This is a genomic window from Enterobacter sp. ENT03, from assembly GCF_019218745.1.
In the GTDB taxonomy this organism is placed as follows: domain Bacteria; phylum Pseudomonadota; class Gammaproteobacteria; order Enterobacterales; family Enterobacteriaceae; genus Enterobacter_D.
Genome location: NZ_JAHUXA010000012.1, coordinates 57672 through 115342 on the forward strand (window position 1 = coordinate 57672; position 57671 = coordinate 115342).

Below are 57671 nucleotides of genomic sequence, written 5' to 3' on the forward strand. Positions count from 1 at the left end.
TCCGCCGGGGTTTTAAGTTTTTGTGGATCTTCCGTCGGGAAGGCGCTGGCGCGCATGCCCGTACGGGTTCCGCCCGGATTGATACAGTTTACCCGCAAATGACGGCTCTGATACTCCTCTGCCAGCACCTGCATCATGCCTTCGGTGGCGAACTTTGAAGCGGCATAGGCGCCCCAGTTGGCACGCCCCTGACGCCCGACGCTGGAGGAGGTGAATACCAGCGAACCGGCATCGGATTTCAGTAATAAAGGAAGCAAGGCCTGGGTGAGGAAAAACGTGGCATTAACGTTGACCTGCATTACTCGCTGCCAGACCTCGGGCTTTTGCTGATCCATTGGACAAATATCGCCCAGCAGACCGGCGTTATGCAGCACGCCGTCCAGACGTGAATAGTGCGCGGCAAGCGTCCCGGCAAGCTGTTCGCAATCGGCTGGCGTACAGGTTTCCATATCCAGGGTAAACCAGCGCGGCATCTGGCCGTTTTCATCGGCAATCGCCTGGGCAACCCGGCGCAGTTTCTCGTCATTTCGCCCCAGCAGGATCACCTGCGCGCCGTGGCGGGCATAGGTTCGCGCCGCTTCCTCGCCGATACCCGCGCTGGCTCCGGTCACCAGAATAATGCGGTTTTGCAGTAAATCACGTTGTGGCTGGTAATACACAGGCTCTCCTCAGGCGTCGCCATCGCAGCGCGCCAGGCTGATGTCATCTTGTTTGGCTGGTTTTATGCCTTAAACAGGCCCTTATTTCAATCAGCCAAAGACTGGCAATCGCGCAGGTTAACACTTTGCAACCTTTTCATGGTGTCGAAAAAAATCAGGAAGATGCCTCGTAACATTGTGCAGTCGCAGAAGACGAGCCGGAATGGCTCATGTACACTGAATGCGACTAGATAACGGTTTAACCAGGGTGGTACGCGTGGAATTATTGTCTGAATATGGGTTGTTTTTGGCAAAAATCGCCACCGTTGTGATTGCGATTGTTGTCGTGGCGGTACTAATTGTAAATCTTGCCCAGCGCAAGCGTCAGCGGGGTGAATTACGTGTCACCAACCTGAGCGAGCAATATAAGGAAATGCAGGAAGACGTTTCGGTTGCGCTGCTGGACGGCCATCAGCAAAAGCTGTGGCACAAAGCGCAGAAGAAAAAAGCAAAGCAGGAAGCGAAAGCGGCAAAAGCCAACGCGAAGCAGGGCACTACGGTGACGGCGACGAAGCCACGGGTTTTTGTGCTGGATTTCAAAGGCAGTATGGATGCCCATGAAGTTAACTCCCTGCGTGAAGAGATCACCGCGGTGATCACCATCGCAAGGCCGGAAGACCAGGTGGTATTGCGTCTGGAAAGCCCCGGCGGCGTGGTGCATGGCTACGGGCTGGCGTCTTCACAGCTCCAGCGCCTGCGCGACAGAAATATTCCTTTAACCGTGGCGGTCGACAAAGTCGCGGCCAGCGGCGGCTACATGATGGCCTGTGTCGCCGATAAGATTGTGGCTGCGCCTTTTGCTATCGTCGGCTCTATTGGTGTGGTCGCGCAAATTCCTAACTTTAATCGCTTCCTGAAAAGTAAAGACATCGACATTGAGCTGCACACCGCCGGGCAGTACAAGCGCACGCTGACGCTGCTGGGTGAAAATACCGAGGAAGGGCGACAGAAGTTCCGCGAGAGCCTCAACGAGACGCACGATCTGTTTAAGGGCTACGTGAAGCAAATGCGTCCATCGCTGGACATCGAACAGGTCGCCACCGGTGAACACTGGTACGGTGTACAGGCGCAGGAAAAAGGTCTGGTGGATGACGTGGGCACCAGCGACGATCTGCTGCTTGAGTTGATTAAAAACCACGAGGTGATTGGTGTCCGCTACGCGCAGCGTAAAAAGCTGATGGATCGCTTTACTGGCAGTGCGGCAGAAGCGGCTGATCGGCTGCTACTACGCTGGTGGCAGCGCGGCGAAAAACCGCTGCTGTAAAATAAAAAAGCGAGGTCAATCACCTCGCTTTTTTAATGCCGTTAATCCGCAAGCCTATACTTTTCGGATAACACATGGGCTAAGTGTTTAAACATGTTGAACACCGCCGTGCTTTTGGGCGTCGGTAGGCCTTGCTCATCAAGGAAATACTCGCCGCTGAATACCAGCACGCCGTTGCGTTCAGTCACATCTGTCGCTTCGATGCCCTGAATAAAATCGTCATGCTCGCGGATGATGCGGTTGGCTTCGGCTAATAATGAATGGCGATCGATGGGTTGAATGTTCTCGTGCATAGTCTGCTCCTCTGACAAGGGGTTTATTCTACGTCCGGCGGTGGGCCGGGGGCAAATTTTCCCTGTTATTAAGAGGGTTTTCACGGCGGGCACCGGGTGGCGTGATTTGCTTTTGCATGCTAATAAAGTTGCGTAACGAATTTTATCAGGTAGAGTGTGCGCTTTCGTCAATCTGGCAACAGAATTGCTTGACATTCGACCTTAAGTCCGTCGTGCTATAGCACTGATGCGCGAAAAACCCTGTGAACTCAGTCACCTGGGCACCACACTTCACGCGCCCGGTTTTAATGAGGGGTTGATAACCACGGACATCGCCGCCACATAAATTGACGTCGGCGGTAGAGAGTGAATCAACGTGCGACGTATTCCTGGAAGAATCAAATTAGGTAAAGGTGAACATGGGTAAAGCACTCGTCATCGTTGAGTCCCCGGCAAAAGCCAAAACGATCAATAAGTATCTGGGTAATGACTACGTGGTGAAATCCAGCGTCGGTCATATCCGCGATCTGCCGACCAGTGGCTCAGCACCCAAAAAGAGCGCCGACTCCGCCACCACCAAAACGGCCAAGAAGCCTAAAAAGGATGAACGTGGCGCGCTGGTCAATCGTATGGGCGTTGACCCATGGAACGAATGGGATGCACGTTATGAAGTGCTCCCTGGCAAAGAAAAAGTCGTTGCCGAACTGAAAGCCATCGCTGAAAAAGCGGACCATATCTATCTCGCAACCGACCTTGACCGCGAAGGGGAAGCCATTGCCTGGCACCTGCGGGAAGTGATCGGGGGCGATGACTCACGCTATAGCCGCGTGGTGTTTAACGAAATCACCAAGAACGCCATTCAGCAGGCGTTCGAAAAGCCGGGTGAACTGAATATCGACCGTGTAAATGCTCAACAGGCGCGCCGCTTTGTGGATCGCGTGGTGGGTTACATGGTGTCGCCACTGCTGTGGAAAAAGGTTGCCCGTGGCCTGTCTGCCGGACGCGTTCAGTCCGTCGCCGTGCGCCTTGTGGTCGAGCGTGAGCGCGAGATCAAAGCGTTCGTCCCGGAAGAGTTCTGGGAAATTGATGCCAACGTGACCACGCCGTCCGGCGATGCGCTGCCGTTGCAGGTGACGCATCAGAACGATAAGCCGTTCCGTCCGGTGAACCGTGAGCAGACCATGTCTGCGGTAAGCCTGCTGGAGAAAGCGCGCTATACCGTCACGGATCGTGAAGATAAGCCGACCAGCAGCAAGCCTGGCGCGCCCTTTATTACTTCTACGCTTCAGCAGGCGGCCAGTACGCGTCTCGGCTTTGGCGTGAAGAAAACCATGATGATGGCGCAGCGTCTGTACGAAGCGGGCCACATTACCTATATGCGTACCGACTCCACCAATCTTAGTCAGGATGCTGTCAGCATGGTTCGCGGCTATATCACGGATAATTTTGGCAAAAAATACCTGCCGGAAAATGCTAATCAGTACGCCAGCAAAGAAAACTCGCAGGAAGCGCACGAAGCGATCCGTCCTTCCGACGTCGCGGTACTGGCGGAATCCCTGAAGGATATGGAAGCCGATGCGCAGAAACTGTATCAGCTGATCTGGCGTCAGTTTGTCGCCTGTCAGATGACACCGGCGCAATACGACTCCACTACGCTGACCGTGGAAGCGGGCGATTTCCGCCTCAAGGCGCGTGGCCGTACGCTGCGTTTTGATGGCTGGACGAAGGTAATGCCGCAGCTGCGCAAGGGCGACGAAGACCGTACGCTGCCAGCTGTGAACAAAGGCGACGTGGTATCGCTGGTGGAACTGGTTCCGGCACAGCACTTTACCAAGCCGCCTGCGCGTTTTAGCGAAGCGTCCCTGGTTAAAGAGCTGGAAAAACGCGGTATTGGCCGCCCGTCTACCTATGCGTCGATCATCTCGACCATTCAGGATCGCGGCTATGTGCGCGTTGAAAACCGTCGTTTCTACGCCGAGAAAATGGGCGAGATCGTCACCGACCGCCTGGAAGAGAACTTCCGCGAGCTGATGAACTACGATTTCACCGCGCAGATGGAAAGCAGCCTTGACCAGGTGGCCAACCACGAAGCCGAGTGGAAAGGCGTGCTGGATAACTTCTTTACCGACTTCACCGGTCAGCTTGAAAAAGCCGAAAAAGACCCGGAAGAAGGCGGCATGCGTCCAAATCAGATGGTGCTGACCAGTATTGACTGTCCGACCTGTGGCCGCAAAATGGGTATCCGTACCGCCAGCACCGGCGTGTTCCTCGGCTGTTCCGGCTATGCCTTACCGCCGAAAGAGCGTTGCAAAACCACCATTAACCTGGTGCCGGAAAACGAAGTCCTTAACGTGCTGGAAGGCGACGACGCCGAAACGAACGCTCTGCGTGCCAAACGTCGCTGCGTGAAATGCGGTACCGCCATGGACAGCTACCTGATCGATCCTAAGCGTAAGCTGCATGTCTGTGGTAACAACCCGACCTGCGATGGTTACGAAATCGAAGAGGGTGAGTTCCGCATTAAAGGCTATGACGGCCCAATCGTTGAATGCGAGAAATGTGGTTCTGAAATGCACCTGAAAATGGGGCGTTTTGGCAAGTACATGGCCTGCACCAACGACGAGTGCAAAAACACGCGTAAGATCCTGCGTAATGGCGAAGTTGCGCCGCCGAAAGAAGATCCGGTGCCGCTGCCAGAATTGCAGTGTGAAAAATCCGACGCGTATTTCGTGCTGCGTGACGGTGCGGCGGGTGTCTTCCTCGCAGCCAACACCTTCCCGAAATCACGCGAAACCCGCGCGCCGCTGGTGGAAGAACTGCATCGCTTCCGCGATCGTCTGCCGGAAAAACTGCGTTATCTGGCCGATGCGCCGGTCGCCGATCCGGAAGGCAACAAAGCGGTTGTGCGTTTTAGTCGTAAAACCAAACAGCAGTATGTTTCTGCTGAGAAAGACGGCAAAGCGACCGGCTGGTCAGCCTTCTTCATTGACGGAAAATGGGTAGAAGGTAAGAAATAATTTACCGCGCGTTACTCCCTGCAAGGGCCGGAAATCCGGCCCTTTTTTGTTGCTTATAATTTCGCGATCGTGGCTATACAGATCGGGCATTAGTGATATAGTGGTTATAGTTAAGTCATTTCTTATTATTAAATCGTCTTAAACGATTGCTCGTCAGCGCTCAACCGGATGGACCGTCATGAAACTACAGCAGCTTCGTTATATCGTTGAGGTGGTGAATCACAACCTTAATGTCTCCTCTACCGCTGAGGGGCTTTACACGTCTCAACCCGGCATCAGCAAGCAGGTTCGCATGCTGGAAGATGAACTGGGGATCCAGATTTTTGCCCGCAGCGGAAAACATCTCACCCAGGTCACCCCCGCCGGGCAGGAGATCATTCGCATTGCCCGGGAAGTGCTCTCTAAAGTCGACGCTATTAAATCCGTGGCCGGGGAGCACACCTGGCCGGATAAAGGCTCGCTTTATGTGGCGACGACGCATACTCAGGCACGCTACGCGCTGCCTGGCGTCATCAAAGGCTTTATCGAGCGCTACCCGCGCGTGTCGCTGCATATGCATCAGGGATCGCCCACGCAGATTGCAGAAGCCGTATCCAAGGGCAACGCCGATTTCGCGATTGCCACGGAAGCGTTGCACCTGTATGACGATCTGGTGATGCTGCCGTGTTACCACTGGAACCGGTCAATTGTGGTCACCCCCGATCATCCGCTGGCAGGCAAGGAGTCGGTCAGCATTGAAGAGCTGGCGCAGTACCCGCTGGTGACGTATACCTTTGGCTTTACCGGTCGCTCAGAGCTGGATACGGCTTTCAACCGGGCCGGGCTGACGCCGCGTATTGTCTTCACCGCCACCGATGCTGATGTGATCAAAACATACGTGCGTCTGGGGCTGGGAGTAGGGGTGATCGCCAGTATGGCCGTTGACCCGGTATCCGATCCGGATCTGGTTAAACTGGATGCGCAGGGCGTGTTCAGCCACAGCACCACAAAAATTGGCTTCCGCCGCAGCACCTTTTTGCGCAGTTATATGTATGATTTCATTCAACGCTTCGCGCCGCATTTAACCCGCGATGTGGTGGATACCGCCGTTGCGTTACGTTCCAATGAAGATATAGAAGCGATGTTCCAGGACATTAAATTGCCGGAAAAATAATGACTGCCGGTATCTTCCCGCCCGGGAAGATACCTTTTTTATGTTTTAAAGCTAAATTAGAATTATCACCAACTGCCTTAAGACACCTTCCCCCGAGTGATTGCCGTCACAACTTAACGCAAATACTGTCGTTTTTTCGCGACAAAAGTAGAAAGTAATTCCCCACCACGCAAACTATATCCTTCAATTATTTATTTCCCGTCAAAAGAATGAATATTTAACTGGAAATCATTGGTAAATTCGCTGGCTTTTTTCCTAAAGTTATTTTAGGATTTGTCTCATCTAGTGATTACTTATACCTATTGTTAGGTGTCAAAATGATAAGTGATGTCGATTGTGTGAGGTTAGCAATGCCATCAGGTAGCGAAGAATCGCAAAGGGATCACGCGCTAAAACGCAAAGCCTGGCTGGCGGTGTTTCTTGGCTCAGCCCTGTTCTGGGTGGTAGTGGCGATACTTGTGTGGAAATTTTGGGGCTAAGAATGGTGATTCCGGGGCAGTTAAGCACAGTGAAACCTGTAAGTCAGTTACGTGACAAGCCTCTGCATGCCAAAAATGACACTGAGGTCCAAATTCCTGACGAATGGGAACTTACCCCGCAGCAGCGTGCCTTTATTGAAACGTTCGCAGAAGACGAACCGAAAAAACAATAATTTAACTCTCAGCGTTGGCAGTGAATAACAACAACGCGTTATGTACTTCTTAATAAATACACCACAGCAATAAAGAAACCGGCAACAACCCGGTATGGCGCTTGAATAATATGTATGGTGTATAAATGATAAATAATCTCAAATACTGGTCATGGATGGGCGCATTCTCAGTTTCAGTGATGTTCTGGGGACAACTGGTCTGGATGATGGCGCACTAACTTCCTGAAAACCTCGCTTAAGCGGGGTTTTTTGTTCTCCGCCCTTCAATGGTTTTACCTCTTTTATCAATTTGAGTTGTTATCAAAACGTTACAGCACGTTTGTGTTATCTTTAATACAGACCCTGATGATAATCAGGGAATTGCAATCCCTGTATTAAGGAGGAGCTTATGTCGTCTACCCTACGCGAAGCCAGTAAGGATACGTTACAGGCAGAGAATAAAACCTACCACTACTACAGCCTGCCACTGGCCGCAAAGGAACTTGGAGATATTTCCCGTCTTCCCAAGTCGCTCAAAGTCTTACTGGAAAACCTGCTGCGCTGGCAGGATGGTGATTCCGTCACGGAAGAGGACATTCATGCCCTCGCGGGCTGGCTGAAATCTGCCCATGCCGATCGTGAAATCGCTTACCGTCCCGCCCGCGTACTGATGCAGGATTTTACCGGTGTACCTGCCGTCGTTGATCTGGCCGCCATGCGCGAAGCCGTAAAACGCCTCGGCGGCGATACCACCAAAGTTAATCCGCTGTCGCCGGTCGATCTGGTGATTGACCACTCCGTGACCGTCGACCATTTCGGCGATGACGATGCGTTTGAAGAAAACGTCCGTCTGGAGATGGAGCGCAACCACGAGCGCTACGTTTTCCTGCGCTGGGGCCAGCAGGCGTTCAGTCGCTTCAGCGTTGTACCGCCGGGTACCGGCATCTGCCATCAGGTGAACCTGGAATATCTGGGGAAAGCCGTGTGGAGCGAGCTGCAGGACAAAGAGTGGATCGCCTATCCGGACACACTGGTCGGTACTGACTCACACACTACCATGATTAACGGCCTCGGTGTGCTGGGCTGGGGCGTGGGCGGGATCGAAGCGGAAGCCGCCATGCTGGGGCAGCCGGTATCGATGCTGATCCCCGATGTAGTGGGCTTTAAGCTTACCGGCAAACTGAGCGAAGGTATCACCGCCACCGACCTGGTGCTGACGGTTACCCAGATGCTGCGTAAGCACGGTGTAGTCGGTAAGTTTGTGGAATTCTATGGCGACGGTCTTGACTCGCTGCCGCTGGCCGACCGGGCAACCATCGCCAACATGGCACCGGAATACGGCGCAACCTGCGGATTTTTCCCGATTGATGACGTGACGCTGGAATACATGCGCCTGAGCGGTCGCAGTGACGATCAGGTGGCACTGGTGGAAGCCTATGCCAAAGCGCAGGGGATGTGGCGTCAGCCAGGCGATGAGCCGGTCTTCACCAGCACCCTTGAACTGGATATGAGCAGCGTCGAAGCCAGTCTTGCCGGCCCAAAACGTCCCCAGGATCGTGTCGCCCTCGGGGATGTGCCAAAAGCGTTTGCCGCCAGCAGCGAACTTGAACTCAATACCGCGCAGAAAGATCGCCAGCCGGTGGATTATGTTCTGAACGGTCATCAATATCAGCTTCCTGACGGCGCAGTCGTCATCGCCGCCATTACCTCCTGTACCAACACCTCGAACCCGAGCGTGCTGATGGCGGCCGGGCTGCTGGCGAAGAAAGCTGTTACCCTGGGGCTGAAGCGTCAGCCGTGGGTGAAAGCGTCGCTGGCCCCTGGTTCGAAAGTCGTTTCAGATTATCTCGCGCAGGCACGTCTGACGCCGTATCTCGACGAACTGGGCTTCAACCTGGTGGGCTACGGCTGCACCACCTGTATCGGTAACTCTGGCCCGCTGCCCGATCCTATTGAGCAGGCGATCAAAAAAGGCGATCTGACCGTCGGGGCCGTGCTCTCCGGTAACCGTAACTTTGAAGGGCGTATTCATCCGCTGGTGAAAACGAACTGGCTGGCGTCGCCGCCGCTGGTCGTGGCCTATGCGCTGGCGGGGAATATGAACATCAACCTCGCCACCGATCCGCTGGGCCACGATCGCAAAGGCGATCCGGTCTATCTGAAAGATATTTGGCCGAGCGGGCAGGAGATTGCCCGCGCGGTGGAGCAGGTATCTACCGATATGTTCCGTAAAGAATATGCGGAAGTGTTTGAAGGCACTGATGAGTGGAAGTCTATTAAAGTCGAAGCCTCGGATACCTACGGCTGGCAGTTTGACTCCACCTATATCCGCTCCTCGCCGTTCTTTGAGGAGATGGAAGCGCAGCCGAAGCCGGTACTGGATATTCAGGGCGCGCGCATTCTGGCGATGCTCGGCGACTCGGTCACCACTGACCATATCTCACCGGCTGGCAGCATTAAGGCCGACAGCCCGGCGGGACGCTACCTGCAGAATCATGGCGTGGAGCGTCGGGATTTTAACTCCTACGGTTCACGACGTGGTAACCATGAAGTGATGATGCGCGGCACCTTCGCCAACATTCGCATCCGCAACGAAATGGTGCCGGGCGTCGAAGGGGGCATGACGCGCCATCTGCCGGGTAGCGAGGTGATCTCCATTTATGATGCCGCGATGCGCTATCAGCAGGAGGGCACGCCGCTGGCGGTCGTAGCCGGTAAAGAATATGGCTCTGGCTCCAGCCGCGACTGGGCAGCAAAAGGCCCGCGTTTGCTGGGGATCCGCGTTGTGATCGCCGAATCCTTCGAGCGTATTCACCGCTCCAACCTGATCGGGATGGGCATTCTGCCACTGGAATTCCCGCAGGGCGTCACGCGTAAAACGTTAGGACTGAGCGGGGAAGAGCGGCTGGATGTGGAGGATCTGACGGGGCTGAAACCTGGGGCGACGGTGCCGGTCAGGCTGACGCGCGCGGACGGTTCGCAGGAGGTGATTTCATGTCGCTGCCGTATCGATACGGCAACCGAGCTGACTTACTACCAGCACGGCGGGATCCTGCACTACGTGATCCGTAATATGCTGCACTGATAACCCTTCAAAAAAAGCCCGGCGGCACATACCGCCGGGCTTTTTTATTAATCCAGCAAATGACCCATTTTCGCGGCCTTGGTATCAAGGTAATGCGCGTTTTTCGGGTTGCGCCCGACGATCAGCGGTACACGTTCAACAATATTTATTCCCGCTTCGGTAAGAATTTCTACTTTGCGTGGATTGTTGGTCAGCAAACGCACTTCGTCCACGCCCAGCAGTTTAAACATATCCGCGCACAGGGTGAAATCACGCTCATCGGCGGCAAAGCCAAGCTGATGGTTCGCTTCAACGGTGTCGTAACCCTGATCTTGTAGCGCATAGGCGCGGATTTTATTCAGCAGCCCGATATTGCGGCCTTCCTGACGATGATAAAGCAGGATCCCACGACCTTCTTCAGCAATGTGCGACAGCGCCGCTTCCAGCTGAAAACCGCAATCGCAGCGCAGGCTGAATAATGCATCGCCCGTCAGACATTCTGAATGGACGCGCGCCAGCACCGGGGTCTGACCCGAAATATCGCCAAAGACCAGCGCGACATGGTCCTGCCCGGTTGCCAGTTCTTCAAAACCTACCATCAGGAAATCGCCCCATGGGGTTGGCAGTTTGGCTTCTGCCACACGTTTAAGCTGCATGTGATTCTCCGGATTTATTCTGGCACCTGTCGTGCCTTGTCGCCCGCAGGCTTTCATTTTGCGGTTATTTTGCCACAAGGCGACCAACTTCTCTAATTACGTCAACGAGCTGTAAAGATTAATCGCACAAATCCGTCACTCCTGCCGGAAATGTTATTTTTCAGTTACTATTGATCCGCCTATGACCTTAAGGAGACGACATGCTGGCGATTGTAAAACGCACTATGGCGGGGATGGGGATACTGCTGATTATGCCGTTGATTGTCTGGGGATCCGGCTGGCAGTGGACGCCCGAAAACAACAGTGCGTGGCTTAAGGCGCTGTACTGGGTGACCGAAACGGTCACGCAGCCCTGGGGGATCATCACGCATGTTCTGCTTTGCGGCTGGTTTTTGTGGTGTCTGCGATTCCGCCTGAAAGCCGCATTAATGCTTTTTGTGATCCTGGGTGCCGCCATTTTAATCGGGCAGGGCGTCAAATCCTGGGTAAAAGATCGGGTGCAGGAACCGCGCCCGTTTGTTATCTGGCTTGAAAAAACTCACGATATTCCGGTTGATGAGTTCTACACTTTAAAACGTAAAGAACGCGCGCATCTGGTTAAAGAGCAGCTTAGCAGCGAAGAGAACATTCCTGTGTTCCTGCGCAAACACTGGCAGAACGAGACCGGGTTTGCCTTCCCTTCGGGTCACACCATGTTTGCCGCAAGCTGGGCGCTGCTCGGTGTCGGGCTGCTGTGGCCACGCCGACGCACTGTCACGATTGCCGTGCTGCTGGTCTGGGCAACGGCGGTGATGGGGAGCCGCATGCTGTTGGGAATGCACTGGCCGCGCGATCTGGTCGTCGCCACGCTGATTTCCGGGCTGCTGGTGACCTTCGCCACGCTGCTCGCGCAGCGGATCTGCGGGCCATTAACGCCGCCGGTGGAAGAAAAGAAAGAGATCGCCGACCGCGAACAGGAATAGCCTGGCGACGAGCCTGATGGATTAACGCATTAATAGGGTTGAAAACGCGAATTTTGCCCGCAAATCCATCAGGTCACTCGCTTTTCCATTTCGTCCAGGTCGCGAAAATGGTAGGTTATTAGGCTGGATGCAGTCAGTTGAACAGAATTTATTCGCTCCACTCCACATAACGGGACGTAATGTGAAATATTTACTCATTTTTTTACTGGTGTTAGCGATTTTCGTCATTTCGGTCACACTGGGTGCGCAGAACGATCAGCTGGTCACATTCAATTATTTGCTGGCGCAGGGTGAATTCCGTATTTCCACGCTGCTGGCATGTTTGTTTGCCGCAGGTTTTGTGATTGGCTGGCTGGTATGCGGACTGTTCTGGCTGCGTGTGCGTGTTTCACTGGCGCGCGCGGAACGAAAAATTAAACGACTCGAACATCAGCTTGCCCCCGCAAACGACGTTCCCGTAACGACTGGCACGCCGTCCGTCAAGGAATAACATTATATGCTTGAGTTGTTGTTTCTGCTGTTGCCCGTAGCGGCCGCGTATGGCTGGTATATGGGTCGCAGAAGCGCGCAACAAACAAAGCAGGATGAAGCAAACCGGCTCTCGCGCGATTACGTGGCGGGAGTTAACTTTCTGCTTAGTAATCAACAGGACAAAGCGGTTGACCTGTTCCTCGACATGTTAAAAGAGGACACGGGGACCGTTGAAGCCCATCTCACCCTCGGAAACCTGTTTCGCTCGCGGGGCGAAGTCGATCGCGCCATCCGCATTCATCAGACCTTAATGGAAAGCGCGTCGCTGTCTTACGATCAGCGTTTGCTGGCTGTACAGCAGCTCGGCCGCGATTACATGGCGGCAGGGATGTACGATCGCGCTGAAGATATGTTCAATCAGCTGGTGGATGAAACCGACTTCCGTGTCGGTGCGCTGCAACAGCTGCTGCAAATTTATCAGGCCACCAGCGACTGGCAGAAAGCCATTGATGTTGCTGAGCGCCTCGTCAAACTGGGCAAAGATAAACAGCGTGTCGAGATCGCGCACTTCTACTGCGAACTGGCATTACAGCAGATGGGTAATGACGATCTGGATCGTGCCATGGCGCTGCTCAAGAAAGGCGCCGCAGCTGATCGTAACAGCCCGCGAGTCTCTATCATGATGGGCCGCGTGTTGATGGCGAAAGGTGAGTACGAAAAAGCCGTCGACAGCCTGCTGCGCGTCGTGGATCAGGATAAAGAACTGGTCAGCGAAACCCTGGAAATGCTGCAAACCTGCTATCTGCAACTGGGTAAAACCGAGGAGTGGGCGGAATTCCTGCGTCGCTGCGTGGAAGAGAACACCGGCGCGGTGGCCGATTTGATGCTGGCAGATATTGTCGAGCAGCGTGAAGGGCAGGACCCGGCGCAGACGCTGGTTACCCGTCAACTGCAACGCCAGCCGACCATGCGGGTGTTTCATAAGCTAATGGACTATCACCTGCAGGAAGCGGAAGAAGGGCGCGCCAAAGAGAGCCTGATGGTGCTGCGTGACATGGTGGGCGAGCAGATCCGCAGTAAGCCGCGTTATCGCTGCCAGAAATGCGGATTTACCGCCTTCACTATGTACTGGCATTGCCCGTCCTGCCGCGCGTGGTCCACCGTGAAGCCCATCCGTGGCCTCGACGGGCAGTAGAATAAAAAAAAGGCCCACTTTAGTTACAACATACTTATGGTATTTATCTGGTCTGGCTCAGACACCGTGCCCAACTCGTCTGGCAGGGCGAAAATGCATTCTGTCCTTTTGTGCGACGCGCAGGTAGAATGCTCGCCGTTTATTCTCATTGCGCCTGAGCGGGTGCCCATCATCAGGAAGGTCTGATCATGACGTCTACTGCTACATCGTCTTCTGCTGCTGTAACGCATTCCCCTGTGGTTGTTGCCCTTGATTACGCCGATCGCCATCAGGCGCTGGCTTTTGTCGATCGGATTTCTCCCGCCGACTGCCGTCTGAAAGTCGGAAAAGAGATGTTCACGTTATTTGGGCCGCAATTCGTGCGCGATTTGCAACAGCGCGGCTTTGACGTCTTTTTAGATCTCAAATTCCACGATATTCCGAATACCACGGCACATGCGGTGGCCGCGGCGGCCGAACTGGGCGTGTGGATGGTGAATGTCCACGCCTCTGGCGGGGCGCGTATGATGAGTGCCGCACGTGAAGCGCTGATGCCGTTTGGTAACGATGCACCTCTGCTGATCGCGGTAACGGTGCTCACCAGTATGGAAGCCAGCGACCTGCACGATCTGGGGATCAACTGCTCGCCTGCAGAGCATGCTGAACGTCTCGCGCGTTTGACGCAAAACTGTGGGCTGGATGGCGTTGTCTGTTCAGCGCAAGAGGCTGCACGCTTTAAAAGCGAACTCGGCCCGGCGTTCAAACTGGTCACGCCAGGCATTCGTCCACAGGGCAGTGAAGCAGGCGATCAACGCCGTATCATGACGCCGGAACAAGCCCAGGCTGCCGGAGTGGATTATATGGTAATTGGCCGTCCGGTAACGCAGTCTGCCGATCCGGCGCAAACGCTAAAAGCCATTAACGCTTCATTGCGGGTGGAGGTTTAAATGAGCGATTCAAATAGCCGTCTGGTGTATTCCACGGACAGCGGGCGCATCGATGAGCCAAAGCAGAGTGTTGAACGTCCCAAGGGCGATGGTATTGTGCGCATCCAGCGGCAGACCAGTGGACGCAAAGGGAAGGGCGTGTGCCTGATCACCGGTATTGACGCCAGCGACGATGACCTTACCCGACTCGCAGCCGAACTGAAAAAGAAATGCGGCTGTGGCGGCTCTGTTAAAGACGGGATAATTGAAATTCAGGGCGATAAGCGCGATCTGATTAAATCATTGCTGGAAGCCAAAGGAATGAAAGTCAAACTGGCTGGCGGTTAATCCGACACAATATATGACAAGGCCACGGCGAATTGCCGTGGCCTTTTAATTTCACTGCGTAGGTCTTTAGGACTGTCAGTATATATTCTGTAATTCCGCCGGAGGCGTAAGATTATTTACCGACCTGGTGACCAACAATACCACCCACTGCTGCGCCGCCTAATGTCCCGAGGGTACTACCATCGGTTAATACTGCGCCGCCTAATGCACCAGCACCTGCGCCGATCGCGGTGTTACGATCGCGTTTAGACCAGTTAGAACAAGCACTCAGAGACATTGCCAGCGTTACCGCCAGTACTGCTGTAGCCATTTTTTTACTTGTTAACATCATCATACAAATCTCCTGAAATAGGTATCCACGGAAAGAATTTCTCTTTGAGTATAGTTCCTGAAAAGCAAACTTAAGTTCATTTCCGTAAATTATGTTGCGCAGGTGTTACTATGGATCACGTGAGTGATAGTTACGTCCTGTTATATCGTTCAACATAATTTTACTTCCTGCCGCTAAACGAGACAGGTAAATAGTCTTAATTGGAACGTCAGAAAAATCTCAGAGATGAAGGGGTTTTGCCCGCGCATGGCGGGCGGGGGCAGTTATTGCGCAGAGGATTTTTTGACAATATCGACAATCAGCCCGGACTGCACTAATTGTTCCTGTTGGTCAGCGGCCAGTTTTTCATCCGTAATAACACGATTAAAGCGGCCAATCGGCCCCAGTGGGTAAGGATGCACCGCGCCAAATTTCGAGCTGTCGGTCAACACAATGGCTTCGCAGTTCTTTTCCAGCACCGCGTTCACCACATCGGCCCGCATCATGTCTCGCCCGGTAAATCCGGTTTCCGGCTGCCAGCCGTCAATGCCGATAAAAGCTTTGCTGAAATGCACCTGCTGCACGTACTGTCGCGCCAGTGGCCCCACCATGCTTTCGCTTTTTTTCTGATAAATACCGCCGAGCAGGATCACTTCGCAGGCTGTCTCTTTGAGCAGATGGGCGATATAGGCGCTGACGGTAATAATCGTGATGTCTTTGTGATCCGCAAGCCGGCGAGCCAGCAGCGCATTGCTGCTGCCATTTTCAATAAACACGGTTTCGCCTGGGGATACCAGCGACGCCGCAAAATCAGCCAGTTCACGTTTTTGCGTGAAGTTGCTCATCATGCGGGTTTCCACATCGTCGCTGTCCAGCGGCACGGCGAAACCGTGCGTACGCCGCAGATAGCTTTGTTTCTCGAGTGTGTTCAGATCCTGACGGATAGTAACTTCAGAAACGCCGGTGGTTTTAGCGAGCTCGGCTACGCTGACGCGGCCCTGGTCGATGACCATTTGCAGAATACGTTGTTGTCGGGAATTCATAGGTTTTTATTCAGATTTCCCACGGGGTTTTTGGCGCACTTTGCGGCGGTAATTGTCCGGCAGCATCGGCGGCCAATAATTCAGCTTTCAGGATTTCCAGATTATGGATGGCAGAGTGGTAATCACCCGCTACCAGAATGTCCAGCACCGTATCAATTCGTCCGGCAAGTTGCTTCACATCGATGTCGGCCATGTCGTCACCCTGTTTCGAAAAGTTAATAAATTCAATGATGCAGAAATTAGTCTAAAAAGAGAAGGGAAAAAAGGAAATCTTAAAAAAGCATAACTACAGATTATAAATTAGCTTACACACGTACTGCCCGGTTTCGTCCTGCATTAGTCTAAATCTGCGCGCAACGCGCTTTAATTAATGAGGAAAAGACCATGACAGTTATCAACCATGCATCATGCAAATTGTTCACTGATACAGAGCGCTTTACCCAACTGGCCGGGTACTACGAAGAGGAGCGCCGCACGGTCTGGATGATGTTACGCGCCCAGCCTCGTCCGTGTTTCAATCATGGGCTGATTGAAGAGATCATGAATATCTCCTGGCTGGTCAGACAGGCCGGTTTTGCGGTGGATTTCTGGATAACAGGCTCGCTGGTCCCCGGTATTTATAACGCCGGCGGCGATCTGGGTTTCTTTGTTGATTGTCTGCAAAACGGACGTCGTGAAGCCTTACGGGCCTACGCACGGGCCTGTGTGGACTGCGTGCACGCCGCGTCGCGTGGCTTTGACACCGGCGCCATCAGTCTGGCGATGGTGGAAGGCAGTGCGCTGGGCGGGGGATTTGAAGCTGCGCTGGCGCACCATTTTGTGCTGGCGCAACGTGATGTGCGGATGGGATTTCCTGAAATTGCCTTCAACCTGTTCCCCGGCATGGGGGGATATTCGCTGGTCGCCCGTCGTTCCGGCATGAAACTGGCGGAAGAGCTGATTTATAAAGGTGAATCGCATACGGCGGAGTGGTACGAACCCAAAGGCCTGGTGGATGAACTGTTTGAACCGGGGCAGGGCGCGGTGGCTGTGCGCACGTTCATTGATACGCTACAACCGCGGCTGAACGGCGTGCGTGCCATGCTGCGCGCCCGGCAGCGGGTAATGCAATTGCCGCGCAGCGAACTGATGGATATTACCGAAGACTGGGTGGACGCGGCGTTTTGCCTGCAACCCAAAGACATCGCCTACATGGAGCGTCTTGTGTTGTTACAAAACCGGCACATCGCCAGTCTGAGTAAAGCCAGCTAACGCGCTTTTCGCGCCAGATAACGTTTATACCATCGCTCGAATGCGGCTGCGGGCATGGGCTTAGCAAAGAGAAAACCCTGCCGTTCATTGACGCCGTTCTTCGTGAGAAAGGCGTCTTCTTTTGCGCTCTCGACCCCTTCAGCAATCACCTGCAAATTCAGCGCCTGTGCCACGGCAACGATGGCGCGCACCAGCGATTGCGAAATGGACTGCTTATGCACATCACGCACAAACGACTGGTCGAGCTTAATGGCGTCCAGCGGAAAACGTGCCAGCTGCGACAGCGACGAATACCCGGTACCAAAATCATCCAGATGCACCTGCGCCCCCAGCGCGCTGAACTGCTGGATCACCGACAGCGCCAGTTCTTCATTTTCAATCAGGCAGCTTTCCGTCAGCTCAACGTCAATCGGGCAATATTCGAAGTTAAGATCTTTCAATGCCTGTTTCAGATCGCTGAAAATGGTCTGATCCGCCAGTTGTCGGGCCGACACGTTTACCGCTACGCGCAGATGGATGCCCTTATCGCGCCACTTCGCCACCTGCTGCACCACGTTCAGCATCACCCAGCGCCCCAGCGGGACAATCAGACCGGACTCTTCGGCATAAGAGATAAACTCCATCGGTCCTATCAATCCACGCTCCGGGGACTGCCAGCGCACCAGCGCTTCGAGGCTGCGGATCTCGCCGCGCCAGGTCATTTTGGGCTGGTAGTGGATCAGCAACTGATCGTTTTCCAGCGCCTTGCGCAGGTTGGTGTCGAGCCACAGATATTCAAAGACCCGCTGATTCATCTCCGGGGAGAAAACGCAAAACTTGCCGCGGCCGCTCTCTTTAGCGGTGTACATCGCGGTATCGGCGTTACGGATCACGCTCTCGCGATCGTTACCGTGTTGCGGCGCAAGGGAAATGCCCAGCGAACAGCCGGTATAGACTTCAATCAGGCCAATGCGGAACGGCTGGCGCAGCCGCGTGAGAATGCGGGACGCCATTGCTTCCAGCGTACTCTGAGAGGCGTTCGTCGCCAGCACGATAAACTCATCGCCGCCCAGACGTGCCAGCACCTGGCCCTCATCCAGACAGCTTAAAATTGCCAGCGACACCGCCTGTAACAGCTGATCACCAAACATATGCCCGTAGGCATCGTTGACCTTTTTAAAATTATCCAGATCGAGATAAACAATGCCGACCTGCGTATCGTCACGGCAGGCGATAGCATCGCTAATGAGGTCATGGATCGCATTGCGGTTCGGCAGCCCGGTGACGGTATCGGTGTTCGCCAGCACGCGCAGTCGTTCCTGTGCGCGGCGCTCTTCAGTAATGTCGGTGCCGGAACAAATCAGAAAGATTTCGTTTTTACCGCTGCCGCTGTGCACGAATTTATTACGGAATAAAAACAGGCGCTGGCCCTTGCGCGTTTTGATCCAGCGCTCCACTTCATAAGAGCTGCCGTTGCGGAAAAATTCGCTGATATTACGTTTTGAGGCCAGCGCCTCGCTGCGGCTCATGAATAATTTAAAGACGTTCTGACCAATGACTTCCTGCTCGCGCATCCCGGTGTACTCTTCGCACAGTCGGTTGAAACGCTGAATATTGCCGTGGCGATCGAGGATCACGATGACGGAATTTGCTTCGGACACCACCTGTTCCGCAAAAGAGAGGCCCTGCACTAAATCGCGGGCAACGGAGGAGGTATCATTCCAGGCAGACGCGGTGCCCGCCCACTCCTTTTTTGTGATTTTGCGTCCCACCAGATGCAGGGGGACATCATCGCCAAACATCGACACCGTCATCGTCATGCTGGTAGTGATCACGGTCATTTCACGGAGCCGTGCCGCCTGATGTTCGGTCAGCGTAACCACCTGACTGGTGTCGGCGGTTTCGCTCGCGGCAAGATGAAGCGCGTTGCTGTCGGCGGTAAGTCGCCAGAAAGGGCTTGATGTCCCCAGGTAACGAAACAGCAAATTTTGCTCCACATCGTCTTTCATGCTTTCTCCCATTCCACCCAACGCGCAACAGAACTTTTTAACGGTGAAGTCTGCACGCTGCCTCTTTGCGAGAACAGGCTGAACTTACTGTTTTTTTTGCATTGTTATAGTAAAGCGCCGCTAACTTATTGCATAGCTATCGCTAAAATATTGTTCTTAACGACTTTTCATGCGTAAAAATGCATAACTAAGTGTGGCTGTTTTTAGCAATTTGTGGGGAAAAAATCAGGAATTTTGACGTAGCGCGGAAGCGTTCGGAGGGGAATAACGGCCCCACCAGAATGGCGAGGCCGTTTTGAGATAATATGCGTCGTTTACGCCACAGGACGGGCGATAACGCTGCGGGTTTCCATGCGCACTTCGGCGATGGTCACGTCAATCACATCGGTGACTTTATAGACCGTCTCGCCTTTGATCTGCACGGTGCCGCTCTCCTGGCTGCACACCATTTCGTCGCGCACTGCATGGATGAACGGGGCAGGAATAAACGCGACTGCGCCATTATCCACCAGCCGCACACGCATACCACCACGACTAATGTCGATGATTTCAGCGGCAAAGCGCGTATCGGTGCCGGCTTTGTCTTTCAGGAAACGGGCATACAGCCAGTCACCCACATCGCGCTCCGCCATGCGGTTCAGGCGACGGCGCTCGGTCATCTGCACCGTCGTATCATCCTGCGGGCGGGCAATGGTTTCGTTTTTAATGATCGCTTTCAGCAGACGATGGTTGATCATATCGCCGTACTTACGGATCGGTGATGTCCAGGTGGCGTACGCCTCAAGGCCAAGACCAAAGTGCGGGCCAGGCTCGGTGCTGATTTCCGCGTAAGACTGGAAGCGGCGAATGCGGCTGTCGAGGAAGCCGGACGGCTGCGCGTCCAGTTCGCGACGCAGCTTGCAGAAGCCGTTCAGCGTCAGCACTTCTTCAGCATCAACGTGCAGGCCATGGGTGCTCAGCAGGGCGGCCAGCGCCTCGCCATTAGCCGGGTCGAAACCTAAATGCACGTTGTAGATACCGAAACCGAGCTTATCGCGCAGCACACGGGCGGCACAGATATTCGCCGCGATCATTGATTCTTCAACAATGCGGTTGGCGATGCGGCGTGGCTCGGCAACAATGTCCAGCACTTCGCCTTTTTCGCCCAGCACAAAGCGGTAATCCGGACGATCTTTAAACACCAGCGCATGGGTGGTGCGCCATTCGGCACGCGCAAGACAAATGCGTTGTAGCAGTCGAATCTGCGCGGCGATAGCGTCGGTCGGCGGCGTCCAGCCCTCTTTGCCTTCCAGCCAGTCAGAAATCTCGTCGTACACCAGCTTGGCTTTGGATTCGATGGTGGCGGCGAAGAATTCAATATTGTCTTCGATGGTGCCGTCGGCGCTGATGGTCATACGGCAGGCCAGGGCCGGACGCAGCGTCTGCGGGCGCAGCGAGCAGAGATCGTCAGAAAGTTCGCGCGGCAGCATCGGGATATTAAAGCCCGGCAGATAGTTGGTAAACGCACGGACTTTGGCGATCTTGTCCAGCTTGCTGTCTGGTGCGATCCACGCGGTCGGATCGGCAATGGCTACCGTCAGTTGCAGGCGGCCATCCGCCAGCTCTTCAGCATACAGCGCGTCGTCCATATCTTCGGTGGTGGCGCTGTCGATGGTGACGAAATCCAGTGCGGTCAGATCGACGCGCTCAAGACCTTCATCCAGCATTTCCGTCACCACGCCGTTCGGCGCTTCTTTTTCCAGGTTGTGACGGGCAAGCGTTACCCACCACGGCACGAAGTGATCGTCGCCGAAGGTAATAAACTGGGTCAGTTCCGCATAAAAACCGCGATCGCCTTTCAGCGGATGGCGGCGCATTTCGGCAACCGCCCAGTCGCCATCGGCAAAATCATGCTCAACACCGCGTGCAGGGCGGCACTGAATGGCGTCTTTCAGCAGGGGATGATCGGCGACGATGGACAGACGATCGTCTTTTTTGTGCACTTTTCCGACGAAACGCGACAGGAACGGTTCGACCAGCTCCTCGGGTTCGGCGGATTCACGTTCTTTTTCACTATGGATCACCGCGATAACACGATCGCCATGCATCACTTTTTTCATCTGCGGCGGCGGAATGAAATAGCTTTTCTGCGCATCAACTTCGAGGAAACCAAAGCCTTTTTCCGTGGCTTTGACGACGCCTTCCGCGCGTGGCGTCTTGGAGTGCAATTGCTGTTTTAGCTGAGCAAGCAGCGGGTTATCCTGGAACATAGTTTTGTATTTTCGTGGCCTAAAGAGCGGCTGACAGTTTTACGCGAATCCGGGGGGCGCAGCAAGCGCTGTTTCGCGTTACTGGCGCTCACCCAGCGCGATTTTCAGACGGTTTAACCAGCCGCACAATCCGCTCCACGCCAGCAGCGAGAGGGCCTGTTGCACAGAAAAACCCTGTTCGATAAGCGGATTAAACTGCGCGGCGCTAAAGCGATCGGCAGCCCGGGTCAGCAATTGCACCGCGACCACCACCGCCCGCGTCTGCGCATCGTGCTGGCTCCAGCCTGACACCGCCTGTTCGCCGTCCTGTAACGCGGTGAACCGCGCCGCATCGCCAGGGGTTTGCGGGTGAGCATAAAAACAATCCACGCTGCCGTTGATGCGCGCGGTAAGCTGCGCGACCTGTTGCGTTAACGCCGGGGGGAGCGTGGCCCGTAAATCGCTTTGCAGAATAGCGCCCAGTTCATCAAGCACTCCCTGCTCGTGGGCAAGCAGTGATGCCAGCGCGGCAAGCTCCGGCAGCGTCTGCCACTGTGCCTGCGCCGCAAGCTGGCTGGTGCTGGCGCGACGCGGTTCCACGCCGCTGAAGGCGGGCGTCCAGTCTTTGGGCGGCGCAGAAAACGGCTCAGGTGCCGCCCATGCCTGCATTTCCATGCCCGGCAGCCAGCGCACTGGCAGGCCTTCCAGCGCCTGAAAGGCGGCAATCACGCGCGCCTGAAAACCAATAAAACCGATGATCTGATCCATCAGAATAATGTCCTCGCAGGTCAGGCCGACCTCATCGAGCTGCTGGCGGGCGCGGTTGTCGATCACCTCCGGCGAGCTGGCCAGTTGCCGGGCGTATTGCGTAATTTGCGCCAGCCGACGATTGCTTTCACGGGAAGGATCCGGTCCATTGAGCGGCGCGAGGCGGGCGGCATAGTGATTGCACAGCCGCTGGACGCCGTAAACCTGGGCCACGGTCAGCGCCGTGCTCAGGCGGTCATAAGCGGTGAAGGTGCGCAGGCGGCTCACCGCTACCTGCTGCGGAAACAGACGGGTGCACAAATTGCGCGCCGGGCGCAGCCAGGACTCACAGGCCTCAACAATCTCGTCGGGCAGCGGCAAGTCCAGCAAAAAGCGGTCATTAACGGTGGCAGCTTCGGGAACTAAGGGTAGCGCGGGAGTCTGGCCGGTACTCGACTGGGTTTCATGATACCAGTGACCTTTGCCGGAAAAACGGCGTTGTTCCATGAGCGTTCCTTGATCTGAAAGTGACGATCCGGAGACGTGACATCAGGGTGCGCCGGATCTTTTTCGCAGCATTATCCTGGCGTAAGCGGGAAGGGGGATGAAATATTGTTGGGTGATAACAAAGATCAGAATGGCATAACGACGAAAACACCCCCTCCGGGCGGAGGGGGTGACAGGAGGATTATTTCAGTTCCAGCTCGTTCATCGCGGCGATGCTAAAGCCGCCGTCAACATGAACCACTTCACCAGAAATACCGCCAGAGAGGTCAGAGCACAGGAAAGCGGCGCTGTTACCCACGTCTTCGATGGTGACCGTGCGACGGATCGGCGTTACCGCTTCGCAATGGGCCAGCATTTTACGGAAGTCCTTAATACCGGACGCCGCCAGGGTGCGGATCGGACCGGCAGAAATGGCGTTGACACGCACACCTTCCGGGCCCATGGCGTTAGCCATGTAACGCACGTTTGCTTCCAGAGACGCTTTCGCAAGGCCCATTACGTTGTAGTTCGGGATAGCGCGCTCTGCACCCAGGTAGGAGAGGGTCAGCAGGGCAGAGTTTGGATTCAGCATCGCGCGGCAGGCTTTCGCCATAGCCACAAAGCTGTAGGAGCTGATGTCGTGCGCGATTTTGAAACCATCACGGGTTACGGCGTTAACGTAGTCGCCATCCAGCTGATCGCCCGGTGCGAAACCGATGGAGTGTACGAAACCGTCGAATTTCGGCCAGCTTTTAGCCAGTTCGGTAAACAGCGCTTCGATGCTCTCATCTTCTGCTACGTCGCACGGCAGCACCAGGCTGGAGCCCAGGTCAGCGGCGAAACCTTCAACACGGCTTTTCAGCTTGTCGTTCTGATAGGTAAAGGCCAGTTCTGCGCCTTCGCGATGCATAGCCTGTGCGATACCCCAGGCGATGGAGAGTTTACTGGCAACGCCAGTAATCAGAATGCGTTTACCGGTAAGAAAACCCATAGCGTTAATCCTTATAGTCATTACTTATTTTTGGCAAAACAGGCAGCGTCATGTGCTTGTCAGGCCAGAATAAATCAAAAGCAGGCCGAAATTATATCCTACCTCACGCTGTTTCTGTCACGTTATTTTTCTGTAAACAAGAGAGATGCCCGATGCAACGACGGGGAGTGGCGCGAGGATGCATGCGTCAGGCTGCTGTCTTTTATCATTAACATAAAAAGGAGAAAACCGGTCGAACGAAAAGTCAGTAGCGGGGGGGAAGATGTTTTATTGCTAACAGAATGCCTTTTTCCATGGTGATGTATCCCCCGGCGCGCAGTTCAGAGAGGATCCGCATAATCCCGCTGCGGGAAAGGAAACTGCGCTGCTGAATATAGCTGGCGGTGGACGTATTCAGGCGCACACAGTCCGGTTCGTTAATCAATTCTTCCAGCTGGAATTTAATAATGTCATAGGAGGAGCGTTGCGTCAGGCGGGCGTAATGCGAGTAGATGCAGGAGGTGGTGAATATCAGCAGGTAGGAGAGATCTTTCCATAAATTGTGACGTTGGATCAGCGCGTTGGCATCACGGACCGGCAGGGAACTGATGATGCAATTCTCCCGTGTTTTTATATACATCTGCTCAGGGGCCGGTGAATGACTGCTCAAACCCATGATAAAGGGCGCGGTTTGTGAATAGAGCACCAGTCCATCCCCACGGCGGTATAAGGCGATGCTGCCATAATGCAGCAAAACACATTGTGGTTGATTATCTTTAAGAAAATACAGATCTTCTCCTCCCGCCACCGCTTCGGCGTCCGTCTCAGCCCCCAGATGCTTTATTAAGTTCTGAATATGACCAATAGGTTTAACCGGCGTGTCAGAATTAACTGAATATGTTGGTTTATGCGAGAAATGAATGGTCATTGTATGAAGCTCCTGTTCATAGAGAATTATTAATCTGTTTTTATTACGCACTTTAAAAGTGTTGAACTTAAAAATAAAGGGTCCAACCATAGACCCAAAAACACCTTGCAAAAAACAGGATGTATTTCAATACGTGACGCGATATTGAGTCTACAGATAGACTGGCAAACTATTTGAATTTGTTTCCTGGTATGTGTAGATTTTACTAAGTTAAACATATTTGATGCATCGGATAGGGTTAATTAGTGTGACCGGACGCTGAGTCTGACTTCTTCTGTTGTGCGCCAGACGCTGTTTTCTGGCATTTCGCCGTGCTGTTAACGTTATTGTTTCACCGGCGAGAATTATTCTTCAAATTTATATATAGGGATTTACTTATGAATGCTTTTTTACATAAAAACGTAGCTTGCTTATTACTGGGTGGGGCTGTTTTTTCAGCCGGGGCCGCGGATGGCACCATTAATTTTACTGGCGAAATACTTGAGCAGGCCTGCACAATAAATGTGGGTACCAACAATACGTTGACCGTTGATTTGGGCAAAGTGGCGAAAACCGCGTTTTCTGCCGCCGGTGTTGAATCGGGTACCACGAAATTCACCATTAAGCTGAAGGATTGCCCGGATACCATTACCTCGGCGAAGGTGCGTTTCGATGGTGTACCGGATACTACGGATTCAACCTTGCTCGCCATCACCAGCGGGACGGGGACTGCGACGGGAGTGGCGATCAAATTGATGAATGCGGATAAGACCACGCTTCCCCTGCATTCGGTAACGAATTACGGTTACGCGCTGGACAAAACCAAAGAAAATCTGTTGGATTTCTATGCGGCTTATCAATCGACAGCCGCCATCGTAACGGCGGGTAAAGCAAACTCAGTGACTAATTTCACCGTAAGTTATAACTAAACTTTCTGGCACTGAAGGTTCCGCGCGGCGCAAAAGGGAATAATCCACGTGCCGCGCGGAACACGATTTACTATTCAGAAATACGGGAGTGGAAAAAGCCCGTTCAGGTAATGTACTTATGCGAAAATTTATTTGGCTGATGCTGGCCGCTTCATTGCTATTATCTGCGGCGCATTTTGCCTCTGCGGGTATTATTATTGGCGGCACGCGTGTGCTTTATCAGGGTAATAAAAAAGAGGCATCCTTGAGCGTCAGAAATCCTGACAATATTACCTATTTGATCCAGTCATGGGTCGATCGTGACAACGCTGATACTAAAGCAAAATTTATCATTACTCCGCCCCTTTTTCGGCTGGATGCCGGACAACAGAATGTCATGAGAATAGTCAGCATTGCCGCACTACCGCAGGATAAAGAGAGCCTGTTCTGGTTGAATATCAAAACCATTCCTTCGGCAGCACCGAAAGAAAATACGCTGCAAATTGCCGTCAAAACGCGGATGAAGTTAATTTATCGTCCCGATTCGCTGGTGGGTAACATGCCTGAAGATCAGGTTGAAAAACTACAGTGGTCGCGCACGGGAAATACGCTGCAGGTGATTAATCCCACCGCCTATTACATGCATTTCAATGAAATCAGCCTTAACGGGAAAACCGTCGGTGAAGCGGGCTTCGTCGCGCCCGGCGGCAGCGAAAAATTCACCCTGCCGCCTGATGCCACGGGTCGCGCGCTGACCTTCAAAGTGATTAATGATTACGGTGGCGTTGGCAGCGCTCACCACGCATCGCTGTAAATGCGCCGGAGTGTCAGTAAAATGCGCCGCTTTTTATTATGTTCGCATGTCTCACTGAGCATGGCCGTGGCGTATCCCGGTTGTGCCCTTGCGCGGGATTACTTTAACCCGGAGTTTCTGGAAACCGTTGACGGGCAATCCCGCACGGTCGATCTTTCGGCGTTTGAGTCGGGCGCACAGGCATCCGGCAACTATCGGGTCGACATTACGCTTAATGGTCAGTTAATGGAAACCCGTGACATCGCGTTTACCCGACGGGATGACACCCTCACCGCCTGCCTGAGCGTGGCGTTGCTAAAAGGCTTCGGCATTAAAACGGACGCTTACCCAGGCCTTGCCGCTGCCGGGGAGTGCGCATTCATAGAGGCGATCCCGCAAGCCCGTGCCGATTTTAATTTCACCACCCAGACGCTGGCGCTGAGCATTCCGCAGGCGGCGCTGAACGCCACAGCGCGGGGCTACGTCGATCCGGCGCGCTGGGATGACGGTATCAGCGCACTGCTGATGAACTACAGCCTGAGCGGCGCGCGCTCGGCATCGGCGAACGATGACAGCCACTACGCCAGCCTGCAACCCGGCATCAATATTGGTCCCTGGCGGCTGCGGAATTACAGTACCTGGAGTCGCAGCAGCGAGGGCAGCCAGACCTGGCGGTCGATCTATAACTATGCCCGCCGGCCGGTCAACAGCGTGCAGGGACAACTGACGCTCGGCGAGAGCAACTCGTCGGCCGATATTTTTGACAGCGTGGCCTATACCGGCGGGGAACTCGCCTCGGATGACGACATGTTGCCGGATTCTCATAAAGGCTATGCGCCAGTGGTGCGCGGCGTGGCCCATTCCAGCGCGCGGGTGACGATCCGGCAAAACGGTTACGTTATTTATCAGAATTATGTCGCCCCTGGCGCGTTTGAAATCACCGACATGTACCCGACGGGCGGGGCCGGGGATTTAAACGTCACCGTCACCGAAAGCGATGGCAGCGAGCGGCAATTTGTCGTGCCTTATGCTTCATTGCCGCTGTTGCAGCGGGAAGGGCGGCTGAAATATGCCGTCACCGCCGGACAGTATCGCTCACCGGATCCTGATGTGCCGAACACGCCGTTCGCCCAGTTGACCGCGATTTACGGTTTACCCTGGGGGCTGACGGTGTATGGCGGTGTTCAGCAGTCGGAAAACTACAGCGCGCAGGCGCTTGGCCTGGGGAAAAATATGGGCCGGCTGGGGGCGTTATCCGCCGACATTATTCAGGCGTGGTCACAACCTGACGGGCAGGGCCGACAGCAAGGGCAATCGCTGCGCCTGCGTTACAGCAAGAACATTGCCGAAACCGGAACCCATTTCGCGCTGGCTGGGTATCGTTATTCAACGGCGGGTTACTACAGCATGCAGGAATTACTGGACGACACCCGGCCCGTGCGTTTTCGCAATCGGGCAGAGCTGACCGTAAGCCAGAATCTGGGCGGGGCGTTCGGCGCCATCAGCGGCAGCGCGCTGCGTGAAAACTACTGGGACGGCGGCGCGGCGATGACCTCGTTCAGCGTTAGCTATAACAACAGCTGGCAGGGCGTGAGTTATTCACTGACCTGGAGTTACAACCGTAACGTCAGTTCATCCGACCGTCTGTCCTCTGACAGTGACAAACAACTGGCGCTGAACATCAGCGTGCCGCTGGCAAAATTTCTGCCCAATAGCTGGGCCAACTATGGCCTGAACCGCAGTCAGCAGCGGGGAAGCGCGCAAACCCTCGGATTGAGCGGCGTGGCCTTGTCTGACAATGCCCTGACCTGGAGCGTGCAACAGACCGATGAAGCCTCCAGTCTGAACACGACCTATCGCAGCCAGTGGTCGGAAATGCAGCTCGGTTACAACCGCGACAGCAACAATCAGACCTTTAACTATGCGCTGCAGGGTGGCGTGTTGGCTCATGCCGATGGCATCACCTTTTCACAAGCGCTGGGGGAAACCAACGTGCTGGTGAAAGCGCCCGGCGCGAAAGGGGTGGGGATCCAGAACCAGTCCGGTGCCAGAACGGATCGCCGGGGATACACCGTGATCGGCAATCTTTCGCCCTACCGAAGCAACGATGTGGTGCTGGATACACAGTCGCTGGCAGAGGATGTAGATATTGAACTGACCAGCGCCAGCGTTATTCCGACGCGCGGCGCGGTGGTGCGGGCGGAATATATGACTAACATCGGGCTGCGGGTACTGATGGCCCTGCATCGCCAGAATGGTCAACCGATCCCCTTTGGCGCAACCGTCACACTCGCTGATACCCCGCAGAAGATGTTTATCGTCGGTGAAGAGGGCGAAGTGTATCTGACCGGATTAAAAAACAGCGGCGTTTTGTCGGTTAACTGGGGCAATGCAGAGCAGCGCTGTCAGGCGCGCTACCGTATTCCTGAAGATCAACCTGGCGGCGTGATCATTACCTCCGCTGTTTGCCAGTAATACCATTCACTTTCTGAGAACTGATCATAAATATGACAAGAGTTTGCGTCTTACTATTCCTCAGCGTACTGGCTGACTATGCACTTGCCGATGCGATTCCTTGCAGCGTACCGGCCGGGCCGGTGACGATTAACGTCAGTGGAAATTATACGATTCAGCGTGATGCGCCTGTCGGTACATTTCTTTCACCCTAGTTTGACTCCAGTATATGGCCGTGGTCAGTCTGTGAAGGGAACAATAGATATAGGCTAAGTGTCGGCGTTATGTCGACGGTCATGAATACCCCGATGAAAGTATCCGAAGGGGGACTCGGTTATTCTGTGTATCCCACTAATGTGTCAGGGATAGGTTATATCTTTGCGGCGATGCATCGGCTTCGCTATACCGGTGGGGGGTGGGATTCCGGATGGAAATATCTAAGCTCAGTTATCGATTATAAAATAAAAGGGACTGGAGCCTCCTGGAGTATGAATAACACAAAATTCGATATCGGGCTGTACGCCTCCATCCGCTTTATTAAATATGCACCTACCGGATCAGGTGCCGTTGAAGGGATCAATATCGGTCGTGCATCGGCCGGAACGGACAACGAGTGGAGCAACCCCGAGGGGGATATTAATGTTGTCTCTTCGCTTGGCGTCACCACCCTGGCCTGTACATTAATGACATCGGCCATCACTTTTCGTCTGGGCGATGTTATCACCACGCAGTTAAATAGCGCCCCTGGCCCGATTTTGAATATCGGGCAAAGTACGCAGAACCTCGGCTTAAATTGTACGCCGGACGCCAGTATCAATGTGCGTTTATCCGCGACGCAAAACCCCGACAGCAGCGATACCAGCGTGCTGGCCCTTAACGGACAGGGCAGCGCGGGGGTGGCCGACGGCATGGGGATCCAGCTGTTGTATAACGACGCGCCGCTGCAAATCGATCAAACGCTGCATCTCAAACATTCTGCCGGCGGGCTGGAAACTTTTCCGATCACCGCCCGGTATTACCAGACCAAAAACAGCGTGACGCCAGGTTCGGCGAATGCCACGGCCACCCTGGAGCTTATTTATCAATGAAGCAAGTGAGGAAGCGGATCATGAATATGGCACGAGTCTGCGTCTTACTCCTGTTCAGCACGCAGGCGCTTGCTGATGCTATACCGTGTTCTGCACCGACCGCACCGGTGACGATAAACGTCAGCGGAAATTATACGATCCAGCGTGATGCACCGGTCGGTACCTTTATTTCACCCTGGTTTGAGGGCAGCGTCTGGCCGTGGTCTGCCTGCGAGGGACACAAGGGGGCCTCGCTAAGTGTCGGCGTGATGTCAACAGTGGCGAATACCGCGTTACAAGTGACTGATGAAGGTAACGTTTATTCTGTTTATCCCACTAACCTGGCGGGCGTGGGGTATATCTTTATGGTCAAACAACGTTTTGCCTTTACCAGAGGGGGCGGGGACTCAGGATGGAGAACAACCACTGGCACTGGCATTAAGGGCGTGAACATAAAAACCGCCGCCTTTATGTGGGTGCTGGACTACACACAATACGATGCGGGGCAATATTCTGCGATTCGCTTTGTCAAATATGCCCCGACCGGAGCGGGAACTGTTGAGGGTAAGAATATTGGCCGCGCATCGCCCGGAACCTTTTATGACTGGAGCAATCCAGAGGGCGATATTAATTTTGTCTCCTCGCTGGGCGTCACCACCCTGGCCTGTACATTAATGACATCGGCCATCACTTTTCGTCTGGGCGATGTTATCACCACGCAGTTAAATAGCGCCCCCGGCCCGATTTTGAATATTGGGCAAAGTACGCAAAACCTCGGCTTAAATTGTGCGCCGGACGCCAGTATCAGCGTGCGTTTATCCGCGACGCAAAACCCCGACAGCAGCGATACCAGCGTGCTGGCCTTAAACGGGCAGGGCAGCGCGGGCGTTGCCGATGGTATGGGGATCCAGTTGCTGTATAACGACGCGCCGCTGCAAATCGATCAAACGCTGCATCTCAAACATTCTGCCGGCGGGCTGGAAAGTCTTCCGATCACCGCCCGGTATTACCAGACCAAAAACAGCGTGACGCCAGGTTCGGCGAATGCCACGGCAACACTGGAACTCATCTATCAATGAGACAAATAAGGAAGCAGATCATGAAAATGACGCGAGTCTGGCTATTACTCCTGTTCAGCCCACAGGCGTTTGCTGATGCTATAACTTGCAACGTACCGTACGGACCGGCGACGATTAACGTCAGTGGAAATTATACCCTGCAGCGCGATGCACCGGTCGGCACATTTATTTCTCCCTGGTTTTACGCAAGCGTATGGCCGTGGTCCGTCTGCAAGGGGGCCAGGGCATACTGGCTCAGTGTTGGCGCAATGTCGACGGTGATGAATACGCCGTTGCAAATTACCGAAGGGGGAAAGGTTTACTCGGTTTATCCCACGAATGTTTCAGGGGTGGGCTATATCTTACTGACAATGCAGCGTCTGAGCTATAACAGTGGCGGTTGGGACTCCGGATGGAAAGATTTACGGGCGATGACCGGTTATAAAATAAAATGGACCAACGCCTCCTGGAGTATAACGGATATATATTATGACGTCGGGCTGTCTGCCGCCATCCGCTTCGTTAAATACGCCCCAACGGGCTGGGGGCGCGTTAACGGAATGAATATTGGCCGGGCATCGACTGGAACGGACCTGCAATGGGACAATCCAGAAGGCGATATTAATTTCGTTTCATCGCTTGGCGTCACCACCCTGGCTTGTACCCTGATGACCTCCGCCATCACTTTTCGGCTCGGCGATATTATTACTACGCAACTAAATAATGCACCTGGGCCGATCCTCACAAGTGGGCAAAATACGCAAAACCTCGGTCTGAACTGTTCCCCCGACACCAGTATCAATGTGCGTTTATCCGCAACGCAAAACCCCGACAGCAGCGATAACAGCGTGCTGGCCTTAAACGGACAGGGCAGCGCAGGCGTTGCCGATGGGATGGGGATCCAGTTGCTGTATAACGACGCGCCGCTGCAAATCGATCAAACGCTGCATCTCAAACGTTCTGTCGGCGGGCTGGAAAGTCTTCCGATCACTGCCCGGTATTACCAGACCAAAAACATCGTGACGCCGGGTTCGGCGAATGCCACGGCAACACTGGAGTTGATATATCAATGAAGATAAGCAGGGTATTTCGCAAACGCATGATGCTGCTGAGCATGGTGATCTTTACTTCCGCGCCAGGCTGGGCGAGTGACTCGGCAATACTCACGATTAATGGCAATGTTCAGGCCGCGCCCTGCGAGGTGGCTGCCGACAGCCTCGCGCAGACCGTGGATCTCGGTAAGGGCAAGCCAATCAACAGTTACAATTTACGCGAACCCGGCGCGGCAACGCCGTGGATCTATTTCTCCGTCAATCTGACGAAATGCCCGCCGAACACCCGCACCGCAAAAATTACCTTTAACGGACCTGCGGATCCCGCCGGGGTCGGCGATTTGTATCGAAATGGCGGCACGGCTAAAAACGTCGCCGTGCAGCTTCAGGGAAGCGGTGGACATCCGTTTGGCGACGGACGTTCTTACACGGGGCTTATCAGCAACAATGCTATCCGCTATAACTTGCGGGCCAGGCTTTTCAGCAAACAGGGCAACGTTGGCGTGGGGAGCGTGAATACCCTGGTTACCGTCACCTTCATTTACCAGTAAACCGCTTAACGATCTTTGCGCCAGGCGTCGGCGGTTAAGGCTTCGCCAAAATGCCCGGCAATCAACCGTTTGGTCAGATCGTGCAGTGGCGAGGCCAGCACGTCGGCGGTGCTGCCGCGCTCGACCACTTCGCCCTGATGCATCACCAGCACCTGGTCGCTGATGTGCTTCATCATGCCAATATGCTGGGTTACATAAATGTATGAAATCCCCTGTTTTTCCTGTAGCTCCAGCATCAGGTTGATCAGCTGCGAGCGCATCGACATGTCCAGCGAGGCCAGCGCTTCATCGGCAATGATCACCTGTGGGCGCAGGATCAACGCCCGCGCCAGCCCCAGACGCTGTTTCTGACCGGGGGCCAGCATATGCGGATAGTAGCTGACGTGATCCGGCAGCAGTCCCACCATGCGCAGCGTTTCGCCGATACGCTTACGGCGTGCTTCCGGGGTGAGATCGGTGTTCAGTCGCAGCGGGAAATCCAGAATCTGCGAAATGCGCGACCGTGGATTCAGCGACGTCGACGGATCCTGGAAAATCATGCGGATGCGCTGGCTGCGGAACGAGTAATCGCCATAGTGCAGGGGATGATCGTTAATACGCAGTTCACCGGTGGTCGGTTCGGTCATGCCCGCCAGTATTTTGGCCAGCGTTGACTTACCGGAGCCGTTCTCACCGATGATCGCCAGCGTCTGTTTCTCACGCAGCGTAAAGCTCAGCGGTTTTACCGCCTCCAGCGTCTGACGGCGGAACCAGCCGGTGCGGTAGCGGAAGGTTTTGCTCAGGTTGTGCACTTCAAGCAGGGTTTCGGCCATCTTATTCACGCTCCATGTTGAGGGGGAAATGGCAGGCGAAAAGATGATTTTTCGGCCCGGCCAGGCGCGGCGTGTCGATACATTTACGCTGCGCATAAGGGCAGCGCGGCCCAAGACGGCAGCCTATCGGTAGCTGTTCCAGCAACGGGATCGCGCCCGGCAGGGTGTTCAGGCGGCTTTTGTGCGGCATCGGGCTACCAAAATCCGGGATCGCGCGGATCAGCGCCTGGGTATAAGGATGATGCGGCGTGCCGATCAAATCCTCGCTCGGTGCAGTTTCCACCGTCTGCCCGCAATACATCACGTTGATGCGGTCAGCCCACTGGCTCAGCATTTGTAAATCGTGGCTGATCAGCAAAATGGTGGTGTTGTTGTTCTGGTTAAGCCGGGTCAGCAGGCGGAAAATCTGCGCCTGGGTAGTCGGCTCCATGGCGTTGGTCGGCTCATCGGCAATCAGCAGACGCGGCTGATTCGCCAGCGCAATAGCGATCATCACCTTCTGGCACTCGCCCTCGGTCAGCTCGTACGGGAAGCTGCGCATCGCATCTTTATGATCTTTAATCCCCACCCGGTGCAGCAGCTCGATGGCGCGGCGTTTACGCCAGCCAACGCGCTGCCACCAGCGGCCCTTGTAGGTCCAGCCCGAGATATTTTGCATCAACTGCTTGCCAACGCGCTCGGAGGGATCGAGACAGGACTGCGGCTCCTGGAAAATCATCGACACGTTATGACCGAGCAGTTTGCGCCGCTCGCGGGCAGACAGGCGCATCAAATCGATGTCGTCAAAGCGCATACGGTCGGCGGTGACGCGCCAGTTGTCTTTTGTCACGCCACAAATCGCTTTGGCGATGAGGCTCTTACCGGAGCCGGATTCCCCCACCAGCCCACGGATTTCCCCTTCGGCCAGCGTCATGCTCACCCGGTCAACGGCGCGCACCCACTGCTCGCCAATTTTGACCTCGATGGTCAGGTTACGAATATCGAGTAACGGCATTATTCCACCCCCGCATTGACCGCACGACGGATGCCGTCGCCCAGCAGGTTAACCAGCAGCACGCTCAGCATGATCGCCACCCCCGGCAGCATTACTGTCCATGGCGCAACGTAGATCAGCTCCAGCGCATCGCCGAGCATCGCGCCCCATTCCGGGGAGGGCAGTTGCGCCCCCAAATCCAGAAAGCCCAGCGCGGCAATATCCAGGATCGCCATCGACAGCGCGCGGGTGATTTCCGTCACCAGCCCGGAGGTCATATTCGGCAGCACGGCGAACCACAAAATATTCATGGTCGTCGCGCCATCCAGACGGGCGGCAACCACATACTCTTTTTCCAGCTCATCATGCACCAGGCTGTAGACCGAACGCACCATGCGCGGCAACAGCGCCAGCCAGACGGCAAACATCGCATGGCTGAGATGAGGCCCGGAAAACGCCACCACGATAATCGCCAGCAGTAACGACGGGATCGACAGCAGCGTATCCAGAATATGATTGAGCACGGCCGAGCGCAGGCCGTGCGTCGCCCCGGCAATGACGCCGAGCACCAGCCCGCACAGCGTCGCCGCCAGCGTCACCAGAAACGCGCCGCCCACCGTTGGCGCCGCGCCGCTCAGCAAGCGACTTAGCACATCGCGACCCAGATCGTCCGTGCCGAGGAAAAAGGAGACTTCGCCATAGCGCGACCATGACGGCGGCAGCAACTGATAGCCAAGGAACTGCTGATCGATACCATAAGGCGCGAACCATGCGCCAAACAGACACAGCAGCGCCAGCCCCGCGCAGCCGTACAGGCCGATCATCGCGGTCGTGTCAGCGTAAAATTTGCGCCAGACGGTGCGCAGCGCACCCGGCGCGCGCTTTTCGCTGTAGACGTTATCGGAGGGCATACCATTCCTTATGTTTCAAAGGGTTCGCCAGCGCGCCCACAATGTCAGAAATCACGTTCACGGTGATCACCAGCGCGCCAATCACCATCACGCCGGCGGAAATCGCCGCGTAATCCTGCTGGCGAATGGCGTTGATCATCCAGCGTCCCAGACCCGGCCAGCTGAACACCATTTCGGTGATCATCGCCAGCGTCAGCATGGTGGAGAACTGCAAACCAAGGCGCGGGATCACCGGCGGCAGGGCGTTATGCAGCACGTGGCGGCGCAGGATGGTAAAGCGCGATACGCCACGCGTAGCGGCGGCTTTAATATAATTCTGCTCGAACACGTCGATGGTGCTCAGGCGCATCAGGCGGATCACCTCGGTGGTCGGGGCCACGGCCAGCGTCAGCACCGGCAGCACCATATGACGCAGGGCGCTCATGATCATCTCATCGCGCCACGGCGAATCCGACAGCCAGGCGTCAATAATCGCAAACCCGGTCACCGTTTTCACCTCGTACAAGAGATCGAAGCGCCCGGAAACCGGCAGCCAGCCCAGCGTGAGGGAGAAAAACAGCGTCAGCAGCAGCGCCAGCCAGAACACCGGAATAGAAAAGCCGAGCAGCGCCAGCGCGCTGATAAACTTGTCCTGCCATTTATTGCGGGAAATCCCCGCCAGCATACCGACAGGAATGCCGAGCACCAGCGCAAAGGTAAAGGCCAGAATGCACAGCTCCATGGTGGCCGGGAACACCTCTTTTAACTGCTCGGAAATTAGCTGGCCGTTAATGCTGGAAACACCGAAGTCCCAGTGCAGCACGCCGGTAAACCAGAACGTCCAGGCGTTCCACAGCGAGGCACCGGACAGCGGCGCATGGGGCGTGAAATAGCTCAGGCTGAAGGCGACAAAGGTCAGCATAAAGAGCGTGACCATCAGCAAAAGAATGCGCCGCAGCGTAAAGATGATCATGGCTGTTTATCCTCAGAATGCTCTTTTTCACGCGACACGCCTGCAAAAGAGGCGTTACCAAACGGACTCAACACCAGGCCTTTCATATCGTAGCGATACGCCTGCAAGCGCAGCGACGACGCCAGCGGCAACACCGGCAGCTCGCGGGCGAGAATAGTTTGCGCTTCATCATAGGCATCAATGCGCGACGCCAGTTGCTGCGAGAGCAGGGCTTTTTGCAGCACGCTGTCGAATTCACGGTTACACCAGTGAGCGAAATTGGTCTGCGATTCAATGGCCGCGCAGCTTAACAGTGGACGGAAGAAGCTGTCCGGGTCGTTACTGTCCGTTGACCAGCCGGAGAGGGTGAGATCGTGATTCATGTCCATCAGGCGCGCTTCCTGGAAACGGCCCTCCACCGGAACGATCTTCACGGTTACGCCGATCTGCGCCATATCCGCCTGCAGAAGTTCAGCGGTTTTCAGCGGGCTGGGGTTCCACGCCTGGGAGCTTGTCGGCACCCACAGTTGCAGACTGAGATTTTCATGACCCAGCGCTTTTAACTGCGCGCGCGCTTTGTCCGGGTTGTATTCGGTGATTTTCGCGTCGTTATCATAGGCCCAGGAGGCGCGCGGCAATATCGACGCGGCGGTTTCGGCAGTGCCATAATAAATCGACTGCATCAGGCGCTGGTTATTAATCGCCAGCGCCAGCGCATGACGCACTTGCGGATTATTCAGCGGCGGCTTATCGGTATTAAACGCCAGATAAGCGATGTTCATGCCGGGGCGCAGCGTCAGGCGCAGGCGCGGATCGTCACGCAGACTGGTAAGCTGACTGGCCGCGGGCCAGGCCAGCACATCGCACTCGCCGGTAAGCAGTTTCGATAAACGCCCGGTGCCGCCGGAACCCAGATCGACCACCACCTGCGGCATCAGCGGCGTACCGCGCCAGAATTTTTCGTGACGTTGTAACCGAATATACTGCCCGGAACGGTAATCGCTGAGCTGGAACGGACCGGTTCCGACCGGCTGGCGGTCAAGCTGTTCCTGGCGGTCGTTCTTCGCCAGATTTGCCGCGTACTCCGCCGACATCACCGAGGCGTAATGGGTGGCCAGATGCCACAGAAACGACGCATCCGGCTGGCGCAGACGAAACTCCACGGTGCGGTTATCGATTTTGCGCACGCTTTGCACGCTGTCGGCAAATTGCAGGCTGTCGAAATAGGGGAAGCTGCTGCCGTTGATGTTATGCCACGGATGCTTGCGGTCGAAGATACGCTGGAAGGTAAAGATCACATCGTCGGCATTGAGCTTACGGGTGGGGGTAAACCACGCGGTGGTCTGAAACGCCACGTCATTACGCAGGTGAAAACGATAGGTCGCGCCGTTATCGAGCACCTCCCAGCTTTCCGCCAGCTCCGGCACCAGCCGGTAAGTATAAGGATCGACATCCAGCAGGCGATCGTAAAGCTGAGCGGCGAGGGTATCGACAATCAGGCCGCTGCTCGCTTTTTGCGGATTGAAGGTATTGACCTGGCCGTTAACGCAGTAAACAAACCCGCTGTCACGAATATCGCGGTCGGCAGGCGGCACAGGCGCAGCCTGCGCCAGCCCACTTAACAGACCGGCGCTCAGCAGCAGGGACGATAAAATTAGGCGCATAATTTCTTTGGTTTTAAGACTGATCTGCAAAGTGTATCGCACTTAACGCTGCCGCGTAAAAATGTCTGCGGATAACTGGCGGAAAAGTCATCAAACGCGCCTTTGTCGCAGGCGACTGATGCTGAACAGCAGTGCCAGCACGGTTGCCAGCACCGCGACCCACAAACTCAGATGTACCGCCAGCGCATCGCCTGAGAGCGACAGGATCACCCCGACAAGCGCTGCGCCCAGGCACTGGCCGAAGGTACGCATAATCGCCAGTACGCCGGAGGCATAGCCGCTGTTTTCCCGCGACACGTTCGACAGCATTTCGCGGTTGTTCGGACTCTGAAAGCAGCCAAATCCCAGGCCGCAGACCAGACTGCGTACACCGATGTCCCACATTGACGCCCGATCCGGCAACAGCGCCAGCAGGGCCAGTCCGACGGCAAACACACACAGCCCAAGGGTTGAGATAAGCGCAGGAGAATGGCGATCCGCCATGCGTCCGGCATGAGGCGCCGCCAGAATGATGCCCAGCGGCCAGGGCGTAAACAGCAGCGCCGATTCAAACGCGCTGTAGCCGTAGACGCTCTGAAATAAAAACGGCAGCGCGACGAAGGTCATGCCCTGACTGACAAAAGAGGCCAGCGACGTCAGCGCCGCCAGCGAAAACCGCATTGATGAAAACAGAGTCAGCGGCAGCAGCGGTTTCGGCGCACGCTGCTGCCGCCTGACGAACAGCACGCCTGCGATAACGGCGAGCGCCCCATACGCCACCGCGGTGAACAGCATGTCGTCATCTTTCACTGGGCGGGAAAAGGTGCTGGCGGTCATGATCAGCGCGCCGAGCATGATCGCCGACAGCCACGCACCGGCGACGTCAAACGGCTCTGGCTGCGGCGCTTTTTTACCGGGGATCACCCGCAGAGTCAGCACAAGGGCAAGCACGCCGAAGGGCAGATTCACCGCAAACAGCCAGCGCCAGTCAAGCGCCGCCAGCAGCGTGCCGCCAAGCAGCGGGGCCAGCGCGGTGCTGGCGGCGATCAGCAGCGCATTGAGTCCAAGAATGCGGCCCAGCAGCCGATCGGGAAAGACCGATCGCAGGATCGCCGGGGCAATGCTCAGGGTTGCCGCGCCGCCAATACCCTGCACAATGCGCCAGCCGGTCAACGCCGTGAGCGAGGACGACAGCGCGCAGCCCAGCGAGGCCGCCGTAAACAGGCACAGCCCGCAGGCAAACAGCAGTCGGAAACCGAAACGGCTCGCCAGCGCGGCAAAAATCGCCAGCGTCATGGCCGCCGATAACAGATAACCGTTCGCCACCCATACCGCTGCCGGGGCCGACACCTTTAGCGCGGCGGCGATCTGCGGCAGGGCAATATTGACCATTGAACCGTCAAATACCGCCATGGTGGTGGAGGTCATCACCGCCGCCATCGCCAGTGCACGCCGCCGTCCGGGTAAGCCTTCGTCGCCCGGTTTATCAGAAAAGAGTTCCATCGTATCGACCTTATTCGTCAGGTTGCCATCTGCCGTTAGCCTACTGGCGCATGACACCGGGCGGAAGACGCAGCAGTTGCAGTGATAACCTGCACCGGACGCCTGTTATTGCGAAGCGTCTTCCAGAAACGCATTCCGGCTCTTCGACCATTTGCGAAAGCGGCCGGGCGACATGCCGGTCACCGAGATAAACGCCCGACGAAAGGCCGTTTCATCGCTGTAACCACATTCACAGGCGACCTGCGACAGGGTTTTTGCGGGATTTTCCAGTAACACGGCGGCGGTTTCCATACGCACGCGGGTGATAAAGTTTTTCGGGCTTTCTTTGGCCAGCTCACCCATTTTGCGGTGCAGTGTGCGGGTGGTCATATTCAGCGCCGCCGCCAGTTGCTCAACGGTGATCGCCGGATTGTCATAACGCACCAGCTGTTCCGCCTGCATTAACAGCGGATGCACAGAGTTAAGAAATCCGCCAGGCACATAAAGATGCTGGGACAGCGGCTGGCTGTCGGCGACCGCCATATCGGCAGTCAGACGGGCGATCGCTTTTCCGGCATGCTGGCTAACAATATGGATCGCCAGATCGACCCAGGAAAGCGGCCCGCCGGTAGTGATGATCTTACCGTCTTCCGCCAGCGCTTTGCCCCACACCGGGCGCGCCTGCGGGTAACGTTCGCGAAAGGTGGGGAACAACCACCAGGTGGTCGTGCAGATCCTGCCGTTAAGTAATCCCGCCTCGCCGAGCACAAATCCCCCGGCACAGGCACCGGCAATGGTGCTGCCGCCCTGATGTTGTGATTGCAGCCAGGCTGCCGCTTGCGCTACCGCCTGCGGGGCGACGGGGCGCTTGTTTTCATCGAGCCGCATGCCGCTGGCGATCGCCAGATCAAACTGCCCGGCATCAGCAAACGCGCCGTCGCTTTCAATCATTCGCCCCTGCGCATCTTTTACCGGCAGACCGTCGGCAGTGATGGTTTTTACCTCAAACACCTCTTCAGTGACGGATAACGTCCCGGCCTTGCCGGGGTTTTGCGCGATAACCTGGTTTGCCAGCCAGAACATATCAGAAAGGCCTGCCAGCGCAGATTTCATACTGCCTGGCAGGGCGAGAAGGGCGATACGCATAGCGACTCCACGAACGGTAATTTTGTCTGATTTTGCATGATACATGTCATTTCAGACACTTCAAGCCGTGATGCCAGGTTCGCTACACTGACTGCCTTCAACACGATGGGCGAACAGATGATGCACTCTTTTTTACGCCGCACGGCGCTGGTTATCGGACTGTGGTCCAGCGCCATTTTCACGCTTCATGCGGGGGATCTGAACATTAAAAATATCGTATTAGTACATGGCGCGTTTGCCGATGGCTCAAGCTGGGCGGCCGTGACCTCTCGCCTGCAGGCGAAGGGCTACCACGTGACGGCGGTGCAAAATCCGCTGACGTCGCTGGTCGATGATGTGGCGGCAACCGAACGTGTCATTGCGCGGCACTCGGGGGATGTTCTGTTGGTGGGACACTCATGGGCTGGGGCGGTGATAAGCCAGGCCGGGAACGCGCCAAACGTTAAAGGACTGGTTTATCTTTCCGCGCTGGTCCCTGACAGCGGTGAATCTGTGGTCGATCTGCTTGAACGGCTGCACGCTCCGATGGAGGGCATGGCGGCGGATCGCGACGGGCTGCTCTGGCTGGACAATGCCGATGCCTATCATCAGCTGATGGCTAATGACCTCAGCCAGTATCAGGCGCGGTTACTCGCTGCCGCCCAGCAACCTATTGCCGCCAGCGCTTTTCGCGAAAAAGTCCAGCACGCCGCGTGGCATGACAAACCCGCCTGGTATCTGCTGACCGAAAACGATCGCGCCCTCAAACCTGACGTGCAGGCCGTGATTGCCCGACAAACCGGCGCGCGCGTGCTGCGTCTTAATGCCAGCCATCTGTCGATGATTTCACACCCGGATGCGGTAGCCACCTTTATTGATAACGCTGCGCGCCGCAGCCTGTAACCTGTCCCTTAACAACGTGGAGATCGCTATGTTACACGCAGTAACCCTGAACTATATCGCTCCGGCACAAGCTCTGGCTGCACAGCTTGATGCCCATAAAGAATGGCTGGTGGAGGGCTTCACTCGCGGCCTGATCCTGTTTGCGGGTCCACTTAACAACGGCAAAGGCGGCTACATTCTGTTTCATGCCGACAGCGCTGAGGACGTGAATGCGTTTTTACAGCGAGATCCGTTCGTCATCGACAAGCTGGTGGACTGCGAACAGGTAAGTCTCGATCCGCTTCTGCGCGCCGCGGATTTTCCCGCCCGCTGGGCAGGTGCTGCCAGGGTGGTGTGAATAATCCGCTCAAAGCCGCATGCGCGGCTTTTTTGTTGGCGGATGCGCCGTTAAGATGAGGTATGAACGAACCGGATCTGAACTTACTGATTGCTCTGGATGCGCTGCTGGCTGAAGCCAGCGTGGCGAGGGCTGCCCGTCGGCTTGGGCTGAGTGAATCCGCCATGAGCCGCACGCTTAGCCGACTGCGCGTCGTCACCGGCGATCCGCTGCTGGTGCGCGCCGGGCGTCATATGGTGTTAACGCCTTATGCCGTGGCGGTGCGCGAGCGCACGCAGCAAACCCTGTTTGATGCTCTTTCCATTCTGCGACCTCCGGCAGAAACACTCGATTTAAGCACCTACAGCCGCACCTTTATCCTGCGTGCCAACGACGGGTTTGTAGAGGCGTTCGGACCAAAATTGATCGTCGCCGCCGCAAAATGTGCGCCGCAGGTGCGCCTGCGTTTCGCGCCAAAACTGGAAAAAAACGCCATCCCCCTGCGGGAAGGCCACGTCGATCTGGAGATTGGCGTGCTCGGTGGCATGGGGCCGGAAATCCGTATTCAGGCGCTGTTCCGCGATCGTTTTGTCGGCGTGGTGCGGGCCGGACATCCGCTGGCCGCAACATCAGACGTTTCCGTGGAGGCGTATATTGCGCAGGGTCACGTGGTGGCGTCCCGGGGCGGAAAAACGCGCGGGCCGGTGGATGAGGCACTGGCGGCGCTCGGTCTGGAGCGGCATATCGCCGCCGTGGTGGCGGGCTTTCCGGCAGCGCTGGCGGTGGCCCAGGAGTCTGATCTGGTGGCGCTGGTACCCGCCTCTTTTCTGATCCACCCGCAGGCGACATCGCTGCACCGTTTTGCGCTGCCGGTAGACACGCCCCCGATCACCATTTCGCAGATGTGGCACCCGCGCATGGAAGCCGATGCCGGGCATCGCTGGCTGCGGGAATTTGTGCGGGATATTTGCCGCAAACACGCCCCCGCGTGATGCATCAGGGATTGGTGCGCGCCCGGCAATCGCTTACTATGGTGGTTTACCTCAGTCACCAAAAGGATTGCCGCTATGGCTATTATTCCGAAGAACTACGCCCGTCTGGAAGTGGATTACCGGGAACGCGCGTTAAAGATCTACCCGTGGGTGTGCGGTCGCTGCTCGCGTGAATTCGTTTATTCAAACCTGCGCGAATTAACGGTGCATCATATCGATCACGATCACACCAATAACCCGCCGGACGGCAGCAACTGGGAGCTGTTGTGCCTCTACTGCCACGATCATGAACACTCAAAATATACCGAGGCCGATCAGTACGGCTCGACGGTCATTGCCGGTGAAGATGCGCAGAAGGATGTCGGCGAAGCGAAATATAATCCGTTCGCCGATCTGAAAGCGATGATGAATAAAAAATAGCGTTACAGCGCGTGCTTCTTCAGCAGCGCGCGCAGCTGATGGTAGGTGAGTCCCAGCAGTTCCGCCGCCCGTTTCTGGTTGAATTTCGCCTGTTGCAGGCTGCTTTCCAGCAACGCTTTTTCCTGCGATTGCTGAAACTGGCGCAGATCCAGCGGCAGGGCGGGCAGCGCACCGGCGTCCTTCGTTGACGGCGCAGGCGGCGCGGCGCGGTGAAAGGGATCGATAATAATTTCATCAAGCAGGGTATCGCTGTTGCCGTGGCGGTACACCGAACGCTCCACCACGTTTTTCAGTTCACGGATGTTCCCCGGCCAGCGGTACGCCAGCAGCGTATCGCGCGCCCGTTCGGTAAAACCCGGAAACAGCGGCAGGCCCAGTTCGCGGCACATCTGGATCGCAAAGTGATCGGCCATCAGCATGATGTCGCTTTGTCGTTCGCGCAGCGGCGGCAGTTGCACCACGTCAAACGCCAGTCGATCGAGCAGGTCGGCGCGGAAGGTTTCATTTTCCACCATTTGCGGTAAATCGGCGTTCGTGGCGCACACCAGCCGCACGTTAACCTGCAACGGACGGCTGCCGCCGACGCGCTCCAGCTCGCCGTACTCAATGACGCGCAGCAGTTTTTCCTGCACCAGCATCGGTGCGGTTGCCAGTTCATCCAGAAACAGCGTGCCGCCATCGGCGCGTTCGAAGCGTCCCGGATGGCGTTTTTGCGCCCCGGTAAAGGCACCGGCTTCATGGCCGAACAGCTCGGTATCCAGCAGGTTTTCATTCAGCGCGGCGCAGTTGAGGGAAATAAACGGCCCGTCCCAACGCGAAGAGAGAAAGTGCAGGCGGTTGGCAATCAGTTCTTTACCGGTGCCACGCTCGCCGATGATCAGCACCGGTTTGTTCAGCGGTGCCAGCCGCGACACCTGCTCCAGCACATCGATAAAGCTGTTTGCTTCACCCAGAAGATTATCTTTGTATTCCGCCATGATGAAATTCGCCACTGGTTGGTGTATTTCACCACTCTAACGTATTTCACCGCTGCGGTAAAATTAATCATCCTCTTATCTATCAATAAGATATAAAGTTGGCACGGGAATTGTATTATCCATTCAGCAGGGCCTGGCCCGATAACAGAAAATATGAGGACTGAATTATGGGTATTTTTTCTCGTTTCGCCGACATCGTGAACGCCAATATCAACTCTCTTCTGGAGAAGGCTGAAGATCCGCAAAAACTGGTGCGTCTGATGATTCAGGAAATGGAAGACACGCTGGTTGAAGTTCGTTCCACCTCAGCCCGTGCGCTGGCTGAAAAGAAACAGCTGTCACGCCGTATTGAACAAGCCACCGCGCAGCAGGCGGAATGGCAGGAAAAAGCAGAACTTGCGCTGCGTAAAGAAAAAGACGATCTGGCCCGTGCGGCGCTGATCGAAAAACAGAAATTAACTGACGTGATCGCCACCCTCGAGCATGAAGTCACGCTGGTGGATGATACGCTGGTGCGCATGAAGAAAGAGATTGGCGAGCTTGAGAACAAACTCAATGAAACCCGCGCCCGCCAGCAGGCACTGACGCTGCGCCACCAGGCTGCCAGCTCATCCCGCGATGTGCGCCGCCAGCTGGACAGCGGTAAAATTGATGAAGCGATGGCGCGTTTTGAATCCTTCGAACGCCGTATCGACCATATGGAAGCTGAGGCGGAAAGCCATGGTTTCGGTAAGCAGAAATCGCTGGATCAGGAGTTTGCTGAACTGAAAGCCGACGACGCCATCAGCGAGCAACTGGAACAGCTGAAAGCAAAAATGAAACAGGATCTCCAATAATAACAATAAGGCGCCTGAGCGCGCCTTAACCTCACCTGTAAGGAGTACACATGAGCGCGCTGTTTCTGGCTATTCCCCTGACGCTGTTTATTTTGTTCGTGCTGCCCATCTGGCTGTGGCTGCATTACAACAACCGGTCGTCCAACAACACGCTGTCGCAAAGCGAACAGCAACGTCTGGCGCAGTTGAACGCCGACGCACAACGTATGCGTGAACGTATTCAGGCGCTGGAATCTATCCTGGATGCTGAACATCCGAACTGGAGGGATCGCTGATGGCTGGATTAGATCTGAATAAAAAGCTCTGGCGTATGCCGCAGCAGGGCATGGTGAAAGGGGTCTGCGCCGGGGTGGCCCACTACCTCGACGTGCCGGTTAAACTGGTCCGTCTGATCACCGTGCTGGCGATGTTCTTCGGTCTGTTTTTCTTTGTGGTGGTGGCCTACATCATCATGACCTTTGTCCTTGACCCGATGCCCGATAATCTGGCTGACGGCGAGGTGGTCCCCACCAGCGGTGAATTGCTGGATGCGGTAGACGCCGAGCTGGCAGCGGGCGAGAAGCGCCTGCGCGAAATGGAACGCTATGTCACCTCTGACACGTTCTCCCTGCGCAGCCGTTTTCGCCAGCTATAATTAACTGTTTAACGAATGAGGTTTCTGATGGCGCGTAACTGGCAACAGGCAGGACAAAAAATGAAACCCGGTCTGAAAATCGCCGGAAAACTGGTGCTGTTGACGGCGCTGCGTTACGGCCCGGCGGGAGTCGCCGGGTGGGCGGTGAAATCCGTTGCCCGTCGTCCGGCAAAAATGTTGCTGGCGCTGGTGCTGGAGCCTTTACTGTCACGCATGGCGCGTAAAGTTTCCGCCCGCTACGACAACAAACCGGTCAAACCTGTTCGTTAACCGACTTTGTCGGGGTGAAGCCCTTCATCCCGACTTCTCCTGTTCCCTCGTTTTAGTGGCATACTGCCAGTCATGTTGAAAAAAATTCCCTGATCGAACCATTCTGAACAACAGATGCAACCTGGATGCTTATGAACAGAATAAAAAACGAATTCAATGCGCTGGTGAACCGCGGGGTGGATCGCCATCTGCGTCTGGCGGTCACCGGGCTTAGCCGCAGCGGGAAAACCGCTTTTATTACGGCCATGGTCAATCAGCTGTTAAATGTCCATAACGGCGCGCGTTTGCCGTTGCTTAGCGCCGTGCGTGAAGAACGGCTGCTGGGCGTGAAACGCGTTCCCCAGCGTGATTTCGGCATTCAGCGCTTCACGTACGACGAAGGTATTGCCCAGCTTTACGGCACCCCGCCAGACTGGCCGACCCCGACGCGCGGCGTCAGTGAGATGCGCCTCGCGCTGCGTTATCGCTCCAATGACTCCCTGCTGCGCCACTTCAAAGACACCTCAACGCTGTATCTGGAAATCGTCGATTATCCGGGGGAATGGCTGCTGGATCTGCCGATGCTGGCGCAGGATTATCTCACCTGGTCGCGTCAGATGACCGGTTTGCTGCAGGGCGATCGTAAAACGTGGTCTGCCCGCTGGCGGCAACTGTGCGAGGGGCTGGATCCGCTGGCCCCTGCGGATGAAAACCGTCTGGCAGAGATCGCCGTCGCCTGGACCGATTACCTGCACCAGTGCAAACAGCAGGGGCTGCACTTTATTCAGCCGGGACGTTTTGTGCTGCCCGGTGACATGGCCGGTGCGCCCGCGCTGCAATTCTTTCCGTGGCCGGACGTGGATGCCAGCGGCGAAACAAAACTGGCGCAGGCGGATAAAACCACCAACGCCGGAATGCTGCGCGAGCGCTTTAACTACTACTGCGAAAAAGTGGTGAAGGGATTTTATAAAAACTACTTTCTGCGATTTGACCGACAAATCGTGCTGGTTGACTGTCTGCAACCGCTGAACAGCGGGCCGCAGGCGTTCAACGATATGCGCCTTGCGCTCACACAATTAATGCAGAGTTTTCACTACGGACAGCGCACGCTGTTCCGCCGTCTGTTCTCGCCGGTGATCGACAAGCTGCTGTTTGCCGCCACCAAAGCTGACCATGTCACCCTCGACCAGCACGCCAATATGGTGTCGCTGTTGCAGCAGCTGATCCAGGACGCCTGGCAAAATGCCGCGTTCGAAGGCATCAGCATGGACTGCATGGGGCTTGCCGCCGTGCAGGCAACGCAAAGCGGGCTGATAGACGTTAAGGGCGAGAAAATTCCTGCCCTGCGCGGCAACCGACTGAGCGATGGCGCGCCGCTGACTGTCTATCCCGGTGAAGTCCCGGCGCGGCTGCCGGGGCAGGCGTTCTGGGAAAAGCAGGGCTTTCAGTTTGAGGCGTTTCGCCCGCAGATCATGGATGTGGACAAGCCGTTGCCGCACATCCGGCTGGACGCGGCGCTGGAGTTTTTGATAGGAGATAAGCTGCGATGAACGAACCTTTAAAGCCGCGCATCGATTTTACCGGTCCGCTGGAAGCAGAGCAGACCGAGACGTTCAAAACCGCGCAGACCTTTGCCGGCCCGGAAGCGGATAATTTCGCGCCAGCCATTACCGATGATCTGCTGCTGGTGGACGATAAGCCGGAAGCGGTGATCGACGCAGCGCTGCGTCCGCGTCGCAGCCTGTGGCGCAAAATGGTGATGGCCGGGCTGGCGCTGTTTGGCGTAAGCGTGGTCGGACAGGGCGTACAGTGGACAATGCATGCCTGGCAGACGCAGGACTGGGTGGCGCTTGGCGGGTGTGCCGCAGGGGCGCTGATTATCGGCGCGGGTGTCGGGTCGGTCGCCACCGAATGGCGTCGGCTGTGGCGGCTGCGTGAGCGGGCGCAGGAGCGTGACGAAGCGCGTGATCTGCTGCACAGCCACGGGGCGGGTAAGGGCCGCGCTTTCTGCGAAAAGCTGGCACAGCAGGCGGGCATTGATAAATCCCATCCGGCGCTGCAACGCTGGTACGCCGCGATTCATGAAACCCAGAGTGACCGCGAAATCGTCACGCTGTATGCGCATCTTGTGCAACCGGTGCTCGACGCCCAGGCGCGGCGGGAGATCAGCCGCTCGGCGGCAGAATCCACGCTGATGATCACCGTCAGCCCACTGGCGCTGGTAGACATGGCGTTTATCGCCTGGCGCAACATCCGCCTGATCAATCGCATTGCCCGGCTGTACGGCATTGAGCTTGGCTATTACAGCCGTCTGCGTCTGTTCCGTCTGGTGCTGCTGAACATCGCTTTCGCCGGGGCCAGTGAACTGGTGCGCGAAGTGGGCATGGACTGGGTATCGCAGGATCTGGCAGCGCGGCTTTCCGCCCGTGCCGCGCAGGGTATCGGGGCAGGTTTACTCACCGCGCGCCTCGGTATTAAAGCGATGGAACTGTGCCGCCCGCTGCCGTGGATCGACGACGACAAACCGCGCCTCGGCGATTTCCGCCGCCAGTTAATCAGCCAGATGAAAGAGACGCTGCAAAAGGGGAAGCCGACGGCCTGAACCTATAACTTTACGCGGGAGTGCCTGTTTTTCCGGCAGGCTGTCAATATTTGTTGACAGATAGCTTCCTGCGCGCGACTAAGTGGCTTATGATTTCATCATAAGTTAACTGTTCAGGGTGAAGCCCCCATGCGTCTGGAAGTGTTTTGTGAAGACCGCCTCGGTCTGACCCGCGAGCTGCTGGATCTGCTGGTATTACGCGGCATAGATTTACGCGGCATCGAAATCGACCCTATCGGTCGCATCTATCTCAATTTTGCCGAACTGGAGTTCACCGCCTTCAGCAGCCTGATGGCGGAGATCCGCCGTATCGCCGGCGTTACCGATGTGCGCACGGTGCTGTGGATGCCGTCGGAGCGTGAACATCTGGCGCTCAGCGCGTTGCTGGAAGCGCTGCCGGAGCCGGTGCTGTCGGTTGATATGAAATGCAAAGTGGAGCTGGCGAACCCGGCCAGCTGCCAGCTGTTTGCCATCGATCAGTCAAAGCTGCGTAACCATACGGCGATGCAGCTGATCCCCGGCTTTAATTTCCAGCGCTGGCTGGAGGGCAATCCGCAGGCGTCCCATAACGAACACGTGGTGATCAACGGGCAGAACTTCCTGATGGAGATCACCCCGGTGCATCTGGAAGGGGAAGCGGGTGAGCCGGTGCTCACCGGCGCTGTGGTGATGTTGCGCTCGACGATCCGCATGGGCCGCCAGCTGCAAAACATGACCACCCAGGACGTCAGCGCGTTCAGCCAGATTGTCGCCGTCAGCCCGAAAATGCGGCAGGTGCTGGATCAGGCGCGGAAACTGGCGCTGCTCGCCGCACCGCTGCTGATCGTCGGCGATACCGGCACCGGCAAAGATCTGCTGGCCCATGCCTGTCACCTTGCCAGCCCGCGCGCCGCGAAACCCTATCTGGCACTGAACTGCGCCTCCATTCCGGAAGATGCGGTTGAAAGCGAACTTTTCGGTCATGCGCCGGAAGGGAAAAAAGGCTTTTTCGAGCAGGCCAACGGCGGCTCGGTGTTGCTGGATGAGATCGGCGAAATGTCGCCGCGCATGCAGGTTAAACTGCTGCGTTTCCTTAATGACGGCACGTTCCGCCGCGTAGGGGAAGATCATGAAGTGCATGTTGATGTGCGGGTGATCTGCGCTACGCAGAAAAACCTCGTGGAACTGGTGCAAAAAGGCCTGTTCCGGGAAGATCTCTATTATCGTCTGAACGTGCTGACCCTCAATCTGCCGCCGCTGCGCGATCGTCCGCAGGACATCATGCCGCTGACCGAACTCTTCGTGGCGCGTTTCGCCGATGAGCAGGGCGTGCCGCGTCCCAAACTCTCTGCTGAACTCAATACGGTGCTGATGCGCTACGGCTGGCCGGGCAACGTTCGTCAGCTCAAAAACGCCATTTACCGCGCGCTGACCCAGCTCGAAGGCTATGAATTACGCTCCCAGGATATTTTGCTGCCTGATTATGATGCGGGTAGCCTGGCCGTGGGCGAAGAGGCGATGGAAGGCTCGCTGGATGACATCACCAGCCGCTTTGAACGCTCGGTGCTGACGCAGCTTTATCGTAGTTATCCCAGCACGCGCAAACTGGCGAAGCGCCTCGGCGTATCGCATACGGCGATTGCCAATAAGCTTCGGGAATACGGGCTAAGCCAGAAGAAGGGCGAGGAGTAAGCGGGAAATCTACAGGCCCGGCCGGCCTGCGCCGCCGGGCAAATGCAAGGCGATTACGCTTTCAGCGCAGCCAGTGCAGCATCGTAATCCGGTTCGTTGGTGATTTCGTTGACCAGCTGGCTGAACAGCACGGTGTCATTCTCGTCAATCACCACTACCGCGCGGGCTGCCAGGCCTTTCAGTGCGCCTTCGGTGATGGCGATACCGTAGTTTTCCAGGAACTCTGCATTACGCAGGGTGGAAAGGGTGATGACGTTGCTCAGACCTTCCGCGCCGCAGAAACGGGAGTGGGCGAACGGCAGGTCAGCAGAGATGCACAGCACGACAGTGTCTTTCATCTCGGTGGCGAGTTGGTTGAATTTGCGCACAGACGCGGCGCAGACGCCGGTATCAATGCTCGGGAAGACGTTCAGTACTTTACGTTTGCCCGCAAACTGCGCCAGCGTGACATCCGTTAAATCTTTCGCCACCAGCGTGAATGCCGGCGCTTTGCTGCCAGCCTGAGGAATGGTGCCGGCAACGGCGACCGGATTGCCCTGAAAATGAACGAGTTGTGACATGAATACCTTCCTGTTTACATATAGTTAACGTCGCAGCTAGTTTACGGGATTAATCCTGAACTCAGCAAACCTATTTTCATCACTATACTGTCCACATCGCGCCTGAGGAGTAATGGAATGAGAACCGTCAAGGTCTATGAAGAGAACTGGCCGCTGCACTCGCCGTTTGTAATTTCGCGGGGCAGCCGCAATGAAGCGCGGGTGGTGGTGGTTGAACTGGAAGAAGCGGGCGTGCGGGCGGTGGGGGAATGTACGCCCTATCCGCGCTATGGCGAAAGCGATGCCTCAGTAATCGCGCAAATCATGACCGTGGTACCGCAACTGGAGTCCGGGCTGACGCGCCAGCAACTGCAATCGTTATTGCCGCCGGGCGCCGCGCGTAATGCGGTCGACAGCGCCCTGTGGGATCTGGAAGCGCGTCACGCCGGGCAGAGTCTGATGGAGCACCTGCACGTACCGCTGACGGGCACGGTGACCACCGCGCAGACGGTGGTGATCGGCACCCCGCAGCAGATGGCGTCCAGTGCGGCAATGTTGTGGGAAAAGGGCGCTCGTCTGCTGAAGGTGAAGCTCGATGATACCTGGATTAGCGAACGCCTGGTGGCGGTACGCTCGGCAGTGCCCGACGCCACGCTGATTGTCGATGCCAATGAATCGTGGCACAGCGAAGGGCTGGCGGCGCGCTGTCAGTTGTTGGCGGATCTGGGGGTGGCGATGCTTGAGCAGCCATTGCCCGCCAGCGACGACGCCATGCTGGCGAATTTTATCCATCCGCTGCCCATTTGCGCCGACGAAAGTTGTCACACGCGCAGCAGCCTGCAAAATTTGCAGGGCCGCTATGAGATGATCAACATCAAGCTGGATAAAACCGGCGGCCTGACTGAGGCGCTGGCGCTGGCAGAAGCGGCCTCAGCGCAGGGGCTAGGACTGATGCTCGGCTGTATGCTCTGCACCTCGCGGGCCATCAGTGCGGCGCTGCCGCTGGCGGGCAAAGTGCGCTTCGCCGATCTGGATGGCCCGACCTGGCTGGCGGTGGATGTCGAGCCAGGACTGCGCTTTTCCACCGGTCAGCTTCATCTCTGAGGCGTCCAGCGCAGCAGGTCCATCATCGCCTGCAAATAGATTTCGCTCGCCTCATCACTGGAGATGGGCGGAAACTCGGCGGTGATGCAGTTCAGCCCGATGTCGGCGCACCAGCTGCCAAAGGAGCCGGGGGTTTCATAGCCGACGCTGGTGACGTGCGGCAGGGCAAACGTCTGCGCCAGCCATGCGCCCAGCTCGCTTTGCGTGGGATCTTCAATACAGGCCAGCGGATCGTGAAACGATACCACCCAGGCCGGATGAATACGGTGAATCAACTGACACAGCGCCTGCGTTTCCGGTTCGGAGCCGGGTGTGGTGCCGGTCTGTAGCACCACATCGCGCGCCTCGGCGGCACTGTTCCAGCGGTACACCGTTTTGCCCGCCCGCCAGTTGGCCGCCGGGAAGTTACGGTTCAGATCCACGCCGTTGGCATTGGCGCGTAAACCGAGCTGGCAGCCGTCCGGGTTTACCGCCAGCACGACGTGATGATGGCGAAACGCCGGGTTCAGCGCCCGTAAGGCGCATGACAGCGTCACGATGGCGGCATTTTCATCGCCATGGGTACCGGCAATAATCAACCCGCTGTCCGGGGAGGCCTGCGGTGCCGGGAACCAGATCAGCGGCGCACCCAGACCTGAGGTGCCATAATGTTCCGTCAGCGGGGGAAAAGCCCCTCGTTCGGCGCGCGGAAGGGAAACGGACATAGACATCCTTACTCTGTCGGGTGATGGGTAAAAGTGTTAAGCAAAACACGATCCTTTTCAAATTGTTATTTTCTTAAGTTATATGTTTGCTTTCCCTATAGTTAAAACAAATAATTACCTCATCTTTTGCCGGCCGGCACCTACTTTCGAGGGGATCTCATGAAGCATTCCGTTTCCTTAACCTGCTGTGCGCTGTTGATGTGCAGTTTATCGTCGATTTCTGTTGCCGCCGAGGTGCCAGCGGGCGCAGTGCTGGCGAAAAAACAGGTGCTGGTGCGTCATATCAAAGACGAGCCTGCGTCACTTGATCCGGCAAAAGCAGTGGGATTGCCTGAAATCCAGGTGATCCGCGATCTGTTTGAAGGGCTGGTGAATCAGAATGAGAAGGGCGAACTGGTGCCCGGCGTCGCCACTAAATGGCAAAGCAATGACAACCGGGTCTGGACCTTCACCCTGCGTAACGATGCGAAATGGTCAGACGGTACGCCGGTGACCGCCCAGGACTTCGTCTACAGCTGGCAGCGTCTGGTCGATCCGCAAACCACCTCGCCATTCGCCTGGTTTGCCGCGCTGGCGGGCGTCAGCAATGCGCAAAACATCATTGATGGTAAGGCTACGCCGGACAAGCTCGGCGTTACCGCCGTCGATGCGCATACGCTGCGCGTTCAGCTCGATCAACCGCTGCCGTGGTTCGCTAATCTGACCGCCAGCTTTGCGTTTTATCCGGTACAAAAAGCGAATGTCGCGCAGGGCGCGGAGTGGACCAAGCCCGGCAAGCTCATCGGTAACGGCGCTTATGTATTAAAAGATCGCGTGGTGAATGAAAAACTGGTGGCGGTGCCGAACGTCCATTACTGGGATAACGCCCACACGGTGATCCAGCAGGTGACCTTTGTGCCGATCAATCAGGAAAGCGCGGCCACGAAACGCTATCTGGCCGATGATATTGATATCACCGAATCTTTCCCGAAAAATCTTTACCAGAAGCTGATGAAAGACATTCCCGGTGAGGTTTATACGCCACCGCAGCTGGGCACCTATTATTACGCTTTTAACACGCAGAAAGGCCCGACCGCCGATCCGCGTGTGCGTTTGGCGCTGAGTATGACTATTGACCGCCAGTTGATGGCAGAAAAAGTGCTGGGCACCGGCGAAAAACCGGCGTGGCATTTTACCCCGGACGTGACGGCCGGTTTTAAAGCCTCGCCATCGCCGTTTGCCGCCATGAGCCAGCAAGAGCGGAATGCGCAGGCTAGAACGCTATTGCAGGCGGCAGGTTATGGCCCCCAGCGCCCGCTGGATCTGACACTGCTGTATAACACGTCGGAAACACACCAGAAGATCGCCATTGCCGTGGCGTCAATGTGGAAGAAAAATCTGGGCGTGGACGTGAAGCTGCAAAATCAGGAGTGGAAAACCTATATCGACAGCCGTAACACCGGCAATTTCGATGTGATCCGGGCGTCATGGGTCGGGGATTATAACGAGCCATCAACCTTCCTGTCCCTGCTGACCTCCAGCCACAGCGGCAACATTTCGCGCTTTAAGGATCCGGCCTATGACAAAGTGTTGAGCCAGGCGGCGCAGGAAACGACGGCTGAAGCGCGTAATGCCGACTATAACGACGCGGAAAAAATCATTGCCGAGAAAGCGCCGATTGCGCCTATTTATCAGTACAGCAATGGGCGACTGATCAAACCCTGGCTGAAAGGCTATCCGATCACGAATCCGGAAGATGTGGCCTACACCCGCACCATGTATATTTTGCAGCACTGATGAATACGGGCTGGCATGCCAGCCCGTTATCCTGCCTGATGCGGGTAAATCTCGCCGCCTTTACTGAACATCACGCGGTTGCGGCCTGCGGCTTTGGCGTTATAGAGCGCCATATCCGCCTGGCGCAGCGCCGCGTCCATATCGTTATCTTCATCCTGCAAACTGACCACACCGCCGCACAGTCGCATCTCGCGCGAGTAGGGGAAATCGGTATTTTCCACGGTTTTACGGATATGCTCCGCCAGTGCGATGGCCTCGCTTAACGCGGTGTCGGGCAGGAAAATGACAAACTCCTCGCCGCCAAAGCGATTAATGATGTCGTTTTCGCGGCAGACGGCTTTCAGCAGCACCGCCAGGCTTATCAGCACCGCGTCCCCGGCGTCATGGCCATGTTCGTCGTTGACGACTTTGAAATGGTCGATGTCCAGCGCAATCAGGCAGTGATGATCGCTGTGCCGGTAGCGACGGGTCATCTCTTTGAAGCCACGGCGGTTATACAGGCCGGTCAGCGGATCGGTCATCGCCTCGTCGTTCAGCGCGCTGACCCGGTTGACCATCATCAGCACATGGTGATACACCGCCTCCCGCAGATTCGCGGCTTCCGCGTACCACGCGTGAATACCCGGCAGCGCTTTCAGCGTGCGGGTGCTGTCTTCGGAGCGCGTCAGTTCAGCCAGCTTTTCCAGCGGCGTGGAGATACGCGATGAGAGCCAGGCCACCAGTGCGATCATCAGGCTGATCACCGTCAGCAAAATCCAGGTGGCGTTTTCCGCCGTCAACGCGAGGATGCGCTGCACATTATCTGAGGTGCCATAAATAAAGATATTCCAGCCGGTGGCCTTCAGACTCGCATAGCCCAGCAGGTATTCCTCTCCCTGATGGCTAAGTAAATATTTCCCGCTCTGCTGATGGACTAATTTATCTTTAAGTTCAGGGTTAATCGCAATATGGGCACCGACGAGGGCGGGATCGTGATTATAAATAACCTTACCTTCGTCACTGACAATACTCACCTGAGAATCATCTTCATAGAAATGCTGGCTGATAATATTGCTCAGCATGCTCGGTTTTTTCAGATAGATTGAGCCAGCCAGAAATCCAAGATATTGCCCCCTGGCGTCAAAAATCGGCTGAGAAATTGACACCACATAATTTCCGGCGGCAGAAACGAAGGGGCTGGAAATAAAGGGTTTTTTAATGGCGATAGCATGCCGGGTGGCGTCAGAGGTTAGCGTTTGCCCTACCAGTCCCAGACTTTCCGGGGAGGCCGCGGCGATCTTTGCCTCGGTGGTAACAATCACCACGGAGTTAAAGAAACCGGATTGCAGACGTAAACGTTCTGTTTCCGCCTGCAAATGATCCGTATCGCTCAACGTTTTTATTTGTCGGGCGCTCCAGGCCAGTTCTCGCTGTGCCGTGGAGAAGTAGCCATCGGTGGTGTCCGCCAGCTTGCGTGCATAGGCGATATTACTGCGCAGCAGGCTGTCTTCGATATTTTCTTTCTGAATGATCCACAGCACACTCAGCAGTAGTAGCGAGGTCAGCGTGACGCTGCCAACGGAAAGAATGATCAGTAGCGAACGAAGCCCGATTCTTTTTTGAAACATGCCGGATGGTCGTCGAAAGCAGGTAAAAGGGGCGCCATGGTAGCAAACCAGACGCTAAAAATCTGTTTATTTTTCAGGCAATTCCCGTTGAGTATTGACAAAACAGCTCGGTCACTCAACGTATAAAAAAATGCTTTTTCCACGTTATATTTATGACGGCATTTTCATCATTTATGCGGTTTTAAAACGAAATAATAAATACGCTGGCAATCCATGGCTGAACGTCCCGCTACGGTGGAATATATTTTCATATTTAAGCACCGCTAAAATACGTTGTAGAGAAAGAATGAAAATAACATTAAAGGGTATTTTATTCCTCTTTGGTCAGTAAGGGTTTTATCGCTTGTGGCGCGGGTTATGCTGCTAACATGGCATAATATGCTGATGTTTTTATTTAAGGTGGCGAACAATTGCGACCATGGCGAAACTATCCGCGATTAAAGGCGAACATGATTGACATTAAAAATCAGAGTGAAAAAGGGTATTACGAATGCTATAAAACTATTGACCCCCCTCTGACGTATTAGCAGGCCTGTTTATGCTTAAACATATTAGTGTTCGAACCTTCATTATGTTATTTCTGCTGGGCATATTTGCTATCATGGAAATAATAGTGATCGCTATCTCAAAAGACACCGCACTGATAACCATGTTGAGTATTTTATGGTTGATAACGCTCAGCTTATTATGGGCCTATATGACGTTTTATTTAGTCTCGCCCATTAATACCGTTAAAAAAAGTATTGATGAGGTCATCGCCGGTAACTTATCGATTACTATCCCGATTTTCGGCAACAACTGTGCGGGGCGCTTGATCCCCGGCATCAACCATCTTTCCAGTAATATCGCCACCCTGGTGAGAGAAATCCGCGCATCGTCGCAGGCGGCGATGGATCTCTCCGGGCAGTTGCACTCCCGTAGCGCTGACCTGTCGGTAAAAACTGAAGAGCAGTCTGCCGCGCTGATCCAGACGGCCTCCAGCATGGAGCAGATGGCGGCAAGCACGAAAAATAATGCGGAAAATACCCAGCTTGCCACGCGCTGCGCCAGTAATGCGACGGGCAGCGCGCGTAAAGGCGGCGAGCTGATGGATCAGGTATCAAGCAACATGCAGTCGATTACGGACTGCGCCCAGCAAATGACCGATATTATCGCCATGATCGACGGTATCGCCTTCCAGACCAATATTCTGGCGCTGAACGCCGCGGTGGAAGCGGCCCGCGCCGGCGATCACGGTAAAGGTTTTTCGGTGGTGGCGGGCGAGGTCAGAACGCTTGCGCACCGCAGCGCCGAAGCGGCTAAAAGTATTAAGTCGCTGATCGCGGTGACGACGGAAAACGTCAGCCAGGGCGCGCGCGTGGTGGACGAAGCCAGCAAAAATATGCGGGAGATCGTCGCCGGTGCGGGACAGGTGAGCCAGTTTATGGATGAGATTTCGGTTTCGACGCTGCAACAGGAAAAAGGCATCGCGCAGATCACCCTGGCGTTGTCGGAGCTGGAGAAACTGACGCAAAGCAACGTCACCATGGTGGACGAGTTGTCTGGATCAGCCGACGTGCTGAAAAGCCAGGTGCTTGAATTGCAGGGCAGAACGCGCAGCTTCCGACTGGAAAATACCCCGCCGTCGGTCGCGCAAACGCCCGCGCCATTTCTTCATAAAATTCAGCGCACTGGCACCTTTTCTGATTGCTTAACCCCCGCAGACGGCTAGACTGTTTCCATTACAGTGCTGAAGGCGGAGGGGTCGTGGAAGCAATTAAGGGATCGGACGTTAACGTTCCGGATGCAGTCTATGCCTGGCTGCTCGACGGCAAAGGGGGCGTAAAAACGCTCAGTGATGGCGACGTTATTGACGAACAGCATCCATGCTGGCTGCACCTCAACTATACCAATCAGGAGAGCGCGGCCTGGCTTGCGACCACGCCGTTACTGCCCAACAATGTGCGGGATGCGCTCGCGGGCGACAGCCTGCGGCCACGGGTCAGCCGGGTAGGCGAGGGGACGCTCATCACGCT

Annotated in this window: 57 protein-coding genes (2 of these 57 cut by a window edge); 35 read left to right on the forward strand and 22 right to left on the reverse strand. The window is 55.7% G+C overall.

Annotated elements, in window-relative coordinates; all coding sequences use genetic code 11:
* Nucleotides 1-659: the 5' portion of a YciK family oxidoreductase gene (locus tag KW828_RS15290; RefSeq protein ID WP_218337139.1), read on the reverse strand. 103 nt of this gene lie to the left of the window's left edge; the window shows 659 of its 762 coding nt (coding positions 1-659); it begins with the start codon at nt 657-659; its stop codon lies off the left edge, out of view.
* Between the two features lie 256 nt (nt 660-915).
* Here KW828_RS15290 and sohB point away from each other — a divergent pair, with 256 nt between their 5' ends.
* Nucleotides 916-1962: a protease SohB gene (sohB, locus tag KW828_RS15295; RefSeq protein ID WP_218337141.1), complete on the forward strand. Its 1047-nt coding sequence runs from the start codon at nt 916-918 to the stop codon at nt 1960-1962.
* A 41-nt stretch (nt 1963-2003) separates the two neighbouring features.
* Here the strand turns inward: sohB and KW828_RS15300 are convergent, their stop codons facing one another.
* Nucleotides 2004-2255: a YciN family protein gene (locus KW828_RS15300; protein WP_218337144.1), complete on the reverse strand. Its 252-nt coding sequence runs from the start codon at nt 2253-2255 to the stop codon at nt 2004-2006.
* 398 nt (nt 2256-2653) lie between these two features.
* Here KW828_RS15300 and topA point away from each other — a divergent pair, with 398 nt between their 5' ends.
* The 6 genes from topA (at nt 2654) to acnA (ending at nt 10120) form a co-directional block, all read left to right on the forward strand.
* Nucleotides 2654-5251, forward strand: a complete 2598-nt coding sequence (gene topA, locus KW828_RS15305) for a type I DNA topoisomerase (RefSeq protein WP_218337146.1) — start codon at nt 2654-2656, stop codon at nt 5249-5251.
* 178 nt (nt 5252-5429) lie between these two features.
* Nucleotides 5430-6404, forward strand: coding sequence for an HTH-type transcriptional regulator CysB (cysB, locus tag KW828_RS15310; protein WP_218337148.1), 975 nt, complete (start codon nt 5430-5432; stop codon nt 6402-6404).
* 338 nt (nt 6405-6742) lie between these two features.
* Complete coding sequence (locus KW828_RS15315) at nt 6743-6883, forward strand: YmiA family putative membrane protein (protein WP_218337235.1); 141 nt, start codon at nt 6743-6745, stop codon at nt 6881-6883.
* Nucleotides 6865-7056, forward strand: coding sequence for a hypothetical protein (locus tag KW828_RS15320; protein WP_218337239.1), 192 nt, complete (start codon nt 6865-6867; stop codon nt 7054-7056). Before KW828_RS15315 ends, KW828_RS15320 begins: the two co-directional genes overlap by 19 nt.
* A gap of 125 nt (nt 7057-7181) precedes the next feature.
* On the forward strand, nt 7182-7274 hold the full coding sequence (ymiC, locus tag KW828_RS21945; RefSeq protein WP_242495202.1) for a small membrane protein YmiC: 93 nt from the start codon (nt 7182-7184) through the stop codon (nt 7272-7274).
* 170 nt (nt 7275-7444) lie between these two features.
* Nucleotides 7445-10120, forward strand: a complete 2676-nt coding sequence (acnA, locus tag KW828_RS15325; protein WP_218337149.1) for an aconitate hydratase AcnA — start codon at nt 7445-7447, stop codon at nt 10118-10120.
* A 47-nt stretch (nt 10121-10167) separates the two neighbouring features.
* Here acnA and ribA read toward each other — a convergent pair whose 3' ends face one another.
* Complete coding sequence (gene ribA, locus KW828_RS15330; protein ID WP_088218617.1) at nt 10168-10755, reverse strand: GTP cyclohydrolase II; 588 nt, start codon at nt 10753-10755, stop codon at nt 10168-10170.
* 200 nt (nt 10756-10955) lie between these two features.
* Here ribA and pgpB point away from each other — a divergent pair, with 200 nt between their 5' ends.
* The 5 genes from pgpB (at nt 10956) to yciH (ending at nt 14636) form a co-directional block, all read left to right on the forward strand.
* Nucleotides 10956-11717, forward strand: coding sequence for a phosphatidylglycerophosphatase B (gene pgpB / locus KW828_RS15335; RefSeq protein ID WP_218337151.1), 762 nt, complete (start codon nt 10956-10958; stop codon nt 11715-11717).
* A gap of 181 nt (nt 11718-11898) precedes the next feature.
* Nucleotides 11899-12207, forward strand: a complete 309-nt coding sequence (locus tag KW828_RS15340; RefSeq protein ID WP_218337153.1) for a LapA family protein — start codon at nt 11899-11901, stop codon at nt 12205-12207.
* Nucleotides 12208-12213: 6 nt separating this feature from the next.
* On the forward strand, nt 12214-13383 hold the full coding sequence (gene lapB / locus KW828_RS15345; protein ID WP_218337155.1) for a lipopolysaccharide assembly protein LapB: 1170 nt from the start codon (nt 12214-12216) through the stop codon (nt 13381-13383).
* Between the two features lie 188 nt (nt 13384-13571).
* A complete protein-coding gene (gene pyrF / locus KW828_RS15350; protein ID WP_218337157.1) occupies nt 13572-14309 on the forward strand; it encodes an orotidine-5'-phosphate decarboxylase in 738 nt (245 codons plus the stop codon).
* On the forward strand, nt 14310-14636 hold the full coding sequence (gene yciH / locus KW828_RS15355; protein ID WP_218337158.1) for a stress response translation initiation inhibitor YciH: 327 nt from the start codon (nt 14310-14312) through the stop codon (nt 14634-14636).
* 112 nt (nt 14637-14748) lie between these two features.
* Here yciH and osmB read toward each other — a convergent pair whose 3' ends face one another.
* From osmB to KW828_RS15370, 3 genes are all read right to left on the reverse strand, one after another.
* Nucleotides 14749-14967, reverse strand: coding sequence for an osmotically-inducible lipoprotein OsmB (osmB, locus tag KW828_RS15360; RefSeq protein WP_218337236.1), 219 nt, complete (start codon nt 14965-14967; stop codon nt 14749-14751).
* A gap of 263 nt (nt 14968-15230) precedes the next feature.
* Nucleotides 15231-15989 carry a DNA-binding transcriptional regulator YciT gene (locus KW828_RS15365; RefSeq protein ID WP_218337159.1) on the reverse strand — a complete coding sequence of 253 codons (759 nt, stop codon included), beginning with the start codon at nt 15987-15989 and terminating at the stop codon, nt 15231-15233.
* Nucleotides 15990-15999: 10 nt separating this feature from the next.
* Nucleotides 16000-16182, reverse strand: a complete 183-nt coding sequence (locus tag KW828_RS15370; RefSeq protein WP_218337161.1) for a hypothetical protein — start codon at nt 16180-16182, stop codon at nt 16000-16002.
* Between the two features lie 191 nt (nt 16183-16373).
* Here KW828_RS15370 and KW828_RS15375 point away from each other — a divergent pair, with 191 nt between their 5' ends.
* Nucleotides 16374-17240 carry a crotonase/enoyl-CoA hydratase family protein gene (locus KW828_RS15375; RefSeq protein ID WP_218337162.1) on the forward strand — a complete coding sequence of 289 codons (867 nt, stop codon included), beginning with the start codon at nt 16374-16376 and terminating at the stop codon, nt 17238-17240.
* Here KW828_RS15375 and pdeR read toward each other — a convergent pair.
* The 5 genes from pdeR to KW828_RS15400 form a co-directional block, all read right to left on the reverse strand.
* Nucleotides 17237-19228: a cyclic di-GMP phosphodiesterase gene (gene pdeR, locus KW828_RS15380; protein ID WP_218337163.1), complete on the reverse strand. Its 1992-nt coding sequence runs from the start codon at nt 19226-19228 to the stop codon at nt 17237-17239. The genes KW828_RS15375 and pdeR overlap by 4 nt on opposite strands.
* A gap of 314 nt (nt 19229-19542) precedes the next feature.
* Nucleotides 19543-21477: an exoribonuclease II gene (locus KW828_RS15385; RefSeq protein WP_218337164.1), complete on the reverse strand. Its 1935-nt coding sequence runs from the start codon at nt 21475-21477 to the stop codon at nt 19543-19545.
* A 78-nt stretch (nt 21478-21555) separates the two neighbouring features.
* Complete coding sequence (locus KW828_RS15390; RefSeq protein ID WP_218337165.1) at nt 21556-22710, reverse strand: CMD domain-containing protein; 1155 nt, start codon at nt 22708-22710, stop codon at nt 21556-21558.
* 181 nt (nt 22711-22891) lie between these two features.
* Nucleotides 22892-23680 (reverse strand): enoyl-ACP reductase FabI, encoded by a 789-nt coding sequence (fabI, locus tag KW828_RS15395; RefSeq protein ID WP_072568604.1) that lies wholly within the window; start codon nt 23678-23680, stop codon nt 22892-22894.
* Between the two features lie 244 nt (nt 23681-23924).
* Nucleotides 23925-24677: a helix-turn-helix domain-containing protein gene (locus KW828_RS15400; protein ID WP_218337166.1), complete on the reverse strand. Its 753-nt coding sequence runs from the start codon at nt 24675-24677 to the stop codon at nt 23925-23927.
* A gap of 287 nt (nt 24678-24964) precedes the next feature.
* Between KW828_RS15400 and KW828_RS15405 the strand changes: the two genes are divergently transcribed.
* The 7 genes from KW828_RS15405 (at nt 24965) to KW828_RS15435 (ending at nt 32449) form a co-directional block, all read left to right on the forward strand.
* The gene (locus KW828_RS15405) at nt 24965-25495 is read left to right on the forward strand and encodes a fimbrial protein (protein ID WP_218337167.1); all 531 of its coding nucleotides are present in this window, start codon (nt 24965-24967) and stop codon (nt 25493-25495) included.
* A gap of 118 nt (nt 25496-25613) precedes the next feature.
* On the forward strand, nt 25614-26288 hold the full coding sequence (locus tag KW828_RS15410; protein ID WP_218337168.1) for a molecular chaperone: 675 nt from the start codon (nt 25614-25616) through the stop codon (nt 26286-26288).
* Between the two features lie 21 nt (nt 26289-26309).
* The gene (locus KW828_RS15415) at nt 26310-28742 is read left to right on the forward strand and encodes a fimbria/pilus outer membrane usher protein (RefSeq protein ID WP_256350204.1); all 2433 of its coding nucleotides are present in this window, start codon (nt 26310-26312) and stop codon (nt 28740-28742) included.
* A 467-nt stretch (nt 28743-29209) separates the two neighbouring features.
* Nucleotides 29210-29809, forward strand: a complete 600-nt coding sequence (locus KW828_RS15420) for a fimbrial protein (RefSeq protein WP_218337171.1) — start codon at nt 29210-29212, stop codon at nt 29807-29809.
* A 20-nt stretch (nt 29810-29829) separates the two neighbouring features.
* Nucleotides 29830-30867, forward strand: coding sequence for a fimbrial protein (locus KW828_RS15425; RefSeq protein WP_218337173.1), 1038 nt, complete (start codon nt 29830-29832; stop codon nt 30865-30867).
* A gap of 20 nt (nt 30868-30887) precedes the next feature.
* Nucleotides 30888-31919, forward strand: coding sequence for a fimbrial protein (locus KW828_RS15430; RefSeq protein ID WP_256350205.1), 1032 nt, complete (start codon nt 30888-30890; stop codon nt 31917-31919).
* Complete coding sequence (locus KW828_RS15435; RefSeq protein ID WP_218337174.1) at nt 31916-32449, forward strand: fimbrial protein; 534 nt, start codon at nt 31916-31918, stop codon at nt 32447-32449. Before KW828_RS15430 ends, KW828_RS15435 begins: the two co-directional genes overlap by 4 nt.
* A gap of 5 nt (nt 32450-32454) precedes the next feature.
* Here KW828_RS15435 and sapF read toward each other — a convergent pair whose 3' ends face one another.
* The 7 genes from sapF to KW828_RS15470 all read right to left on the reverse strand — a co-directional run bounded on the left by sapF (nt 32455) and on the right by KW828_RS15470 (nt 40347).
* A complete protein-coding gene (sapF, locus tag KW828_RS15440) occupies nt 32455-33261 on the reverse strand; it encodes a putrescine export ABC transporter ATP-binding protein SapF (protein WP_218337176.1) in 807 nt (268 codons plus the stop codon).
* 1 nt (nt 33262) lies between these two features.
* Nucleotides 33263-34255, reverse strand: coding sequence for a putrescine export ABC transporter ATP-binding protein SapD (sapD, locus tag KW828_RS15445; RefSeq protein ID WP_218337178.1), 993 nt, complete (start codon nt 34253-34255; stop codon nt 33263-33265).
* Nucleotides 34255-35145: a putrescine export ABC transporter permease SapC gene (gene sapC, locus KW828_RS15450; protein WP_218337180.1), complete on the reverse strand. Its 891-nt coding sequence runs from the start codon at nt 35143-35145 to the stop codon at nt 34255-34257. The genes sapD and sapC overlap by 1 nt, the downstream gene beginning before the upstream one ends.
* Complete coding sequence (sapB, locus tag KW828_RS15455; protein WP_218337181.1) at nt 35132-36097, reverse strand: putrescine export ABC transporter permease SapB; 966 nt, start codon at nt 36095-36097, stop codon at nt 35132-35134. The genes sapC and sapB overlap by 14 nt, the downstream gene beginning before the upstream one ends.
* Nucleotides 36094-37740, reverse strand: coding sequence for an ABC transporter substrate-binding protein SapA (sapA, locus tag KW828_RS15460; RefSeq protein WP_218337183.1), 1647 nt, complete (start codon nt 37738-37740; stop codon nt 36094-36096). The genes sapB and sapA overlap by 4 nt, the downstream gene beginning before the upstream one ends.
* A 90-nt stretch (nt 37741-37830) precedes the next feature.
* A complete protein-coding gene (locus KW828_RS15465; protein WP_218337184.1) occupies nt 37831-39222 on the reverse strand; it encodes an MFS transporter in 1392 nt (463 codons plus the stop codon).
* Nucleotides 39223-39327: 105 nt separating this feature from the next.
* On the reverse strand, nt 39328-40347 hold the full coding sequence (locus KW828_RS15470) for a GlxA family transcriptional regulator (protein ID WP_218337186.1): 1020 nt from the start codon (nt 40345-40347) through the stop codon (nt 39328-39330).
* Nucleotides 40348-40467: 120 nt separating this feature from the next.
* On the opposite strand from KW828_RS15470, the gene KW828_RS15475 reads away from it, so the two are divergent.
* From KW828_RS15475 to yajD, 4 genes are all read left to right on the forward strand, one after another.
* Complete coding sequence (locus tag KW828_RS15475; protein WP_371316131.1) at nt 40468-41229, forward strand: alpha/beta hydrolase; 762 nt, start codon at nt 40468-40470, stop codon at nt 41227-41229.
* Nucleotides 41230-41257: 28 nt separating this feature from the next.
* A complete protein-coding gene (locus tag KW828_RS15480; protein WP_218337188.1) occupies nt 41258-41566 on the forward strand; it encodes a YciI family protein in 309 nt (102 codons plus the stop codon).
* A 62-nt stretch (nt 41567-41628) separates the two neighbouring features.
* Complete coding sequence (locus KW828_RS15485) at nt 41629-42537, forward strand: LysR family transcriptional regulator (RefSeq protein ID WP_218337189.1); 909 nt, start codon at nt 41629-41631, stop codon at nt 42535-42537.
* 75 nt (nt 42538-42612) lie between these two features.
* Entirely contained in the window at nt 42613-42957 is a 345-nt protein-coding gene (gene yajD / locus KW828_RS15490) for an HNH nuclease YajD (protein ID WP_072568597.1), read from the forward strand.
* 2 nt (nt 42958-42959) lie between these two features.
* On the opposite strand, the gene pspF is transcribed toward yajD, so the two are convergent.
* On the reverse strand, nt 42960-43949 hold the full coding sequence (gene pspF, locus KW828_RS15495; RefSeq protein WP_218337190.1) for a phage shock protein operon transcriptional activator: 990 nt from the start codon (nt 43947-43949) through the stop codon (nt 42960-42962).
* A gap of 152 nt (nt 43950-44101) precedes the next feature.
* Between pspF and pspA the strand changes: the two genes are divergently transcribed.
* From pspA to tyrR, 7 genes are all read left to right on the forward strand, one after another.
* On the forward strand, nt 44102-44770 hold the full coding sequence (pspA, locus tag KW828_RS15500) for a phage shock protein PspA (protein ID WP_088218596.1): 669 nt from the start codon (nt 44102-44104) through the stop codon (nt 44768-44770).
* Between the two features lie 50 nt (nt 44771-44820).
* Nucleotides 44821-45045, forward strand: coding sequence for an envelope stress response membrane protein PspB (gene pspB, locus KW828_RS15505; protein WP_088218595.1), 225 nt, complete (start codon nt 44821-44823; stop codon nt 45043-45045).
* A complete protein-coding gene (gene pspC, locus KW828_RS15510) occupies nt 45045-45404 on the forward strand; it encodes an envelope stress response membrane protein PspC (protein ID WP_218337191.1) in 360 nt (119 codons plus the stop codon). Before pspB ends, pspC begins: the two co-directional genes overlap by 1 nt.
* A gap of 27 nt (nt 45405-45431) precedes the next feature.
* Nucleotides 45432-45674 carry a phage shock protein PspD gene (pspD, locus tag KW828_RS15515; RefSeq protein ID WP_088218593.1) on the forward strand — a complete coding sequence of 81 codons (243 nt, stop codon included), beginning with the start codon at nt 45432-45434 and terminating at the stop codon, nt 45672-45674.
* A 131-nt stretch (nt 45675-45805) separates the two neighbouring features.
* Entirely contained in the window at nt 45806-47203 is a 1398-nt protein-coding gene (locus KW828_RS15520) for a YcjX family protein (protein ID WP_218337192.1), read from the forward strand.
* A complete protein-coding gene (locus tag KW828_RS15525) occupies nt 47200-48255 on the forward strand; it encodes a YcjF family protein (RefSeq protein WP_218337193.1) in 1056 nt (351 codons plus the stop codon). The genes KW828_RS15520 and KW828_RS15525 overlap by 4 nt, the downstream gene beginning before the upstream one ends.
* A 129-nt stretch (nt 48256-48384) precedes the next feature.
* Nucleotides 48385-49926 (forward strand): transcriptional regulator TyrR, encoded by a 1542-nt coding sequence (gene tyrR, locus KW828_RS15530; RefSeq protein WP_218337195.1) that lies wholly within the window; start codon nt 48385-48387, stop codon nt 49924-49926.
* A 53-nt stretch (nt 49927-49979) separates the two neighbouring features.
* Here the strand turns inward: tyrR and tpx are convergent, their stop codons facing one another.
* Nucleotides 49980-50486 (reverse strand): thiol peroxidase, encoded by a 507-nt coding sequence (tpx, locus tag KW828_RS15535; RefSeq protein WP_218337196.1) that lies wholly within the window; start codon nt 50484-50486, stop codon nt 49980-49982.
* Between the two features lie 117 nt (nt 50487-50603).
* Here tpx and ycjG point away from each other — a divergent pair, with 117 nt between their 5' ends.
* Nucleotides 50604-51569 carry an L-Ala-D/L-Glu epimerase gene (ycjG, locus tag KW828_RS15540; RefSeq protein WP_088218588.1) on the forward strand — a complete coding sequence of 322 codons (966 nt, stop codon included), beginning with the start codon at nt 50604-50606 and terminating at the stop codon, nt 51567-51569.
* On the opposite strand, the gene mpaA is transcribed toward ycjG, so the two are convergent.
* Complete coding sequence (gene mpaA / locus KW828_RS15545) at nt 51560-52273, reverse strand: murein tripeptide amidase MpaA (protein ID WP_218337197.1); 714 nt, start codon at nt 52271-52273, stop codon at nt 51560-51562. The genes ycjG and mpaA overlap by 10 nt on opposite strands.
* Nucleotides 52274-52432: 159 nt before the next feature.
* Here mpaA and KW828_RS15550 point away from each other — a divergent pair, with 159 nt between their 5' ends.
* Nucleotides 52433-54049 (forward strand): ABC transporter substrate-binding protein, encoded by a 1617-nt coding sequence (locus KW828_RS15550; protein ID WP_218337198.1) that lies wholly within the window; start codon nt 52433-52435, stop codon nt 54047-54049.
* A 26-nt stretch (nt 54050-54075) separates the two neighbouring features.
* Here KW828_RS15550 and KW828_RS15555 read toward each other — a convergent pair whose 3' ends face one another.
* Complete coding sequence (locus KW828_RS15555; RefSeq protein ID WP_218337199.1) at nt 54076-55656, reverse strand: sensor domain-containing diguanylate cyclase; 1581 nt, start codon at nt 55654-55656, stop codon at nt 54076-54078.
* Between the two features lie 649 nt (nt 55657-56305).
* On the opposite strand from KW828_RS15555, the gene KW828_RS15560 reads away from it, so the two are divergent.
* Nucleotides 56306-57367: a methyl-accepting chemotaxis protein gene (locus KW828_RS15560; RefSeq protein ID WP_371316132.1), complete on the forward strand. Its 1062-nt coding sequence runs from the start codon at nt 56306-56308 to the stop codon at nt 57365-57367.
* Between the two features lie 35 nt (nt 57368-57402).
* Nucleotides 57403-57671, forward strand: partial view of a zinc transporter ZntB gene (gene zntB / locus KW828_RS15565; protein ID WP_218337201.1) — the 5' end (the start) only. The gene runs 715 nt beyond the window's last position; only the first 269 of its 984 coding nucleotides appear in the window; it begins with the start codon at nt 57403-57405; its stop codon lies off the right edge, out of view.

Bases quoted from the DNA above. Each gene is read 5' to 3' on its own strand.
- KW828_RS15300 (WP_218337144.1), bottom strand. From the start codon at position 2,255: ATGCACGAGAACATTCAACCCATCGATCGCCATTCATTATTAGCCGAA.
- topA (WP_218337146.1), top strand. From the start codon at position 2,654: ATGGGTAAAGCACTCGTCATCGTTGAGTCCCCGGCAAAAGCCAAAACG.
- cysB (WP_218337148.1), top strand. From the start codon at position 5,430: ATGAAACTACAGCAGCTTCGTTATATCGTTGAGGTGGTGAATCACAAC.
- ymiC (WP_242495202.1), top strand. From the start codon at position 7,182: ATGATAAATAATCTCAAATACTGGTCATGGATGGGCGCATTCTCAGTT.
- acnA (WP_218337149.1), top strand. From the start codon at position 7,445: ATGTCGTCTACCCTACGCGAAGCCAGTAAGGATACGTTACAGGCAGAG.
- ribA (WP_088218617.1), bottom strand. From the start codon at position 10,755: ATGCAGCTTAAACGTGTGGCAGAAGCCAAACTGCCAACCCCATGGGGC.
- pgpB (WP_218337151.1), top strand. From the start codon at position 10,956: ATGCTGGCGATTGTAAAACGCACTATGGCGGGGATGGGGATACTGCTG.
- lapB (WP_218337155.1), top strand. From the start codon at position 12,214: ATGCTTGAGTTGTTGTTTCTGCTGTTGCCCGTAGCGGCCGCGTATGGC.
- pyrF (WP_218337157.1), top strand. From the start codon at position 13,572: ATGACGTCTACTGCTACATCGTCTTCTGCTGCTGTAACGCATTCCCCT.
- yciH (WP_218337158.1), top strand. From the start codon at position 14,310: ATGAGCGATTCAAATAGCCGTCTGGTGTATTCCACGGACAGCGGGCGC.
- osmB (WP_218337236.1), bottom strand. From the start codon at position 14,967: ATGATGTTAACAAGTAAAAAAATGGCTACAGCAGTACTGGCGGTAACG.
- KW828_RS15365 (WP_218337159.1), bottom strand. From the start codon at position 15,989: ATGAATTCCCGACAACAACGTATTCTGCAAATGGTCATCGACCAGGGC.
- KW828_RS15370 (WP_218337161.1), bottom strand. From the start codon at position 16,182: ATGGCCGACATCGATGTGAAGCAACTTGCCGGACGAATTGATACGGTG.
- KW828_RS15375 (WP_218337162.1), top strand. From the start codon at position 16,374: ATGACAGTTATCAACCATGCATCATGCAAATTGTTCACTGATACAGAG.
- pdeR (WP_218337163.1), bottom strand. From the start codon at position 19,228: ATGAAAGACGATGTGGAGCAAAATTTGCTGTTTCGTTACCTGGGGACA.
- KW828_RS15385 (WP_218337164.1), bottom strand. From the start codon at position 21,477: ATGTTCCAGGATAACCCGCTGCTTGCTCAGCTAAAACAGCAATTGCAC.
- KW828_RS15390 (WP_218337165.1), bottom strand. From the start codon at position 22,710: ATGGAACAACGCCGTTTTTCCGGCAAAGGTCACTGGTATCATGAAACC.
- fabI (WP_072568604.1), bottom strand. From the start codon at position 23,680: ATGGGTTTTCTTACCGGTAAACGCATTCTGATTACTGGCGTTGCCAGT.
- KW828_RS15400 (WP_218337166.1), bottom strand. From the start codon at position 24,677: ATGGTTGGACCCTTTATTTTTAAGTTCAACACTTTTAAAGTGCGTAAT.
- KW828_RS15405 (WP_218337167.1), top strand. From the start codon at position 24,965: ATGAATGCTTTTTTACATAAAAACGTAGCTTGCTTATTACTGGGTGGG.
- KW828_RS15410 (WP_218337168.1), top strand. From the start codon at position 25,614: ATGCGAAAATTTATTTGGCTGATGCTGGCCGCTTCATTGCTATTATCT.
- KW828_RS15415 (WP_256350204.1), top strand. From the start codon at position 26,310: ATGCGCCGCTTTTTATTATGTTCGCATGTCTCACTGAGCATGGCCGTG.
- KW828_RS15420 (WP_218337171.1), top strand. From the start codon at position 29,210: ATGAATAACACAAAATTCGATATCGGGCTGTACGCCTCCATCCGCTTT.
- KW828_RS15425 (WP_218337173.1), top strand. From the start codon at position 29,830: ATGAATATGGCACGAGTCTGCGTCTTACTCCTGTTCAGCACGCAGGCG.
- KW828_RS15430 (WP_256350205.1), top strand. From the start codon at position 30,888: ATGAAAATGACGCGAGTCTGGCTATTACTCCTGTTCAGCCCACAGGCG.
- KW828_RS15435 (WP_218337174.1), top strand. From the start codon at position 31,916: ATGAAGATAAGCAGGGTATTTCGCAAACGCATGATGCTGCTGAGCATG.
- sapF (WP_218337176.1), bottom strand. From the start codon at position 33,261: ATGGCCGAAACCCTGCTTGAAGTGCACAACCTGAGCAAAACCTTCCGC.
- sapD (WP_218337178.1), bottom strand. From the start codon at position 34,255: ATGCCGTTACTCGATATTCGTAACCTGACCATCGAGGTCAAAATTGGC.
- sapC (WP_218337180.1), bottom strand. From the start codon at position 35,145: ATGCCCTCCGATAACGTCTACAGCGAAAAGCGCGCGCCGGGTGCGCTG.
- sapB (WP_218337181.1), bottom strand. From the start codon at position 36,097: ATGATCATCTTTACGCTGCGGCGCATTCTTTTGCTGATGGTCACGCTC.
- sapA (WP_218337183.1), bottom strand. From the start codon at position 37,740: ATGCGCCTAATTTTATCGTCCCTGCTGCTGAGCGCCGGTCTGTTAAGT.
- KW828_RS15465 (WP_218337184.1), bottom strand. From the start codon at position 39,222: ATGGAACTCTTTTCTGATAAACCGGGCGACGAAGGCTTACCCGGACGG.
- KW828_RS15470 (WP_218337186.1), bottom strand. From the start codon at position 40,347: ATGCGTATCGCCCTTCTCGCCCTGCCAGGCAGTATGAAATCTGCGCTG.
- KW828_RS15475 (WP_371316131.1), top strand. From the start codon at position 40,468: ATGCACTCTTTTTTACGCCGCACGGCGCTGGTTATCGGACTGTGGTCC.
- KW828_RS15480 (WP_218337188.1), top strand. From the start codon at position 41,258: ATGTTACACGCAGTAACCCTGAACTATATCGCTCCGGCACAAGCTCTG.
- KW828_RS15485 (WP_218337189.1), top strand. From the start codon at position 41,629: ATGAACGAACCGGATCTGAACTTACTGATTGCTCTGGATGCGCTGCTG.
- yajD (WP_072568597.1), top strand. From the start codon at position 42,613: ATGGCTATTATTCCGAAGAACTACGCCCGTCTGGAAGTGGATTACCGG.
- pspA (WP_088218596.1), top strand. From the start codon at position 44,102: ATGGGTATTTTTTCTCGTTTCGCCGACATCGTGAACGCCAATATCAAC.
- pspB (WP_088218595.1), top strand. From the start codon at position 44,821: ATGAGCGCGCTGTTTCTGGCTATTCCCCTGACGCTGTTTATTTTGTTC.
- pspC (WP_218337191.1), top strand. From the start codon at position 45,045: ATGGCTGGATTAGATCTGAATAAAAAGCTCTGGCGTATGCCGCAGCAG.
- pspD (WP_088218593.1), top strand. From the start codon at position 45,432: ATGGCGCGTAACTGGCAACAGGCAGGACAAAAAATGAAACCCGGTCTG.
- KW828_RS15520 (WP_218337192.1), top strand. From the start codon at position 45,806: ATGAACAGAATAAAAAACGAATTCAATGCGCTGGTGAACCGCGGGGTG.
- KW828_RS15525 (WP_218337193.1), top strand. From the start codon at position 47,200: ATGAACGAACCTTTAAAGCCGCGCATCGATTTTACCGGTCCGCTGGAA.
- tyrR (WP_218337195.1), top strand. From the start codon at position 48,385: ATGCGTCTGGAAGTGTTTTGTGAAGACCGCCTCGGTCTGACCCGCGAG.
- tpx (WP_218337196.1), bottom strand. From the start codon at position 50,486: ATGTCACAACTCGTTCATTTTCAGGGCAATCCGGTCGCCGTTGCCGGC.
- ycjG (WP_088218588.1), top strand. From the start codon at position 50,604: ATGAGAACCGTCAAGGTCTATGAAGAGAACTGGCCGCTGCACTCGCCG.
- mpaA (WP_218337197.1), bottom strand. From the start codon at position 52,273: ATGTCCGTTTCCCTTCCGCGCGCCGAACGAGGGGCTTTTCCCCCGCTG.
- KW828_RS15550 (WP_218337198.1), top strand. From the start codon at position 52,433: ATGAAGCATTCCGTTTCCTTAACCTGCTGTGCGCTGTTGATGTGCAGT.
- KW828_RS15555 (WP_218337199.1), bottom strand. From the start codon at position 55,656: ATGTTTCAAAAAAGAATCGGGCTTCGTTCGCTACTGATCATTCTTTCC.
- KW828_RS15560 (WP_371316132.1), top strand. From the start codon at position 56,306: ATGTTGAGTATTTTATGGTTGATAACGCTCAGCTTATTATGGGCCTAT.